Here is a 57671-nt window from a genome sequence, read left to right on the forward strand (position 1 = left end):
GGTTATCTCCCACCGAATTTGTAGGGCGCGACGCCCTCGGCGCGCCGAGAATGCAACTCCATCAAAAGTGGGCGCGCGAAACTTTTTTAGGAGGTTCGCTGGCGCTCACGATGAAATGCGCGGCGGTAGCCGCGACCGGCGGGCCGAGGCGTCCCGCCCTACAACGAAAAGGTTGCTACTGCTGCAAATGGGTTATCTCCCACCGAATTTGTAGGGCGCGACGCCCTCGGCGCGCCGAGAATGCAGCTCCATCAAACGTGGGCGCGCGAAACTTTTTTAGGAGGTTCGCTGGCGCTCACGATTCAAATGCGCGGCGGTAGCCGTGAGCGGCCGCGTGGGGTCACGCGGCCCTACAAGGGCGTAGGGCGGGGTGACCCCACCCCGCCGTCGCGGCTACTGCCGCGTATTTAAATCGCGAGCGTAGCGAGCCATATAAAAGGAGCACCCAGCGGGTGCTCCTTTACACATCTTCATTTTCAAGGCAATATTCGATCATGGATATCACGATATTGTTCCAGCTTGTATTATTGGCAAATGCGATTCGATCGATTTTTTCAACCAGAGATTTTTTGATATATAAAGATTTGTAGGTCGTTTCTTCTTTATTCTGTGCCTGATTATAAGTAAATCTCACCGCTATCACCATATTGATTCTAACAGAAGTCCCCATCATATGGTAAACCAGAAATTTCTGATATAAATTTCTGTGAGATACAAAGAGGCCCGAATGCCGTATAATAAGGCGGGAGGTGATAGCATGATAACCGATGAATGCCTCAACAAATGGTGCGTTTACTATGAGTCTGAAAAATGCAGACTGCCCGGCATCTCCGTTAATGTATTTGGTATGTGTGAGAGCTGCGTCATGCTTGAACCGGATGAGGCCATAGCCGCGCCGCTGCGCCGGGAAACGGTCAGGCACTTCGACGAGATGGACAGCGCGATCGAGGAACGAATAGAAAATGACCGCCCGGTTTAGTAACCGGGCGGTCATTTTTACTGTTTTGGTGTCGAAGCTTGCTTGATTGATAGGGAAATGCGGTGTGTTTTGGGGTCTACGGAGAGAACGGCCACATTGACGATATCGCCTACCGTCAGCACCTCGGAGGGGTGGCGGATGAACTTATTGCAGCACTGCGAGATATGGACCAGTCCGTCCTGATGCACGCCGATGTCGACGAACGCGCCGAAATCGGCTACATTGCGCACCGTGCCGGTCAACTGCATGCCGGGCTTTAGATCGTTCAGATCCAACACGTCCGAACGCAGCAGCGGGGGCGGCAGCTCGTCGCGCGGGTCGCGGCCGGGCTTTTGCAGTTCGGATACGATGTCGTCCAGCGTCGGCACGCCGACGCCGCAGCGCTCCGCCGCGTTTTCGCGGCCCAGCTCGCGCACGCGTGCGGTTAGCTCGCCAAGCTTGCCCGCCGCCGCGTCCTGCACGGTGTAGCCGCACAGCGTGAGCAGCGTTTCGGCCGCCTTGTAGGATTCGGGATGTACCGCCGTCCGGTCGAGCGGGTTGGCGCTTTCAGGCACGCGCAGAAAACCCGCGCACTGCTCGTATGCCTTGGGGCCTAGGCCCTTTACCTTTAATAGCTGTTTGCGGCTCTCAAACCGGCCGTTTTGCTCACGGTAGGCGGCAATATTTTTGGATACCGCGCCCGTGACGCCCGCGACCCGGCTCAGCAGCGCGGGTGAAGCCGTGTTCAGATCCACACCGACCGAGCTGACACAGTCCTCCACCACGCCGTCCAGCGCTTCGCTGAGCCGCGCCTGCGGCATGTCGTGCTGGTATTGGCCTACGCCGATCGCCTTGGGATCGATCTTGACCAGCTCGGCGAGCGGGTCTTGCAGCCGCCGGGCGATCGACACCGCCGAACGAAGCGAAACGTCGAATTCCGGAAATTCCTCCGCGCCCAGTTTGGAAGCGGAATAGACCGAAGCGCCCGCTTCGGATACCACCATATAGGAAAGCGCGCCGCCGTATTCGCGGATGAATTCGGCCACAAAGATCTCGCTTTCCTTGGAAGCCGTGCCGTTGCCGATCGCGATGCAGGAGATATGGTGCAGGTCGCAAAGGCGTTTCAGGGTCTTTTTCGCGTCCTCTATCTTCTTATGCGGCGGCGTGGGGTAGATCACCGCCGTTTCCAGCACCTTCCCGGTCTCATCCACCACGGCCAGCTTGCAGCCGGTGCGGTAGGCCGGGTCAAAGCCGAGCGTCACGCGGTTTTTGATGGGCGGCTGCAACAACAGCGGACGCAGGTTGAGCGCAAAGGTTTGGATCGCCTGCTCGCTTGCCGCGTCGGTCAGCTCGTTTCGCAGCTCCCGCTCAAGCGAGGGGAACAGCAAACGGCTCCAGCTGTCCGCCGTGGTGGCGCGCAGCAGCTCACCGAACGGATTTTTGGGGTGAAGAACGGCGCGGTTCAGGTTTACCAGCGCTTCCGCGTCGTCCACGGTAAGGGTCACCTTCAGCTTGCCTTCCTTTTCGCCGCGGTTGATGGCCAACACACGGTGACTTTGCAATTTGCGCACCGGCTCGGAAAATTCGCGGTACATGGTATAAACCGAATCTTCCTCATCCAGCCCGGCGGTGTGGAGTACGCCGGTGCGGTGGATGAGCCCGCGCAGGCGGCCGCGGAGCGCTGCGTCGTCCGATATGTTTTCCGCTATGATGTCGCACGCGCCCGCGAGCGCCTCTTCGGCGGTCGCGACTTCCTTTTCGGGGCTGATATACGGGGCGGCCAGTTCCTCGGCGGTGGGGATGGGACTGCGCGCGGCAAGCAGCGCTTCGGATAAAGGCTGAAGCCCCTTTTCGCGCGCGATCGACGCGCGCGTGCGGCGCTTGGGGCGGTAGGGGCGGTACAGGTCGTCCAGCGCGGCCAGCGTCTGCGCTTCCATGATCGCGGCCTTCAGTTCGTCCGTCAGCTTGTCCTGCGCTTCGATGGAGGCGAGAATATCGGCGCGCTTTTCCTCTAAGCTGCGCAGATAGGCCAGCCGGTCGGCCAGCGTGCGGATCAGCTGGTCGTCCATCGTGCCGTGCATTTCCTTGCGGTAACGCGCGATAAACGGAACGGTGTTGCCCTCGTCCAGAAGCTGAACGACGTTTTTGACATGCTCTTCCTTTTGGCCCAGCTCACGGGCCAGAATTTGTATCATTGTTTTCATCAAAATTCTCCTTTAATAGCTGTACTTATTTTACCAAAAATAAAAGACATGGTAAACCCATGTCTTTCGGCAATTTCAGATAAAAACAGCCTGCACCAAAAACATATAAAGCGCCGTGCCCACGCCGATGGAAAGCAGGTTGTTGCGCTTCCATGCGTGCAGCAGCGCGACGACGGCAATGCAGAGCAGCTCGGGCGCGCCGTGGGGCGCGGAGACCCAGCTCACATTTTTGACACAGTACACCACCAGCAGCGCGATCACCGCGGGCGGCAGCGCTTCGCCCAAATAGCGGACGATGGGCGGGATGGGCTTTTTCCCGTTGAACAGCAGGAAAGGGGCCACGCGCGTGGCGAAGGTGCACACGGCGGCGACAAGGATCATAGCGAGCGTACGGCCAAAGCTCACTTACGCCACCTCCTTAGACAGCTTGCCGCGCATGGCGACCAGCATCACGCAAATGGCCAGCATGGCGGGCAGGATAAACCGATCCGGCCCAAGCAGCGCGAGCGATACGGCCGCCGCGCCCAGCCCGAGAAAGGCGGGGATATGGCATTTGCTGCTTTTCCATTGCTCGACAAAGATGACGGTGAAAAGCGCGGTCATAGCAAAGTCGATACCGGTCGAATCGAACGGCAAAACGCCGCCGATCACCGCGCCGATGACCGAGCCGATGATCCAGTAGCTTTGATCGAGCAGCGCGATCGCAAACCGCATGGCGCCCGGGTCTACGTCCGCCGGCGTTTTGAGCGAGCAGAGCAGGGAATAGGTCTCGTCGGTCAGCGAAAAGATCATGTACGGTTTTGCCTTGCCCATCTGCTGGAACTGCTCTAAAAAGGATAGGCCGTAAAATATGTGGCGGCAGTTGAGAAGCAGCGTCATCACCGCGACGGTAACGAGAGAAGCGTTGGCGGATAACAGCGAAACGAGCAAATACTGGCCCGAGCCCGCGTAGATCGTCAGGCTGGAAAGGAATGCCCAAGGGGGCGCAAAGCCCGCGTCCCGCAGCATGACGCCGAACGCGAAGCCGATAAACAGATAGCCGCACAGCACCGGAACAGTCACGGCGAAGGCGGGGCGGAATGCCTTTTTCATGGGTTACACTCACCTACGGATTTTGAAAGAATATCAATAGAAAAGCGCTCTGCAAGCAGAGCGCTTAGGATGCTTTTCAACGTTTGCCCTGATAAAATCAGACCGCACGAGTAACCTTGCCGGAGCGGAGGCACCGAGTACATACGTTGACATGGCGGGGAGTACCGTCGATAAGAGCCTTGACACGGCGAACGTTCGGCTTCCACGTCCGATTAGAACGGCGATGAGAGTGAGAAACCTGAATACCGAAGGTAACGCCCTTGCCGCAAATATCGCACTTTGCCATTTTCCTGCACCTCCTTTTTCCACGCATTGAGTAACGCATATTATATTACCACAAACTTCTGCTAAATGCAAGCGCTTTGTGAAAAAAAGATATGCTTTTTCGGTTTTTCTGTGTTTTGCAGGGGAGAGCTGGAAAACCGTTGAAAAGGTGGCGAATCTGGGGTATAATACGGTTATAACAGATAATCCGGGAGCAAATTTTTCACCATGCCGGTAAAGCTGCGGCGTGCAAAGCCGCTCCGCACGCGCGGTGTGTGTCGGAATAGAAGAAGGGAGAAACCACATGCAGTTAAAAGAGTTCGGCGTTAGTCTGGGTGATTTGGTGCAGGAATTCAACTTCGAGGTCGTTCATGGCCCTGAAGGGTTTGAAAAGATAGAGATTACCAAGGACGACGTCAGCCGTCCCGGCTTGCAGCTGGCCGGTTTTTATGATTTCTTCGATCCCAACCGTATCCAGATCATGGGCAAGGTCGAAACCAGCTATATGGAGCAGCTCGATCCAGAGGCGCGCAGCGCCAGCTTTGACCGGCTGTTCGCCACCGGCATTCCCGCGATGATTATTTCCCGCAATATCGACGTTTTTCCCGAGTGCATGGCGGCGGCGGAAAAATATAAGGTGCCGATCCTGCGCACCAACGAATTTACGTCTACCGTGATGAGCGCGATCATCGCCTCTTTAAAGGTAAATTTAGCGCCGCGCATCACGCTGCACGGCGTGCTGATCGAAATTTACGGCGAAGGCGTGCTGCTTTTGGGCGATTCCGGCGTTGGTAAATCCGAGACCGCGATCGAGCTGGTCAAGCGCGGCCACCGCCTGATCGCGGACGACGCGGTCGAGATCAAGCGCGTTTCGGACAAGACCCTTGTCGGCACCGCGCCCGAAGTCATCCGCCACTTTATCGAGCTGCGCGGCATCGGCATCGTCGATGTGCGCCGCATCTTCGGCGTCGGCGCGATCAAAATGACCGAAAAAGTCGAACTCGTCATCAATCTGGAGCCTTGGGAGGACGGCAAGCAGTACGACCGCTTGGGGCTGGACGGACAGACGACCAGCATCCTCGATATCGCCGTACCCAGCCTTACCATTCCGGTCAAGCCCGGGCGCAACCTCGCGGTGATCATCGAGGTCGCAGCCATGAACGACCGCCAGAAGAAGATGGGCTTTAACGCCGCCAAGGAATTGCAGGAGCGCATGCTCCGGCAGTACGGCAACTAAAAAGTACGCAGCGTCGCTGCACGCTGGCGACCGCGGGTCGCCCCTACGGTACGGAGGGTTTGCTTTTCAGCCCCTCGTGTTGCCGCAGGGGCGACCTTTGGCCGCCCGTTTATGGCAACGGGTGCGTTTTGTATGAACAAAGGAGATTATAGTACTATATGAAAATCGTCGCAGACCTGCACACGCACACCAGCGTATCCGATCACGCTTACAGCTCGCTCCGCGAAATGGCGCAAGGCGCGCGAAGGGCCGGACTTGTCGCCATCGGCATCACCAACCACGGCCCCGCCATGGAGGACGGCGCGCACCAGTGGCACTTTGCCAATCTGGACATCATTCCCCGGCAGATGGAGGGCGTAACCGTGATCCGCGGCGTCGAACTGAATATTTGCGCGCCGGACGGCCATGTTGACGAAATGGGCGGCCGGGGCATGCACGCGGTCGAGTTCGCTCTCGCTTCGTTTCATGATGATTGCTACCCGCCCGCTACCCGCGCCAAGCACACGGAAGCGCTCGAAGCCGTGCTGCACAATCCGCAGGTGAACGCGCTTGGCCATCCGGGCAACAACAAATTCCCGTTTGATATGGAATACATTATTTCCCGCTGCAACGAATATGGAAAGATTGTGGAGATCAACAACAATTCGCTGCACATTCGTCCGGGCAGCCGGGAAAACTGCGCCGAGATCGCGCGCCTGTGCAAGAAATACGAGGTGCCGGTCGTGGTCAACAGCGATTCACACATTGAATTTACCGTGGGCCGGGTGGACGGCGCGCTCGCCATGCTGGAGGAGATCGATTTTCCGGAGGAACTGGTGATCAACAGCAGCGTGGAGCGGCTGAACGCTTATTTTACGGGCCGAGGCATCCACCTGTTTTAAAACAGGCCGAAGGAGGAAGAGAGAATGAGAATTGGCATCGATCTGGGCGGCACAAGCGTAAAGGTGGCCCTTTGCGGCGAGGACGGCTCGCTGCTGCGCAAGCAGAACTGCCCGACCCGTACCGGGGACCCGGACGGCCTGCGCGCCGATATGAAGCGGCTGGCGCTCGCCCTGTGCGCCGAGCACGGCATAGGACCCGACCGGGTGACGCAGATCGGTCTGGGCGTGCCGGGTTCGCTGGATAAGGCAAACTGCCGCCTGATCTTCGGCACCAATCTCGGCATGAACGAGGTCGGTTTCGCGCACGCGTTCGAGCCGGAGTTTTCTTGCCCGGTGGGGCTGGATAACGACGCGAACTGTGCGGCGCTTGGCGAAACGATCGCCGGCGCGGCGCAAAACGCGAAGGATGTGGTCATGATTACGCTCGGCACGGGCGTGGGCGGCGGCATCGTGATAGACGGCAAGCTGTATTCCGGCTTCAACGATATCGCGGGCGAAATCGGCCATATGGTGATCCATCAGGGCGGCGAGCCGTGCAACTGCGGCCGTTTGGGGTGCTTGGAGGCATACGCCTCGGCCATGCATTTTGTAAATTTTGCCGAGCGGGCGCTGGAAGCCGGCCGCGAAAGCAGCATGATGCAGTACAAGGGCAAGCTCAACGCCAAAATGATCTGCGACGCGGTGGACGAGGGAGACGAGCTCGCGATCGAGCTATTCGAGGAATACTGCCGCAATTTAGCTTGCGGCCTGTCGAATGTGATTAACATCTTCCAGCCGGAATGCATCGTGATGGGCGGCGGGCTGGCCGGTTACGGCGAAAAGCTGCTCGCGCCGCTGCGCCGCCTGACCGAGCACGACACCTTCCGCTGTGAAGAAAAAAACACCAAGCTCGTGGTCGCGCAGCTCGGCAACGATGCCGGCCTGATCGGCGCGGCCATGCTCTGATATAAGAAATTTAAGTAAAGCAGCTTTCCCGGTAAACGGCTTGCAAGCCGCACCCGGGGAAGCTGCTTTCTTTATGTCCATGGCTTGTGGGCGGATACGGCTTTGGGCGCTGTAATATTACAAATTGGTCGAAGTAACCCGTTTTTTATTGAAAAATATCGAATTAGGTGATATACTTTCCGTACTATCACGGCTTCCTGTGGAAGCTATTCACGCGCAGGACGATGGAGGATCACCATGCATTTCAAACGCTTTGCGGCGCTTTTATGCGCTTTTTTCTTTTTACTGCCCGCTCACTCCTTGGCGGCGAACGCCGCGATAGACCCGGAACTGGGAGCGCCCGTGGTACAGCAAAAAACGCCTGAGAAGACGGCCTCGGTCGCGCCCAAGGTCGTGCCTTCGACGCACAAGGTGAAGGTAAACGGCAAGGCGGTGCAACCGCAGGCATATAATGTGGATGGCTACAACTATTTTAAACTGCGTGATATCGCCTATCTGCTCAGCGGTTCCACCGCCACGTTCGACGTCAAGTGGGATAGCAAGGCGCAGGCGATCAATATGATCAGCAATTCCAAATACACCGCCGTGGGCGGGGAAATGGCGGTATCCGCGTCCGGTAAATTGAGTGTTTCCGCCTCGTCCTCCAAGATATTGCTGGATGGGCAGAAGGTAGCGGTCAGCGGTTACAACATTAATGGCAATAACTACTTTAAAATTGCGGATCTGGCAAGCGAGATCGGTTTTACCGCGTTGTATGAAAGCGCGAGCAAGACCGTGCTGATCCAAACTCCGGAGCCCGAACCCGAGCCCACGCCCGATCCGGAGCCTGATCCCGAACCCACCCCGGAGCCCGAGCCCGAGCCCGAACCCGAGCCCGAGCCGCGTACCTCGCAGCTCGACGGCAAGATCACCGTAATCATCGACGCGGGCCACGGCGGCAGCGACCCCGGCGCGAAAAACGAAGAATTGGGGATGGATGAAAAGCATATCAACCTTTATGTCGCGCAGTACTTACAGGAATACCTCGAAGACGAGGGCGTAACGGTCATTATGGTGCGCGATTCGCTGGAAGAAGGCTCATCGCTGTCGCTGCGCGGCGATTTGATGGAGGAATATGTCGATTCGGTTGATCTTTTCTTCGGGCTGCACCATAACGCGGCCAATACACAGGCGCGCGGCGCGCAGGTGCTCGCGCAGATCGCGGATGAGAACGGCGGGCCGACCAAGCTGCTCGCGGAAGAGCTTGCCTACGAATATGAAAAGCTGGGGCTGACCATTCGCCCGACTTGGTTCCGCGTCGGCTCGAACGGCGATTACTACTACACCAACCGCATCGCGGCAAAACTGCAGATTCCCGCGGTGATCAGTGAGTTCTGCTTCATCGACAACGCGGAGGACGCGAAATTTATCGACAGCGAAGAGGACTGGCAAGCGGAAGCGCGCGCGCAGTGCACGGCGATTATGAGCTATTTCTCGCAGGTTGAGTATTAAGGGGAGGCTTCTTTAAGAAAATGGAAACCAGAATGGAGCGGGCCGAGCGCCTGCATAAGATGGGGTACAACTGTGCGCAGTCCGTTGTTTGCGCCTACTGTGACGCTTTCGATCTGGATGAGGAAACCGCCTTTAAAATGGCGGAGGGCTTTGGCTCCGGCATGGGCCTGTTTGAGGTATGCGGCGCGCTGACCGGCGCATTCATGCTCGCGGGCGTGAAGGGCAGCAAGGGCACCGCGCACCCGGGCGAGACCAAGGGCCGGACCTATCAGGCGACCCGTGCGCTCGGTAAGGCGTTTCAGGAGAAAAACGGCTCCTATCTCTGCCATGAGCTGAAAGGCATGACGGACGGCGTTGTTCGCCGCACCTGCCCCGGCTGTATCGAAGACGCATGCCGTCTGATCGAAGAACAGCTGCTGGAAAATAAGTAAGGAAAGGCCGGTAAAACGCGGATTGCGTTTTACCGGCCTTAGACTATCTAGGAATGCCCTCGCGCCGCAGCGCGCATGAAATAGGCTTTTGCCGCTTGCGGCAAAGGCCATAAAAACTCGCGACATGCGGCTTTGTTTCGATCGACTCTTTCTAAAACTGAAATACAACGCCGCAGACCGCGCCGCAGAGAATGAACAGAATGGGATGCAGGCGGGGAAGTTTACACACGGCCAGCAGCATGAGCGCGAAAAACAAAAGCGAGGGCAGATTGATCACGCTGGGCAGCGAGGACAGTCCCGCAAAACGTTCAATGTGGAACAGCGCGGATAGGAACACGCCCCAGATCGCCCCGAGGATGAGCCCGGCGGACGCGGGCCGCAGGCCGTAGAACACATCCTGCACCAGCGCGCTATCGCGAAAGCGCTGCAGCGCGCGGGATACCAGCATGATGATCACGACCGAGGGCAGCACCAGCGCAAACGTGGCCGTCAGCGCGCCGGGCAGGCCCGCGGCGTGGAAACCCGCGTAGGTGGCGGTGTTGACGCCGATCGGCCCGGGCGTTGATTCCGAAACGGCGATCATATTGAGCAGATCGTCCGGCGTGAACCATGGATAGCGCGCGGCGATCTGCTGCAAAAAGGGCAGCGTTGCCAGACCGCCGCCGACCGCGAATAGGCCGGTCTTGAAAAATTCCCAAAACAGCTGTAAATAGATCATTGGCGCCGCCTCCTGATCAGACCGGCGATCACGCCGATCACCCCGGAAAGCACGATCATCAACACCGGAGACAGCCCCAAAAATGCGACCGCGGCAAAAGTGACCACAAGCAAAATGCCGGTGGTGAGATCGATCACGCCGTTTTTCGCCATCTGGTAGACCGAGCGGAGCACGAGCGCGCATACCGCCAGCCGCACACCCGCAAAGGCATGCTGCACGGCTGCAAGGTGGGAAAATTGCGCGATAAAGGCCGCGATGGCCGTAATGATCACAAGGGATGGAAAAACCATGCCGGCTGTGGCGCAGATCGCGCCCCAAACGCCGCGCTGCTTATAGCCGATAAAGGTAGCGGTATTCACCGCGATCACGCCCGGCGTGCATTGACCGATCGCGTAATAATCCATCAATTCGGTATCGGTCGCCCAAGCGCGCCGCTCAACGACTTCGCGCTGCAGCAGCGGCAGCATGGCGTAGCCGCCGCCAAACGTGCACACGCCGACGCGCGCAAAGGTAAGGAACAGATCGAGATAGGGGTTCAAGAAAAGCTTCGCTCCTTTCGGCGGCTCATTACTTTGTGGGGATGATCTCCAGCCAGTAGCCGTCCGGGTCCGAAATGAAGTAAATGCCCATGGTCGGGTTTTCAAAGCAGATGCAGCCCATCTCGGCATGTTTCTGGTGCGCGGCCTCGTAATCGTCCACGCGGAAAGCAAGGTGGAACTCGTTTTCGCCAAGGTTATAGGGCTCCTTGCGGTCCTTCAGCCAAGTCAGCTCCAACTGATGGGGGGTCAGCCCGCCATCGGACAGAAAGACGATGATAAAGCTGCCGTCCGCCGCCTCTTTACGCCGCGCCTCGGTAAGGCCGAGCGCGTCCTTATAAAAGGCGAGCGATCTGTCCAAGTCCAGTACGTTCAGATTATTGTGGGCAAAACGGAATTGCATGATGGTTTTCCTCCTTATTCATTCGGTTCTCCTGCGGATACTGTATCACGAATTGGGCAAAAAGACAATCCGCGCAGGCGATTTTTGTTTACAATACCCCAAGGCAATGTTATAATTAGCGTGAATATTTGCGTCCGAAAGGAGGACGAAGCGATTGCATAAACGAATTCAACGGTCGCTGCAGCCCGGGCAGACGCTGTTTCTTATCATTTTTCTATTATTTGCGGTGGCCGGTCTGTTATACTCGGTGCCTTACGGCATTGCGGGTATCGTGATCTGCGTGCTGCTGCGTCTGATCTCCATGAAGCAGCGCGCCGAGCAAAAGCGGCGCACACAGGAACTGATGGATAATATCCAGCTGAATACGGATGGCACCATCCACCCGTCCATCATTCGTTCGCCGCTGGCGACGGTCGTCGCGCTGGCGACGACGGGCGAGATCATTTGGTCGAACGACGCGTTTGCCGAGCTTTCCGGACAGCTTGGCGGCGCGGTGCACATGCGCATGAGCGAGCTGGCCCCTACCTTTGAGACCCGCTGGCTGATTGAGGGCAAGAACCAAATGCCCGCCGAGCTGCGCATCGGCAAAAAAAGCTTTGAAGTATACGGCTGTATGGTTTCCGGCGGCGCGGGCCAGTTGATGGTGCTGCACTTTATCGACTGCACCGAGTTCGTGCACCTGCGCGACGAAGCCGAGACCAGCCGCCCCGCGATCGCCGTCATCGCGATCGACAACTACGAAGAACTGATGAAGAACACGACCGATTCTGAAAAATCGGCGATTTTGGCGGGCATCGACAAGCGGCTTTCCAGTTGGACAAAGGACAGCAGCGCGATCCTGCGCAAGTACGATCGGGATAAATATATCTTTATTCTGGAAAACAGCGATCTGGCCAACCTAACGGCCAAAAAGTTCTCTGTTTTGCAGGAGGTGCGCGATATCCAGAACCACGAGGGCGTCGTCGCCACGCTGTCGATCGGTATCGGCAAGGACGGCGAGACTCTGGCGGAAAGCTATCGCTACGCGGGTCTGGCGATCGATATGGCGCTGTCGCGCGGCGGCGATCAGGCGGTCATCAAAAACAGGTATTCCTTTGAGTTTTACGGCGGCCTGAGCGAAGAGATGGAAAAGCGCACCAAGGTCAAAAGCCGTGTGGTCGCGGGCGCGCTGAGCCAGCTCATCCGCGATTCCTCGCAGGTGCTCATCATGGGCCACTGTAATTCGGACATGGACGCCATCGGCGCGGCCTCCGGCATGGTGTGCGCGGCGCGCGAAAAAGGCAAGCCGGTGCATATCGTCGTCGACCGGGAGCATACGGTCGCGTCCGAACTGATCGGCCATCTGGAAAGCCTTCCCGAATATAAGGATGTATTCATCGACGCGGAACGCGCGATGGTGCTTTGCGATTTCAACACGCTTTTGATCGTGGTGGATGTGAACCGCCCCGGCTATGTGGAAAGTCAAGCGCTGTTGCAGTCGATCAACAAGGTCGCGGTGATCGATCACCATCGGCGCGCGGCGGATTATATCGAAAACAGTGTGGTCAATCTGCATGAGCCGTACGCCTCCTCGGCTTCCGAGCTGGTCAGCGAGCTATTGCAGTACTTAGTGCCGACCACCGGCATCCTCGCCGGCGAAGCCGAAGCAATGCTCGCGGGCATTTATCTGGATACCAAGGGCTTTTCCGCGCGCACGGGCGTGCGCACCTTTGAAGCCGCGGCTTATCTGCGCCGCGCCGGGGCGGAGGTGTCCGACGTCAAGCATCTGTTCCAATCCACCTTTGACCAGTATATGGAGCGGCAAAAGCTCATTTCCTCCGCGCAGGACTGCGGGCAGGGCGTTATTCTCGCGGTGAGCGCGGAAGAGATCGACCGCGTCGCGGCCGCGCAGGCGGCGGACGAGCTGCTTTCCATTATCGGCACGCGGGCAAGCGTTGTGGCGTTTCGCAGCGGGCCGGATATGGCGGTTTCCGCCCGTTCGGCGGGGCAGGTCAACGTACAGCTGCTGATGGAGCGGCTCGGCGGCGGCGGCAACCACGCGGCCGCGGGCGCGCAGCTGCGGGGAATGGCCGCGGAGGAAGCAAGCCGCGTGATCACCGAGGCGATCGCCGGCTATCTCAGCGATCAGCAGTCTGAAAAATCAAACGATAACAATTAAGAATAAAAGGAGCAAATACCGATGAAAGTCATTTTAAAAGCGGATGTTAAGGGCAAGGGCAAAGCGGGCGACCTGATCGAGGTCAGCGAGGGCTACGGACGCAACTTCCTGATGCCCCGCGGGCTGGCCGAGCCGGCTACGGCGGATAACCTGAACGTCAAGCGCGCGCAGGACGAAGCGCACGCGCGCCGTGTGGCGCAGGAGCAGCAGGCCGCGCGCGAAGCGGCGGAAAAGCTGAAAATCAGCCCCGTCAAGGTTCCGGCCAAGGGCGGCGCGGGCGGCCGTCTGTTCGGCGCCGTCACAGCCAAGGAGATCGCCGAGGAGCTGAAGAAGCAGTACGGCGTCAATGTGCCCAAGAACAAGATCGTGCTCGAGGAGCCGATCAAGACCTTCGGCGTGCACCGCATCAAGGCAAAGCTCTACGCCGAGATCGCGGGCGAGATCCTCGTGCAGGTTGTTGAGGCGTAATAAATTTGTAATTAGTAATGAGTAATTAGTAATTGCGGGGTGGGCTTCAATGGCACTATTTTGTGAGTTGGCGATAATGGGGTGCGGTTCAATTAATTACTAACTACTAATTCCTAATTACTAACTCAGCATTAAAAAGGGGGGATGCCAACGTGGATGAACTTTTAATGCGGCAGGTGCCGCAGGATCTTTCGGCGGAGCAATCGCTGATCGGTTCGATGCTGGTCGACCCGAGCTGCATCCCTGAGGTGATCGAGCAGGTGCGCGCGGAGGACTTCTACGCGGAGGAAAACCAGCGCATTTTTGAAGTGATCTATTCCATGTTTAACGGCGCGCAGCGGATCGACCCGGTCACGGTGCTGGATATGCTGACGCGCATGGGCTACTATGACGAGGCGGGCGGCAGAGCGTATCTGTTCCAGTTGATGGAGGTCACGCCCAATACGCGCAATGTGGGCGAATACCTGCGCATTGTGCGCGACAAAAGCTTGCTGCGGCAGCTCGCGGACGCGGGCGCCGAGATCCAGCAGAACGCCATGGAGGCGCGGGGAGAAGCCTCTTCAATCGCCGAGCTGGCCGAGCAGCGCATTTACGCGATCCGTCAGGGGCGCGAGATCAAGGGCCTGTCCCGCCTCAGCGAGGTCATTGCCGACCTTTACAACGAGCTGGACGAGCGCGCCAAGTCGGACAGCGATATCCCCGGACTGTCGACCGGCTTCCACGCGCTGGACACCGCGCTGACCGGCCTGAACAAATCCGACCTTATTTTGATCGCGGCGCGTCCCGGCATGGGCAAGACCGCATTTGCGCTGAATATCGCGCTCAACGCGGCCAAGGCGGCGGTCAAGGGCAAGCCGAAGGGCTACAAAAAGGGAACGGGCGTGTGTGTGTTCCAGCTCGAAATGGGCAAGGGGCAGCTCGCCAGCCGTTTTCTCTCCAGCGAAGCGCTGATCGAATCGCAGAAGCTGAAGACCGGCAACCTCACGCCGGATGATTGGGTCAAGATCGCGCGCGCTTCTTCGGTGCTCGCGGGCGTGGACATTTATGTGGATGATAATCCGGCCATCACCGTGCCTGAGATCAAGGCCAAGTGCCGCCGTCTGGGCGACGAACTTGGGCTGATCGTGATCGACTATTTGCAGCTGATGCATTCGGGCGGCCGCCATTCGGATAACCGTGTGCAGGAGGTGGCCGAGATCTCGCGAAGCCTCAAGATCATGGCCAAGGAACTGAACGTGCCGGTCGTCTGTCTGTCGCAGCTCTCGCGTGCGAGCGAGCAGCGCGCGGATAAACGGCCGATGCTATCCGACCTGCGTGAATCCGGCGCAATCGAGCAGGACGCCGATATTGTTATGTTTATTTACCGCGACGATTACTACGACGACGAGAGCGAAATGAAAAACATCGCCGAGATCCTTTTGGCAAAAAACCGGCACGGCGCGACCACCACGATCGAGCTGCAATGGGTGGGCCAGTATACGACCTTCTCCAACCCCGACCGTGTGCACGAGGCGTAGACGATGCTGAAACAAGTAGCGGATACGATCGCGCGGTACGGCATGTTAGAGCCCGGCGGCGAGGTGCTCGTCGCCCTATCCGGCGGAGCGGATTCGGTGGCGCTGCTGCGCGCCTTGCTCGCTCTGGGCTATCGGGCGCGGGCGTTTCACTTGAATCACTGCCTGCGCGGGGACGAAGCCGAGCGGGATGAGGACTTTGTCAGAACCCTGTGCGCTTCCCTCGGCGTGCCGCTTGCGGTCCGCCGCGCGGATATCCGCACAGCCGCCGCGGAGCGGGGCGAAAGCATCGAGACCGCCGCGCGGCACCTGCGCTATCAAATGCTGGCGGAGGACGCGCGGGGCGCGCGTATCGCGACAGCCCACACGGCGGACGATAACGTGGAGACCGTGCTGTTTCATTTAACGCGCGGCACCGGCCCCAAGGGCCTCGGCGGTATTCCGCCCGTGCGCGGCGCGATCGTGCGTCCGCTTCTGGAAACAGGCAGGGCGGAGATCGAAAGCTACCTTGCCTCCCTTGGCCAGCCGTTTGTAACGGACAGCACCAATTTTTCCGTGGATTATACGAGAAACCGTATCCGGCACGAGGTCGTGCCCGTGCTGCGCGATATCAATCCCGCGCTTTGCGCGGCGGTCAGCCGGTTGACCGCGCTCGCGCGGCAGGACGAAATCTATTTGGAAAAGCTCGCGGGAGAAGCGCTGGAAAATGCGCGGCGGCCCGGCGGCTTTTGCGTGAAAACCCTGCTGGAAGCAGACGGCGCGGTGCGTTCGCGCGCGCTGCGCCAGCTGCTTGCGGAAGCGGAGGTGCCTCCGCGGCAGACCGCGCAGCGGCATATCGCGTTACTGGAGGGGCTGCTGCGCGCGGACGATCCATCCGCCGCGCTCGATTTGCCGGGCGGCTATCGGGCGTATCGGATCTATGACACCGTTGCGGTGCAAAAGGCGGAAGAAGCGCCGCGTTTTGACGAAATTCCCCTTTCCGTTCCGTTTCATGGTCCGGTCGGCCCCTCCGGCACGTGGCTCACGCTTGATCGGCAAGAAAAAAATTCGGCTTTTTACAATTCATTCAATACTTTTTGCGTGGATTGTGGTAAAATAAACTTTGAAACCTTGTCCGTTCGCGCGCGTAAAGCGGGCGATCGCTTGCGTCTGACCGACGGAGGCGGCAGCCGGACGCTGAAAAAGCTGATGATCGACCGCCGCATTCCCCGTGAGGAACGCGATCGGCTGGCCGTAGTGGCCGACCGGGACGGCGTCATCGCGGTCGAAGGGCTGGGCATGGACTGTTCCCGCCGCCCATTGGGCGGCGATAGCATAGAAATAAGATTTGAGAGGATCTAACGGCAATGAGGAACGACATCAAAGAGGTGCTGTTCACCGAACAGCAGCTAAAGGACAAAGCGCGGGAGCTCGGCGCACGCATCACGGAGGATTATCGGGATAAAAACCCGCTGATCGTCAGTGTGCTCAAGGGCTCGTACGTGTTCATGGCCGATCTGACGCGGCAGATCGACGTACCCTGCAATGTGGATTTTATGGTGGTATCGAGCTACGGCAAGGGCACCAAGACCACGGGCGAGGTGCAGATCATCAAGGATATCGAACAGCCGATCGACGGGCGCGACCTGCTGATCGTGGAGGATATCCTCGATTCCGGCGTCACGCTGCATTACCTGATGCAGATACTCACGGCGCGCGGCGCAAACTCGATCCGCCTGTGCACGCTTTTAAGCAAACCCTCCCGCCGTAAGGTGGAGGTAAAGGTCGATTACCTCGGCTACGAGATCCCGGATGAATTTGTCGTGGGCTACGGGCTCGACTACGCGGAGAAATACCGCAACCTGCCGTATATCGGCATTCTAAAGCCGGCCGTTTACGGCGCGGAGTAAAATTACCCCAAAGGAAGGTGTGGTACCGAATTGAAAGGCAAAATGAAAGGCTTTGGCCTTTACCTGATCATACTGGTGTTCCTGCTGGCGGGCGTCAGCTATGTGCTCAGCCAGTCGCAGAAGTCTGAGGAGATCCAGTATTCCGACGTTGTCCGCCTGTTTAAAGAGGAGCAAGTCGAAAAGGCCGTTGTAGACGAAAACCAGATCATCACCATGCAGCTCAAGGACGGCTCGATGCGCTCCTTCGACCTTGGCGATTATGTGGGCGTTTTCCACGACGACCTCAAGCCCGAGCTGCTGGAGCAGATGGAAAACGGCACGCTGCAGGACTTCACGTACAAAACGCAAAATATCCCGTGGTGGGCCAGCTTTGTGCCCTACCTGATCCTCATCATCCTGCTCGGCGCGTTCTGGTATTTTATGATGAACAAGCAATCGGGCGGCGGCGGCAATCCGATGCAGTTCGGCAAGGCCCGCGCCAAGCTGGCGCAGGATGATAAGCGCAAGGTCACGTTTGAAGATGTGGCGGGCGCGGACGAAGAGAAGGCCGAGCTGCAGGAGATCGTTGAATTTTTGAAAAATCCGCAAAAGTTTGTGCAGATTGGCGCGCGCATCCCCAAGGGCGTGCTGCTGGTGGGCCCTCCGGGCACCGGTAAAACGCTGATCGCAAGAGCGGTCGCGGGCGAGGCGGGCGTGCCCTTCCTTTCGATCTCGGGTTCGGACTTCGTCGAGCTGTATGTCGGCGTCGGTGCGAGCCGTGTGCGCGACCTGTTTGAGCAGGCCAAGAAAAACGCGCCCTCCATCGTCTTTATCGATGAGATCGACGCGGTCGGCCGTCAGCGCGGCGCAGGCCTCGGCGGCGGACACGATGAACGCGAGCAAACGCTCAACCAGTTGCTCGTCGAGATGGACGGTTTTGGCGCGAACGAAGGCGTCATCGTCATCGCGGCGACGAACCGGAAGGATATTCTGGACGGCGCGCTGCTCCGTCCGGGCCGTTTCGACCGGCAGGTCTACGTCGGCGCGCCTGACGTCAAGGGCCGCGAAGCCATTCTGAAGGTACACGCGCGCAATAAGCAGTTCGATCCGGACGTAAAGTTCGATTCGATCGCCAAGACGACGGCGGGTTTTACCGGCGCCGATCTGGAAAACCTGCTCAACGAGGCGGCGCTGCTTGCCGCGCGGCGCAATAAGAAATTCATTACGCTTGAAGAGATCGAGGAATCGCTCCTCAAGGTCGTTATGGGCGTGGAAAAGAAGACCCATATCATCACCGAGAAGGATAAAAAGCTGACCGCCTACCACGAAGCGGGTCACGCGGTCTGCTTCCACGTGCTGCCCACGCAGGACCCGGTGCACCATGTGACGATTATTCCGCGTTCCTCCGGCGCGGGCGGCTTCACCATGCCGCTGCCCGAGGAGGATCAGGCCTACCGCACCCGCGGCTATATGGAGGAATACATTATCGTATGCCTCGGCGGCCGTGTGGCGGAGCAGCTGGTGATGGATGATATTTCGACCGGTGCGTACGGCGATATCAAGCAGGCCACGCAGATGGCGCGCGCCATGGTCACCAGCTACGGTATGAGCGACCGGATCGGCCCGATCGATTACGCGGCGGACAACGGCGAGATCTTCCTTGGCCGCGACTTTGCGGCGGGCAAGGGCTATTCCGAGGTCAAGGCCGCCGAGATCGATGAGGAGATCCACCGCATCATCGAAGAGGCGCACCGCCGCTGCGAAAAGCTGCTTACCGAGCACCGCGAGGAAATGAAGCGCGTTGCCGAATATCTGATCCGCAATGAAACGATGGATGGCGATGTGTTTAAGAAGGTCTACAACGGAGAGCTCGTACCGGATAAACAGGTCGGCGAAGACCTGCTGGAAGAGCTGAACAATGAAAAGACCGAGACACAGGCAGAGGCTACCGTGATCACGCCCGAAGGCGAGCGGAAATCCAGCCAGCCGTAAAATATAACGTGCGAAACGGGCGCGCGGCAGACCAAAGGGTTTGCCGCGCGCTTTTTCTATTTGGGAAGGGAGAGAAAAGCAGTGCCAAAAGAAGCAACCGGACAGGAGCGTTTTCCATACAGCGCGGAACAGGCACGTGAAAACCTGATACAAAGCATTAGCGTGGCCACGGATCTGCATCTTGACCGCTCGGCGCAGACGGAAAACGGCTATTCTTTAAACGTGCACGCGGATAAAGGGCGGTATTCCAATAAGGGAGAGTCGATCTCCATATGGATCGACCGGCTGGGTGCTGCGGAAACGCTGGTCCGCGTATCCTCGCGGTTGGAAGCCTCGCTGCAGTTAGCTGATTGGGGCAAAAATCAGGCGAATGTGGAGCGGGTGCTCTCCTTTGTCAAAGCGCCCATTTCAGCGGAAATCGAGACCGAGACCCGGAAACACGATAAGCCCCAACGGCCAAAGGAGATTTTACCCTGCCGCTATTGCGGCGGTTATCCTTATCTGCAAAAGTCGTCAAGCGGCATGCTGTTTGTCTATGCGGACCGGATCGAGTACCATGTTGTCAAAAAGCAGTTTGCCATTCCCCTGCAGGATATCATCAGCGCGGAACTGTTCACGACCGAGCAGCTTTCTCAGCGCTTTACCGCCACGCGGCTGTTGGCGCTCGGCTTTCTGGCGTTCGCCGCGCCGAAGAAGGAGCGCAACGAATCGAGCGTTGTCACCGTCACCTATCGACTCGGCGGCATGGAAAACAAGTTGTTTCTCCGCGCGGATGAGAAAAGCCGTACCGGTCCAAGCATTCGTTTGCATGCCGCCATCCTGCGCGCCAAGGTGGAAAGCAATGCGGTGCAGGAATAAAAGCGCATAGTAAAACTCCAATGTAAAAAGTTCTTGACATTTTGCTGAATAGGACATATAATACATATGTCAAAACAATTTAACATTTTGTCAGGAGGATTAGAGAATGAGATATGTGGCTTTTATTGCGATACCCTGCTTATTGCTGGGCTTGTCCTTTGGTTTTGCGTATTGGATCAGGAAGGGAAAGTCCGAACGGGCAAGATCGGTCGCGGAGCGCTTCGGTGTGACCAAAATGGATGAAATGGAACGTGTGATACAGTATAAAGCGGTGGTGATCGCCTATAATGTCATGTTATTTGGTTTGCTTGGCTGTACATTTTACAGTTCCTTTGTCAAACGGGAGGCCTTGCCGCTCTCGAATCTCGTGCTGCTGCTCGGCTTACTGACACAAGGCACCGCGACGCTCGTGCTGCGCTATCGTAATACGAAAGGCGACGAGGAATACCGGCCGTATGCACCTTGGAAAACGCTGCTCTGGATTGTCGGCATTGCCGCGCTGATCGGCATATTGGGTGGCCTGCTGACAATCGCTGGTCTAGCTTTGTAAGCAAAGGGAGGCGGCTGCTTATGCGAAACAATATTAAAGAGCTGCGCAAGGCGAAGGGGCTGCGGCAGGAGGACATGGCAAATCTGCTCGGCGTATCGCGTCAGACCGTTGTGGCCATGGAAAACAACAAATACGATCCCACGCTGGAGCTGGCCATGAAGGTCGCGCGTCTGCTGGAACGGCCGGTGGAAAGCATTTTCTTTTTAGATGCATAACTGCATAACGATGATTGAATAAAAAGCTGGCGACCATTGGTCGCCAGCTTTTTCATGAGTTTTTATCCGATACCGCCGTAAATGAAGCTGCAAATAACCACAGCGGCGGCCAAAAATACATAGACATACTTGGCGAGAAACCCGAAGGAGCGGGAGAGGGGCTTGTCGCGGCCCTGCATCAGCTCTTCCTTTACCTTGGTCACGCCGAGCACCCAGTAGATGATGATCGCGCCGAGCACCGCGCCGATCGGGACGACATAGATCGTGATCGCGTCCATCCACGCGCCCATGTAGGGCTCGTATTCGATGAACAGGCCGACGATAAGGGTGGCCAGCGCCGCGAGCAGTACGGCGGTCTTTCGTTTAAGGCCAAGGCGGGTCTGGGCGGCTTCGGATACCGCTTCCAGCATGTTGGCCAGCGAGGTGATGCCCGCGAACAGCACCGAAATAAAGAAAAGGAAAGCGAATAACCGGCCTGCGGGCATTTGCTGGAATACGCGGGGCAGGGTAATGAACAGCAGCTTGGGACCGGCCTGCGGATCAAGGCCAAAGGCGAAAACCGCCGGAATGACCGCAAAGCCCGCCAGCATGGCGGCGCAGGTATCGAGCACCGCGGTCATGACCGAGGAATGCACGATGTCCTCCTTTTTGGACAGGTACGAACCGTAGATAATCATGCCTGACCCCGTGACCGAAAGTGAGAAGAAGGCCTGTCCCATGGCCATGATCCAGGTTTCCGGGCTCTTCAGATAGCTCCAATCCGGTACGAGCAGGTATTTATAGCCCTCGAACGCGCCGGGCAGAAAAACGACGCGCACCGCGATTACAAGGAACAGAATGAAGAAAGCGGGCATCATCACCTTATTGATCTTCTCAATGCCGCTTGAAATACCAAAAATGAGGATGGCTGCCGTGATGACCACGACGACGATGTGCCATGGCACGCTGGAGAGGTGTGCGCCGCTCATCTGGCCGAAGAAGGTCTCGGGTTCGGTGTTCATCAGCGTGCCGGTCAGCGCGCCCGCCGCCGAGCGGACCACCCAGCCGACGATGATGGCGTAGCCGATCGCGATGCCGAGCGAGCCGAAAAGCGGAATCGCGCCTAGAATAGAGCCGCCCTTTTTGCCGCGCGACTTTACCGCGTAGTCGTACGAGCCGATCGGGCCGGTGCCGGTCAGGCGGCCTAGGGCAAATTCACCCGATAGGCCGACATAGCCGAACAGGGCGACGAATAGAAGATAAGGAATCAGGAAGGCCGCGCCGCCGTATTGTCCGGTGCGGTAAGGAAAAAGCCAAATGTTTCCCATGCCGACCGCCGAGCCGACCGCCGCAAGCACGAAGCCGATCTTGGAGGAAAAAGTGCCGTTACCGTTTTTTTGTTGCATGTTTCTTTACTCTCCGATTTTATTTGTCACAAGCTTTTATATTATACCACAGATATTGTGCAAAAGACCATATACGAATTCCATAGAAATAAAGGTTACGCTTTGGCGGGTGCGTGCGTCCGGCGGACAGGGCGCTTTGTCATATTTGTCAAAAGGAATTGCGGAAAATGAAGAAATTTATCAGATATTCCCTTGCTTTGTGGCACGCGGTATGGTATGCTATTGAAGCGTGAAAAAGACACTTGTCTTTTTAGGGAGGACAACGCATGGTAAAACCGAAGTATTATCTGGTGGAGCGCTCGCTGCTGCCCGAAGTGTTCCAGCGCGTGATCGAAGCGAACGAAGCGTTCGCCTCCGGCAAAGCCGCCACGGCGAGCGAAGCCGCTAAGATCGCGGGTCTGTCGCGCAGCGCGTATTATAAGTATAAGGATGGCGTGCGGCCTTTCTTTGAGGTAACGACCGATCGGATCGTCACCTTTCATTTCATGCTGCACGATCAGCCCGGCGTGCTTTCCAGCATTCTGGGGCTGATGGCGCGTTCCGGCGCCAACCTGCTGACCGTGAACCAGTCCATTCCCATGCGCGGGCAGGCTTCCGTGACGATCGCGGCCCGCACGGGTGAAATGAAATATTCGGTGGAAGAGCTGATGCACCGCGCGGAAGCGCTCGACGGCGTCGGTAAGGTAGAAATCCTGGCCTCTGAGTGAACGATGGGGGAGGCACAACATAGATATTCCGGGAGGAGCATAGAAAGATGATTAAAGCAGCTATTATGGGCCACGGCACGGTCGGCTCGGGCGTATATGAGGTGTTCGAGATGAACGCCGAAAAGATCGCGCGCGTCGTCGGCGAGCCGGTCGAGGTGAAATATGTGCTCGATCTGCGCGATTTTTCCGCGTTGCCCTATGGTCATAAATTCGTGACCGATTTCGCGGTGATCGAAAACGATCCGGAGATCTCGGTCGTGGCCGAGGTCATGGGCGGCGTAGGCGCGGCCTACCAGTTTACCAAGCGCTGCCTCGAAGCGGGCAAAAGCGTGTGCACGTCCAATAAGGAGCTCGTCGCCACACACGGCGAGGAGCTGCTCCGCATTGCGGAGGAGCATGGCGTAAATTACATGTTTGAAGCGTCGGTCGGCGGCGGCATCCCGATCATCCGCCCCATGCTGCAATGTCTGGCCGCGAATGAATTTAACGAGATCTGCGGTATTTTAAACGGTACGACCAACTATATTTTAACGCAGATGATCCACAACGGCGTTCGGTTTGAGGATGCGCTGCGGCAGGCGCAGGAATCCGGCTATGCGGAAAAGGACCCGACCGCCGACATCGAGGGACACGACGCCTGCCGTAAGATCTGCATCCTGTCCGATCTGGCCTTTGGCGATAAGTTTGATCCGGACGCGGTCAGCTGCGAGGGCATCACCAAGATCACGCTCGAGGACGTTGCCAACGCCGACAAGCTCGGCTGCGTTATCAAGCTGCTGGGCCGCGCGGTGCGATGCGAGGACGGCACGGCTTACGCCTACGTCGCGCCGCACCTGATCCATAAGGAAAGCCCGCTGGCCGCTGTGGAGGACGTGTTCAACGCCATCATGGTGGACGGCAACGCTACCGGCGAAGTGATGTTCTACGGCAAGGGCGCGGGCAAGCTCGCGACCGCCTCCGCCGTCGCGGCGGATATGCTGGACTCTATCGAGCACGCGGATCACCGCCGCCGCATCATGTGGGGCGATGGCTCTAAGAATCTGCTCCGCCCGATCGATTCGCTGCAAAGCGCGTGGTATGTCCGCTTCAAGGGCGCTTCCGCCGACGCGGAAGCGGTTTTGCCGGTCGAGAGCGTATCCGAACCGGTGCAGGGCGTGGTCGTCGTGCGCACCCGCAAGCTCTCCACCGCCGATATGGCGAAAAAGGCGAGCGAGCTGGCCCAAAAGGGGCAGGTGCTCGCGGCCATGCGTATGCTGTAACGGGAAAGGGGAAAAGGCATGGTTCGTATCACCGTTCCCGCAACGAGCGCCAATATGGGCTCGGGCTATGATTCCATCGGCATTGCGCTGGAGCTTTACAACATCATCGACATCGAGGAATCCGATCACATCGAGATTTCGGATAAAAACGGCGCGCATGTGCCGAAGGACGCGCGCAACCTGATCTACCAGTGCGCCAAGCGCGTCTATGACGAATGCGGCAAGCCGCTTTCCGGCCTGCGTATTCTGGAGGACTGCGCCATTCCGCAAACACGCGGTCTGGGCTCGTCCTCGGCGTGCACGGTCGCGGGCATCATGGGCGCGAACGCGCTGCTTGGCGATCCGCTCGACCGGCAGGCCGTAATCGATTTGGCCGCGACGATCGAGGGGCACCCGGATAATTCCACCCCCGCCATTTTGGGCGGCTTTTGCGTGGCCCTGCTGGAAAACGGCCATGTGCACCATGTGCGCGTGCCCGTGCACGGCGCGATTGATTTTATCGTATTCATCCCGGATTTTAAGCTTTCCACGGAAAAGGCGCGCGCCGCGCTGCCGAAAACGATCGACCACCGCGACGCGGTGTTTAATTTAGCGCGCGCCGCGCTGCTCGCCGGCTCGCTCACCACCGGCAAACTGGAAAATTTGGACGTCGCCACCGGCGACTGCCTGCACCAGCCCTATCGTTTTCCGCTGATCGAGGGCGGCCTCGATCTCACGCGAGACGCGAAGGAGCTGGGCGCGCTGGGCGCGTACATATCGGGCGCCGGCCCGTCCATCATTGCGATCAACTACAAGGGCGACCGCGATTATATCGCGCGCGCCGAAGCGCTTTGCAAGGAAAAATACCCGCATTGGAAGCCCCAGCTCTTGCGCTGCGACGAAGTCGGCGCGGTCGTGAAGCGGCTTTAAGTGACGGTAACCGTCTCGGGCGGGGCGACCCGCTCACGCGGCCCAAGGCGGCGTGAATAAAAACGCTGGTTTTTATTTGGGATGAGTATAAGGAGGATAAGGTACAAAGTTATGAGTCTGATTGTACAAAAGTTCGGCGGCAGCTCGGTTGCCAACACCGAACGGCTGAAAAACGTCGCGGATATCGTGACCAGCACCGCGCAGGCGGGCAACCAAGTGGTCGTGGTGGTATCCGCGCAGGGCGACACCACGGATGATCTGATCGAGCGCGCGGCCGAGCTGAACGAAAGCCCGTCCAAGCGCGAAATGGACGTTCTGCTCAATACCGGCGAAATGATCTCGATGTCGCTGCTGGCCATGGCGATCCAGAAGCTGGGCCACGCGGTGGTATCGCTGACCGGCTGGCAGATCGGTCTGGAGACCGACAGCAACTATTCCGACGCGCGCATCAAGCGCCTCGCGGGCGACCGGCTCAAGGCCGAGCTGGACAACGGACATATCGTGATCGTCGCGGGCTTCCAAGGCCTGAACAAGATGGGCGATCTGACCACGCTGGGCCGCGGCGGCTCGGATACGACGGCGGTCGCCATCGCGGCAACGCTGGGCGCCGATCTTTGCCAGATTTATACCGATGTGGACGGTGTGTACACCGCCGATCCCCGCGTCGTACCGGGCGCGCGCAAGCTCGACGCGATCACTTATGATGAAATGCTGGAGCTGGCCAGTCTGGGCGCGCAGGTGCTGCATAACCGCAGCGTAGAAATGGCAAAGAAGTATAACGTCGACCTCGAAGTCGTTTCCAGCTTTACCCGTAATCCGGGTACCAAAGTCAAGGAGGGCTCTAACATGGAAAAGTTGAATGTAAGCGGCGTAGCCCGCGATAATAAATGCGCGCGTGTGGCCATTATCAATGTGGACGATACGCCCGGCACCGCGTTTAAGGTGTTTTCTCTCATGGCCAAGCACAAGGTCAACGTCGATATCATTTTGCAGGCGGTGGGCCGCGACAATAAAAAGTCCATCTCCTTCACCATCCCGCAGGACGACGCGGAGCGCGTCGGCAAGATCCTGCGCGATAATGCCGCGATGCTGGGTTATGAGGATGTCTCCATCTCCACGCGCGTGGCCAAGGTGTCCATCGTCGGCGCGGGCATGGCCTCTAATTCCGGCGTTGCCGCCAAGATGTTTGAAGCGCTTGCCATGGCGGGCATCAATATCCGTATGATCTCCACCTCTGAGATCAAGATCTCCGTCCTGATCAATGAAGAGGACAGCGAAAAGGCGGTCAAGGTCATTCATGAGCAGTTCTTTGGTGAATAAAGACATTGATATTTTTATAACGATTTCGTTGACAAGTGCTTTGCGCCACGCTATAATAGAAATGTAACGAAGCGTAAAAAAGGAGGAACCTCATGAAAAAGCTTTGGTGTCTGTTCCGCCGCCGAGGCGCGAATCCGGGAGAAAAAATTTGTGTCGCCCTGCAGGAGACCGAGGGCCGCGTGCGCGCCTGTCCTTACGCCACAGAGGACGAAGCAAAGGCCAAATGTCCCGATTATGCCGAGAATCATCGCCATGAGGGCGAGGACGAAGGGATCGAGTAAGGTTCTACATAGCAGGTGAAAAGTCCCGAAAGAGTGATCTTTCGGGACTTTTTTGTAGGGGGCAACCGCCGGTTGACAAAAAGAAACGGCCGGTTGGTGGCGTTTTGCGCGTATCTAGCGCACACTGAAAGCAGAAAGGCAGGTGAAGGGTGATGACGACAGGAGAGAAGATCGCGGCGCTTCGCCGGGAACAGGGGTTGAGCCAAGAAGCGCTGGCCGACAAGCTGGGGCTTTCCAGACAGGCGGTATCCAAGTGGGAGGCCGATCAGGCCGTGCCGGGCATGGACAATCTGGTCGAGCTGGCAAAGCTGTTTGGCGTGACGGTAGACGCGCTCTTGCGGCCGAACGAGCCATTCCCCGGGAAAGAGCAGCAGGACAGTTCCGAAGAACAGGCGGCTGTCGTTACGCCGGCGGGCTTTTCCGTATCCGATCAGCCTCAGCTGACGAAAAAGACCAAGTGGGTCATTGGGGGCCTCGCGCTGTTGTTTGCCGTGAGCGCGATATGTAGCGTGGTCTCACTGGTCTGGGTCGCGCGGCTGCAAGGGCAGGTGGATAGCCTGCCACTCGGCGGCGGTACGGTCTATGTACCGTCTGAGCCGCAGCCTTCCTTCACAAGCGGGGATATCGCGGGCTTTACGGAGCAGTGCGACTATGACGGCGCCAGCGGCAAGCTGTGCTTTACCTTTCAGATCGTACCGGTGGAGCGCGACGAGGCCGAGACCGCGCAGGTCATGCTCAAGGGCAATGGAACGACCGAGTCGGCCGACGCCGCGTGGGTGGATGGCGCATACAACGCCAGCGTGCGGATCGGTCTGGAAGACAGCTATCAGGCGTTTTTGCTGCTGACTAAGGATGGTAAGACACGTAGCCTGCCGGTCACGGAGTATTTTGACATGCGAAGCCAGTATGCCCTCACCATTGAAGGCATGGAGGCAGAAGGCGGCGATCGGCAGGATGATCGAATCGGGGAGAGCACCTTTATTCTAAAGATAGCCATTCCCGATGGCGGGGGCAACTATCCGGTCAGCGGCACCGCGACCATGACCGCCGGCGAGACCAAGCTCGGTGCAGTGGCGCTGGACAATATGGGCTACCAAAGCGATATGGCTGAGATGACTTCCGCCACGCTGTATTGCCGCGCCACGTTCCCGGCCTACGAGATACCGGCGGGCGCGCGCAGCATACGCTTTGACGTAACCGTAAAGGACGCTTACGGTTTGGATCTGAGCGATAGCTTTGATTGGCAAACGTGGTAATGTACAAATAAAAAACCGCCTATACGGCGGTTTTTTATTTGTGCCGCGCTACCGTGGGGGCGGCGGCGTACACGCGGGCCGCGCCCATGGCGCGCAGCGTATTCGCCGCCGCGGAAAGGGTGGCGCCGGTGGTGATGATATCGTCGATCAAAAGCACATTTTTGCCGGTCAGATCGTGATCCGGCATGGGGAGAAAGGCGTGTTTGATGTTTTGGGTGCGCGCGGCCTTGCCTTGCCGGGCGGATTGCTTGCGCACGAACCGCCGCTTTTTCAGAAGGGGAACGAGCGGCAGGCCAAGCTGCCCGGCAACGTCCGCCGCGATCAGCTCGGACTGGTTGTAGCCGCGCTGATACCAGCGCACCAGACCGATGGGGATAAAGGTGACGAGGTCGGGCTGCCATGCGTCTAAATAGGCGGTGAGCGCAGCCGTGAGCTGTGCGGCAAACCACGGTGCGTAGTGCTGGTAATGGCTGAATTTAAAGCGCTTCATGGCTTCGGCCACGCGGCCGGTGTAGCGCAGGGAGGCTACCGCGCCGTCCGTGTCAGGAATACGCACGCCGCTCGTTTCCCGGTAATCCCGCCGGACGGCGCGGGCGCAGTCCGGGCACAATAAGGCCGCGCCCGTGCCCGCCAGCGGCAGCGCTTCGCCGCATAGAATGCACTTTTTTGGGTAGATCACACCCATATAGCCATATCCTCCCTTCTGTTAGAAAAAATGGGCTGTCCGCGAGGGACAGCCCATTTGATTTATCCGAGCAGTTTCTTTAAACGTGCCGCGGCTTCCAGCGTGCGCTGCTGATCGCCGAAGGCGGTCAGGCGGAAGAAGCCTTCGCCGTTCTTGCCAAAGCCCGCGCCCGGGGTGCCGACAACGTGCGCGTTTTCAAGCAAGTAATCGAAAAACTCCCACGAGCCCATGCCGTTCGGGCACTTGAGCCACAGATATGGGCTGGATTTACCGCCCGTGTACCAGATGCCGAGTTCGTCAAGCGTTTCGGAGAGCACCTTCGCGTTCTGCTTATAGTAGGCAAGCGTTTCGTGGATCTGCTTCTGACCTTCTTCGGTAAAGCAAGCCGCCGCGCCCTTTTGCACGATATAAGGCACACCGTTGAACTTGGTCGTCTGGCGGCGCAGCCACATTTTATTAAGCTGTCCGTCGGCCAGCGCCTTGGGAACGACCGTCCACCCGCAGCGGGTGCCGGTAAAGCCCGCCATCTTGGAGAACGAGCAGAACTCGATCGCGCAGCTTTTCGCACCTTCGATCTCATAGATCGAGCGGGGAAGCGCCTCGTCCTCGATGAAGCACTCATAAGCCGCGTCATACAGAATGACCGCGTTCTGCGCGTTCGCGTAATCGACCCAAGCCTTGAGGCCCTTCCGGTCATAAGCCGCGCCGGTCGGGTTGTTGGGCGAGCACATATAGATGATATCGGCCTTTACCGAAGCGTCCGGCAGCGGCAGAAAGCCGTTTTGCTCGTTTGCATCGGCAAACACGATCTTGCGGCCCGCCATCACGTTGGTGTCGACATAGACCGGGTAAACCGGATCGGGCACCAACACGGTGTTGTCTGTGCCGAAAATATCAAGGATGTTGCCAAGGTCGCTTTTCGCGCCGTCCGAAATGAAAATTTCGTCGGTATCGAGCGAAACGCCGTGCGTCTGATAATAGCCGACCAGCGCGTCGTGCAGGAAGCCGTAGCCCTGCTCGTCTCCATAGCCGTGGAAGGTCTCCTGATGGGCCTGCTCGTCCACCGCCGCGTGCATGGCTTCGATCACGGCGGGCACGAGGGGACGGGTCACATCGCCGATGGAAAGCTTGATGATATCCGCTTCCGGGTGCGCGGCGGCGAATTCGCGCTGCTTGCGGCCCACGGTGGAGAACAGATAGCTCTGTTCCAGATTGTTAAAGTTTTCATTAATCTGCATGTTCGTTGCTCCTTTTTAGAGATGCCGCGACAAACGCCTTGAACAGCGGATGCGCGCGGTTGGGACGGGATTTAAATTCGGGGTGGAACTGCACGCCGATATAGAACGGATGGGACGGGATCTCAACCGTTTCGACCAGTTCGCCCGTGGGCGAGGTGCCGGAAATGATCATGCCGTGGCTTTCGATCTCCTCGCGGAAAACATTGTTGAACTCATAGCGGTGGCGGTGGCGCTCGGAGATCATCTCCTCGCCGTAGGCCGAAGCCATGATCGTGCCCGGGCGCACCTTGCAGGGGTAAGCGCCAAGGCGCATCGTGCCGCCCTTTTTGGAAATGCCCTGCTGGCTTTCCATCAGGTCGATCACCGCGTGGGTGGAATCGGCGTCAAATTCACTGGAATTCGCGTCCGCAAAGCCCAAAACGTTGCGGGCGTAGCTCATCACAGCGATTTGCATGCCAAGGCAGATGCCGAAATAGGGGATGCCCTGCGTGCGGCAATAATTGGCCGCGCAGATCATGCCTTCGATCCCGCGGGGGCCGAAGCCGCCGGGCAGGATAACGCCGTCGATCTCGCCCAGAAGCTTGTCCACGGTCGCGGCCGTCAGTTCCTCGGAATCGACCCATTCGATATCGACGAACACGCCGTTTTCATAGCCGCCGTGCTGAAGCGCCTCGGCAACGGAGAGATAAGCGTCGTGCAGCTTGACATATTTGCCGACCAGCGCGATCTTGACATGCTCCTTGCGGGCCGCGATGCGCTCGAGCATGGCGGTCCATTCCGACATGTCGCCCTTGGGCGCGCCGATGGCGAGTTCGCGGCAGACGATGTCGGAAAGGTGGCTCTCCTCCAGCATCATGGGCGCCTGATACAGCACGGGCAGCGTGCGGTTTTCAATGACGCAGTCCTCCGAAACGGTGCAGAACATGGCGATCTTGCGCTTGATATCATCGTCCATCGGACGGTCGACGCGGGCGACGATGATGTCCGGCGAAATGCCAAGTCCGCGCAGTTCCTTGACCGAGTGCTGGGTGGGCTTGGATTTGGGTTCGTTCGAGCCCGAGATATAGGGCACGAGCGTAACATGGATAAACAGGCAGTTGCGGCGGCCTACCTCGACCGCGACCTGACGAATGGCTTCGAGGAAGGGCTGCGATTCTATATCGCCCGTCGTGCCGCCGATCTCGGTGATGACCACATCGGCCGAAGTCTTTTTACCCACCGAATGGATAAAGGACTTGATCTCGTTGGTGATGTGGGGGATGACCTGCACGGTCTCGCCCAGATATTCGCCGGCGCGCTCCTTGTTCAGCACGTTCCAGTAGACCTTGCCGGTCGTCAGGTTGGAAAACTTGTTCAGATCCTCATCGATAAAGCGCTCGTAGTGGCCAAGGTCCAGATCGGTCTCGGCGCCGTCGTCGGTGACGTAGACCTCGCCGTGCTGGAACGGGCTCATCGTGCCGGGATCGACATTGATGTACGGATCGAGCTTCTGCGCCGCGACCTTAAGGCCGCGGCTTTTCAGCAGCCGCCCTAGGGACGCCGCCGTGATGCCCTTGCCCAGACCGGAAACGACGCCGCCGGTCACGAAGATGTATTTTGTCATAACTCTATTTCCCCCTTAAATACGGTTGTCGCCGCGCCCGTCATGAACACGGTTTCGTCTGTATATCGGATCAAAAGATCGCCGCCGCGCAGGTGCACGGTGATATCGCTGTCCTTTTGCGCATGCCCGCCAAGGCAGGCCGCCACGCCGACCGCGCACGCGCCCGTGCCGCAGGCCCAGGTTTCGCCGCTGCCGCGTTCCCACACGCGCATTTTGAGCGTGCCGTCCTTTAGAACGTTCACGAACTCGGTGTTGACGCGCTCGGGGAACAGCGGATGGTGTTCAAACTTGGGGCCGATGCGGGTCAGATCCAGCGAATCGATGTCCTCCTCGCTGAAGATCACGCAGTGCGGGTTGCCCATGGAAACACAGGTGATATGGTAAACCTTTTCGTCCACGACGAGGGGAGCGTCGATCACGCGGTCGCCGTCGAGCGCGACCGGGATCAGGTCCGGCTGCAGGATCGCGGCGCCCATATCGACTCTTGCCGTTACCGCTTTGCCGTTTTCGGTGGCGAGCCGCAGCGTTTTTACGCCGGAAAGCGTGTCCACCGTAACCGTGGTGCGGCCGTTCACCATGCCGTTATCGTACAGGTACTTGCCGACGCAGCGGATGCCGTTGCCGCACATCTTGCCCTCCGACCCATCGGCGTTGAAGATGCGCATTTGCGCGTCCGCCTTGTCCGATGGGGAAATGAGTATGACGCCGTCGCCGCCAATGCCAAAATGCGGCTCGCTCAGCCGGACGGATAGCGCTTCCGGATCGGGCACCGTCTGGTCAAAGCAGTTGAAATAAATGTAATTGTTGCCGCAGCCGTGCATTTTGGTGAAAGCCAGCTTCACGTGCAATCACTCCTTGAACTAAAAAATGGCGCATGGGCGGGTTCAAACCTGCTCATACACCATTCAGTATATCATAAAATCGTACGAAATTCTCTATCCGGCAGAAAAAAAGACAAAAATTTTTCAGCCGTTCAAGCTTCGCCGTTCAAGATCGCCTCGGCGGCGGCGCGCTTGGTCTGCCGCCGGTCCATGGCGCGGCGTTCGATATAGGCGTGCGCTTCCGGTTCGGTCATGCCGCGGCATTCGATGAGCAGGCACTTGGCGCGGTCCACCAGACGGATATCCTCGATCCGACGCAGCAGCTTGCGGTTTTCGCTTTGCAGGCCGGTCAAGCGGCTGCGCGCGGCGCGCGCCATGCGCAGCGCCTGAAAAAGCATCACGCGGTCGAGCGGCTTGGGCAGCACAAACACGCCGTCCAGTTCCACCTTTTCGCTGACCGCGTCCGATACCTCGGCGGCGGCCAGAAGGAGCACGCCCGCAAGCGTTTCATGCGCCGCGGCCTGCGCCAGTTCGTGGCCGAATTCGTCAGGCAGCGGCGTGTTGACAAAAATAAGGCTGTATTCTGTTTGGGCAAGGCCCCGGCGCGCCTCGACCCCCGAACGGGCAAGGGAAAATTCGGCCCTAACGCCGCCGCCGGTCAATACGGAGCAGAGCGCGCGATAGGCCTTATCGGCTGCGGAAACGATCAGAATGCGTTCCAACGAATGATTTCCCTCCTTCTCCATTGGGTTGGACAAAGGCTTAGTATCGCTCGAAATACAGCTGGCGCTCGGCTGAAAGCCGGTCGTCCGACAAGGCGATGCGGTCGTGCTCGTTTTGTTTGGCGGCGAAAAAGCTTTCCAGCGTGCGCGCGGGCAAAATGCCGCGAATAAAGTCCGATGCCTGTGCCAGCCGCACCGCGTCGCACAGCGAGGCGGGCAGGGCCTGATACCGCGCGACGACCTCGGGCGGGGCGGTAAACAGATCGATATCGCACGCGGGCGCGAGCGGCAGCTTTTCGTCGATACCGTCCAGCCCGGCGTGTATAATCAGCGCAAGCACGATATATGGATTGATGCAGCCGTCCATCGCGCGCATCTTCAGCCGGTTTGGCATGCCGTCCGCCATGAGGGGAATGGTAATGAGCGGCGAACGGTTTTGGTGCGACCAAGTGATGTATTTGGGCGCTTCAAATTCGCCAAGGCGGGAATAGGAGTTGGTGAGCGGGCTGCCGAAAATCGTGATCTCCGCCGCGCGGCGCAGCACGCCGGCGACAAAGCTTTGCCCTTCCTTTGCTTCGGTGAAGCAGGGGTGAAACAGGTTCTTTCCGTTTTTAAAAATGGAAAGGCTCAGGTGCAGGCCGTTGCCCGGGGCGTCGGGCAGGGGCTTGGGCAAAAAGCTGGCGAATAGGCCGCTGCCCATGGCCATGGATTTGACGACTGATTTAAACGTTAAAAAGTTATCGGCGGCCTCCATGACCTCGGCGTAGCGGAAATCGATCTCATGCTGGCCGGGGCCCTGCTCGTGGTGGGAGGATTCCGGCTGGATGCCCATTTCCTCCAGCGTCAGGCAGATCTGGCGGCGCACGTTTTCGCCGCGGTCGAGCGGCGCGATATCGAAGTATTCGCCGTGGTCGTGCGGGGTCAGCGTGGGGTGGCCGTTTTCATCCAGCTCGAACAGGTAGAATTCGCTCGCCGTGCCCATGGTGAGCGAGTAGCCCGCGCGCTGGGCGCGGCGGCAGGCGCTCCGCAGAATTTGGCGGCCGTCGCCCTCAAAGGGCGCGCCGCTGGGATATTTGATATCGCAGTAAAACCGCACCACGCGCCCTTGGCTGGGCCGCCACGGCAGCACGGCGAGCGTGGCCGGGTCGGGGAAGAGCAGCAGGTCGGAATCGGCCACGTTGAGAAAGCCCTTGAGCGCCGCGGCGTTGAAATGGATGCCGCTTTCAAACGCGCGCGGCAGCTCCGCCGGCATGATGGCAATATTTTTCTGGTTGCCGAAGATATCGCAGAAAGCAAGGCGAATGAACTTCACATCGTTTTCCTCAATGAACGAAATCACTTCGCTTTTGGTCTGATCCATGGTTCCGAACCTCCTGTTTTAGCGCTAATTATAGGTGTAAAGCTGGTGGTAGCCCGCGTCCGGGTTGGCCGTCAGCACATAATACGTCTGGGCTTTGAGCGCCGCCGCGTCGCCGCCGAAAAAGCGGCAGTAATCGTCGATATGGGGGGCGATCTCGGCGCGGTCGGCTTCGCTTGCCTCGCGTACGAGCACTTGACGGGGCAAATCCTCTGGCACTTTATCACAGTGTAGCACAATTTTGCCCCCGTGCATACCCGTGCCGCAGAAATTGCTGACAGGATACGCGCCGCCGGCGCCTTGGCCAAGCACTAAGATCAGGCCGCCGGCCAGATACTCGCCAAGGAACGAACCGGCCCGCCCGCCGATGACGACCGCCGGGCACTGCTCCTGATAGGCCTTCATATGGATGCCCGCGCGGTAGCCGCAGTTTCCCTTGATAAAAATGCGCCCGCCGCGCATGCCGTAGCCGCAGGTATCCCCGCAAGAGCCGTGAATGATGATATCGCCCGCGTTCATCGTGTCGCCGACGGCTTCCTGCGCGTTGCCGAACACCTCTATCGTGGAGCCGTTCAGGTACTGGCCAAGTCCGTTACCCGGCGTGCCGCGCACCGTGAGCCTTTTACCGGCGGAGCCGCAGCCGATATAACGCTGGCCCACCACCCGGTCGATCGTCAACTCGCTGTCCGGCTGCGCGCGGATCATTTCACCCAGCTCTTTATAATAGGTAAGGTTTGCAGTGATGGTCACTTTTATCAACACCCTTTCGTTTAATTAGGAGTTAGGAATTAGGAAGTAGGAGTTAGGAGTTAGTAATTAGTAATTAGTAATGATAGCGTCGGCAGGAGGCGTTAGAAAGGTGGAAGTTTGGGAAGCCAACCGCTTCGGTAATTAGGATTATCGGCAAAGCCGATAATCCAACTCCTAACTCCTAACTCCTCATTCCTACCTCACTCCTACCTCCTACCTCATTCTTTCGTTATTCTCCCGCGTGCTTGATGCCGAGGATTTTAAGCTCGCGGTCGGTGAGGCCTAGGCCGCGAAGCATCAGCCGGTTGCCGCGCAGGGCTTCGATCGAATTGATGCCCATGCCGCCCATCATTTCCTTTAGCTCATGATCCCAAGCGGTGACGAGATTCACAAGGCGCTCGCAGCCGATGTCCGGGTTCAAGCGGCGCACCAGCTCGGGCCGCTGCGTGGCGATGCCCCAGTTGCACTTGCCGGTCTGGCACGAACGGCACAGGTGGCAGCCAAGAGCGATCAGCGCGCTGGTCGCGATGTAGCAGGCGTCCGCGCCGAGCGCGATAGCCTTGACCAGATCGGCCGCGTTGCGGATCGAACCGCCCACGACGACGGATACCTGATCGCGGATACCCTCGTCCCGCAGCCGCTGGTCAACCGCCGCGAGCGCCAGCTCGATCGGGATGCCCACGTTGTCGCGGATGCGGGTGGGCGCCGCGCCCGTGCCGCCTCGGTAGCCGTCGATACAGATCACGTCCGCGCCCGAGCGGGCCACGCCCGACGCGATCGCCGCGACATTGTGCACGGCGGCGATCTTGACCAGCACGGGCTTTTTGTATGCGGTCGCTTCTTTCAGCGAAAAGACAAGCTGGCGCAGATCCTCAATGGAATAGATATCGTGGTGCGGGGCGGGCGAGATCGCGTCCGTTCCTTCCGGGATCATGCGGGTTTTGGAGATATCCGGGCCTACCTTCAGGCCGGGCAGGTGGCCGCCGATGCCCGGCTTCGCGCCCTGACCCATCTTGATCTCGATCGCGGCGCCCGCCTCCAGATAATCTTTATGTACGCCGAAGCGGCCGGAGGCGACCTGTACGATGGTATGGGGGCCGTATTCATAGAAATCCTCGTGCAGGCCGCCCTCGCCGGTGTTGTAATAGGTGCCGAGCGCCTTGGCGGCCCGGGCGAGCGAGGCGTGCGCGTTATAGGAGATCGAGCCGTAGCTCATCGCGGAAAACAGGATGGGCATGTTCAGCTTAAGCTGCGGGGAGAGGTTGGGACGGATGCGCCCCTCCTCGTCGCGTTCGATCCGACCCGGCTTTTTGCCGAGAAAGGTTCTGGTCTCCATCGGCTCGCGCAGCGGGTCGATCGAAGGATTGGTGACCTGCGACGCGTTGATCAAGATCTTATCCCAGTAAATGGGGCCCCGCTCCGGGTTGCCCATGGAGGAGAGCAGCACGCCGCCCGTGCCCGCCTGCCGGTATACCTCGGAAATGGCCTTGCCGGTCCAGTTGGCGTTTTCCTTAAAGGTATGGTCGGTCTTGACGATCTTGAGCGCGCGCGTCGGGCACAGCGCGACGCAGCGGTGGCAGCAAACGCACTTGGATTCGTCCGCCGTCATGTAGCCGAAGCTGGGGTCAAAGCGGTGTACCTCGTTCGCGCACTGCCGCTCGCAGACGCGGCACGAGATGCAGCGGTCCTTGTTGCGCACGACCTCGTATTCCGGATATAAAAAATCGATAGCCATTACTGATTCCCTCCAAAGTTCAGGGTGACGATGACCGCCTCGCCGCCGCGCGGCGCACGGATCGAATCGAGTTCGGGCGAGATGCGGCGAATCGCGCACTCCTCGGATGCGATAAACACCGTTTCGTCTTTTTCGCCCACGACCATGCTGCGCAGCTTGAGCCGGTCGTTCAGCGCCATCAAGCCGCCCGTAAAGCCAACCAAAATGGAAAACGGGCCGGTCACCATCAGGGAAGCGAAGGCGTTGCGCAGATAGGTCAGGCGTTCGCGCTCAGCGGGCTCTTGCTTTTCAATGGTGGACCAGAAGGGCGCGGCGAGCACGCGGCTGACCTCTTCCAGCGTCAGCCCAACCCGGCGGCTGAGGTAGTCGACGATATAGGTGATCACCTCGGTGTCGGTCAGCAGGTCGCAGGAGTAGCCGAACATTTCAATAAACCGGCGGTTTGCATCGTAGGAAGAGATTTCGCCGTTGTGCACCACCGCCCAGTCCAGCAGGGCAAAGGGGTGCGCGCCGCCCCACCAGCCGGGGGTGTTGGTCGGGTAGCGGCCGTGGCACGTCCACGAGTAGGCTTCGTAGTTTTCCAGCATGTAATATTCGCCCACATCCTCCGGAAAGCCGGACGCTTTGAACACGCCCATATTTTTGCCGGAGGAAAAGATGTACGCGCCCGCAAGCGTATGGTTGACGCGGATGACGAAGCGGGCGACATACTCGCGCTCGTCGAGCTGGCTGGCGGCCAGCCGGGTGGGCAGTGGGGCGACAAAGTACCGCCAAATCATCGGCTCGTCCTTGATGCGGGGGTGGCGGCGGGTCGGGATCTTGGAAAGGTTGACGATATCGAAATGGCGTTCCAGCTCGCGTTCGCATTCTTCCTTGGCGGCCTGCGTATCATAGAATACATGGAGCGCATAGTAGTCGGCGTATTCGGGGTAGATGCCGTAGCCGGCAAAGCCGCCGCCCAGTCCGTTGGAGCGGTCGTGCATCATGCGGATGGATTCTATGATACGCGCGCCGTTTTCGCGCGCGCCGTCCTTATGGAAAATGCCGGAGATCGCGCAGCCGGCCGGAATGCGTACCTGACCTTCTTTTTGCAGCATGGGTGGTTCCTCCTTATCAAAACAAAAAAGCGCCCGCCGCCCGAAAAGAACCAAACGTGCAGTTTGGCCCCTTCCGGGCAGCGGACGCCTTTGTCCGTGTTTTTAATCATAATGCATGGAAAGGGCGTTCGTCAAGCGGAAAAAGGGCCCTTTTCGCAAAGTTTTCACAAATTGCATAAAAACCGGGCGCTTCACCATGCCGGATTTACTCTCTTATCATAAAAAACGCCCGAAAACGAAAAAAATACGGGTTTTCCCTTGACAAAGGCGGCAGGCGAATCTATAATTTAGCGTGTAAACAGCAAAGGCGCTGTGGGAACACGACCCGCAGCGCATTTTTTTATTTTCCCGCATTCTTTTGGGGATCCGGGTAAATCATGACAGGTAAAGTTACTACAGTAAGGAGCGAACCATTCATGAGCACAGCAAGCAATGTACCGGAGCTGTTCGGCAGCATGGTCTTTAACGAGACCGTGATGAAGGAGCGCCTGCCCAAGGACACCTTCAAGAAGCTCAAGCAGACCATTCGGGAAGGCAAGGCGCTTGACCCCGCCGTTGCCGCGGTCGTCGCCACGGCGATGAAGGACTGGGCGATCAGCAAGGGCGCGACCCACTACACCCACTGGTTCCAGCCGATGACCGGCATCACCGCCGAGAAGCACGATTCCTTCATCTCCCCGACGGACGACGGCGGCGTGATGATGGAGTTTTCCGGCAAGGAGCTTGTGCGCGGCGAACCGGACGCATCGTCTTTCCCCTCCGGCGGCCTGCGCGCCACGTTCGAGGCGCGCGGCTACACCGCGTGGGACCCGACGAGCTACGCCTTTGTCAAGGACGGCTCACTATACATCCCGACCGCGTTCTGCTCGTACACCGGCGAAATTCTGGATAAGAAAACGCCGCTCCTACGCTCGATGGACGCGATCAGCCTGCAAGCCAGCCGCGTGCTGAAGCTGTTCGGCAAGGACGTCAAGCGCGTGACCACCACGGTCGGCCCCGAGCAGGAGTACTTCCTGATTGAAAAGAAGGATTACGCAAAGCGCAAGGATCTGATTTTTACCGGCCGCACGCTGTTCGGCGCCAAGCCGCCCAAGGGGCAGGAGATGGAGGACCATTATTTCGGTTCCATCCGTCCCCGCGTGGCCGCGTTCATGCAGGAGCTGGACGAGGAGCTTTGGAAGCTCGGCATCTTCGCCAAGACCAAGCACAACGAGGTGGCGCCGTCCCAGCACGAAATGGCCCCGGTGTTCACCACCACCAATATTGCGACCGACCATAACCAGCTGACGATGGAGGTCATGAAGCGCGTCGCGCAGAAGCACGGCTTCATCTGCCTGATGCACGAAAAGCCGTTTGACGGCGTCAACGGTTCGGGCAAGCACAACAACTGGTCGCTTTCGACGGACGAGGGCGAAAATCTGCTCGAGCCCGGCAAGACCCCGCACGAAAACGCGCAGTTCCTGCTGTTCCTAACCGCCGTGATCAAGGCTGTGGATGAGTTTCAGGATCTGCTGCGTATCTCGGTGGCGAACGCGGGCAACGATCACCGTCTGGGCGCGGATGAAGCGCCTCCGGCCATCGTTTCCATGTTCATCGGCGACGAATTGCAGGGTATTCTGGACGCGATCGTCTCCGGCGCCGATTACACCGATGTGGAAAAGACCAAGATGGACCTCGGCGTCGCCGTGCTGCCCGATATCCCGAAGGACACGACCGACCGCAACCGTACCTCGCCCTTTGCCTTTACCGGCAACAAATTCGAGTTCCGCATGCTGGGTTCGTCCTTTAATATCGCGTGCGCCAATATCATGATCAACACCGCCGTGGCGGAGGAGCTGCGCGTATTCTGCGACGAGCTGGAAAAGGCCGAGGACTTCGACAGCGCGCTGTCCGCGCTGATCCGCCGCGAAATCAAAAAGCACGAACGCATCATCTTCAACGGCAACGGCTATGACGAAGCTTGGGTGGTCGAAGCGGAAAAGCGCGGCCTGTCCAATTTCCGTTCGACGGACGAAGCGCTGCCGCACTACACGGATGAGAAAAACCTGAAGCTGTTCGCGCAGCACAACGTTTATACCCGCGCGGAGATGGAAAGCCGCGAGGAGACCCTGCTTGAGGAGTACGCCAAGACGCTGCACATCGAAGCGCTCACCATGATCGAAATGATCCGGCAGGAGATCGTGCCCGCGTGCCTTGCATACGAGCAGAGCGTGGCCAAGACCGCGCGCCTCAAGCAGGATATCGGCGTAACGGGCGGTATGGAAGCCAAATTGGTTGCCGAGCTTTCGTCCCTGATCGAAACGCTTTCCAGCCATTGCGACGCGCTGGACGAGGCGGTGGCCTCGGCGCCCAAGGGCTCGGCGGAGCAGAGCGCCCATTACTACCACGACGCCGTCATTCCCGCGATGGAAGCCGCGCGTAAACCGGCGGACGCGCTGGAATGTCTGGTCGCTAAGAAGGGCTGGCCGTTCCCGACCTATTCCGACATTCTCTTCTACGTTTGATCGCACAGCGGAAAAACTGAATGACCCGTACACAAAGGCGTGTATTTTCCCCGTAAAAGGCGGGGAGAATACACGCCTTTTTAAATTTTAAGGGGGTACATGACAAAATGGACATCACTATGTTGGCAGGCGCGCTTGACACCGGTTGGATTCTGCTCGGCGCGGCGCTCGTTTTCTTTATGCAGGCGGGCTTTGCAATGGTAGAAACGGGCTTTACCCGCGCCAAGAACGCGGGCAATATCATCATGAAGAACCTGATGGATTTTTCCCTCGGCACGCCGATCTTTTGGCTGCTTGGCTTTGGCATTATGTTCGGTTCGGCAAGCGGCGTTTTCGGCGGCTTTGATTTTCTGGCCGACGGCGTTGTGGGCGAGGGACACAGCTGGTCCACGCTGATCTTTCAGACCGTGTTCTGCGCGACCGCCGCGACCATCGTGTCGGGCGCGATGGCGGAACGCACCAAGTTTTCCGCTTACTGCATTTACTCCATGGTCATTTCGGCTCTGATCTATCCGATCTCGGGCCACTGGATCTGGGGCGGCGGCTGGCTGGCCGAACTGGGCTTCCATGATTTCGCGGGTTCCGCCGCGGTGCATATGGTGGGCGGCGTCGCGGCGTTTGTCGGCGCGCTGATTCTCGGCCCCCGTATCGGCAAGTACGCGAAGAGCGGCAAGGCGCGCGCGATTCCCGGCCACTCGCTCACACTGGGCGCGCTCGGCGTATTTATCCTATGGTTCTGCTGGTTCGGGTTTAACGGCTGTTCCACGGTGGCCCTTTCGGGCGGCGCGGCCGAGACCGCGGCCCGTGTGTTCGTCACCACCAACCTTGCCGCCGCGGTTTCTACGGTAACGGTAATGTGCATCACGTGGCTGCGCTATAAGAAGCCCGATGTCTCCATGACGCTGAACGGCTCGCTGGCTGGCTTGGTCGCGATCACCGCGGGCTGCGACGCCGTAACGCCGGTGGGCGCGGCGGTCATCGGCATCGTGGCAGGTTTTGTCGTGGTGTTCGGCATTGAATTGATCGACCAGAAGGTCAAGGTAGACGACCCGGTCGGCGCGGTCGGCGTGCACGGCCTATGCGGCGCGACCGGCACGCTGCTGACCGGCCTGCTGGCCTACTACCTGACGGACGACGCGGGCGCGCCGCTCGGCCTATTCTACGGCGGCGGCTTCCGCTTCTTCGGCGTTCAGGTGCTCGGCGTCGTCGCGGTCATCGCGTGGGTTGCCGTCACGATGACCATCGTGTTCCAGCTCATCAAGCACACCATCGGTCTGCGCGTTTCCACGGCGGAGGAGGTCATGGGTCTTGACCAGCCCGAGCACGGCCTCGTTTCCGCCTACGCGGATTTTATGCCGGTCGTTCCGCAGGTGCTGGGCACCAAGGCGGGCGAAATGCAGGCCGTGCAGGCCGCGGGCGCGCCGGTGGCGGTCGAGCACGCGGTGCCCGTTACCAGAGTGACGGACGAAGCGGGCGCGCACAAGCTGTCCAAGGTCGTCATCGTTACCAAGCAGTCCAAGTTTGAAGCGCTCAGGGACGCGCTGAGCCAGATCGGCGTATCCGGCATGACCGTGGCGAACGTCATCGGCTGCGGCGTGCAGAAGGGCGCGACCGAGTATTACCGCGGCGCCGAGGTGGATGTGAACCTGCTGCCCAAGATCAAGATGGAGGTCGTCGTGTCCGCCGTGCCGGTCGAGACCGTTGTGGAAACGGCCAAGGCGGTCCTGTATACCGGACACATCGGCGACGGTAAGATCTTTGTTTACAACGTGGAAAACGTCATCAAGGTGCGCACCGGCGCGGAGGGCTTCGACGCGCTGCAGGACGATGAATAATATCGCCGCCTCCTAACCACCTTCTTATCCTTATCTTTATTATCCCTCGCAAAAAGCGCCTTCCGGATATTTGATCCGGAGGGCGCTTTTGTGCATTGGGGATTGCGCATCGACCGGCGGTGCATTATAATAAGTGAGGAAAACCATCAGACCGGGAGATACTATATGAAACGACTTGCAGCGGCCGTTTTGCCGCTTTTACTGCTTTGTGGGTGCGCGCCCAAGGAATATTCGACGGACTTTTTCGCGATGGATACCTTCATGTCGGTCACCGTGCTGGGGGAGACGGGGCAAGACGCCGCCCGGCAGTGCGAACGGCGGGTAAACGAGCTGGAAGGCCTGCTGTCCCGCACACGCAGCGGGGAAAACAACGCAAAGGCGAGCGCGGTCTATTTGATCAACCACGCCCCGTCAGGCACCGGCATGGTTGATGAGGGCGGCTATATTCAAACGGCCAAGGCGCTTTCGGAACAAACAAACGGTCTGTTCGATCCCACGACCGCCCGGTTGACCGATCTATGGGGCATCGGCACGGACGAACCCCGCGTGCCCGCGCAAAGCGAGATAGACGAGGCGCTTTTGACCGTTGGCGCGGCCAACATTGTAGTCGATCAAAACAGCGGCTTTGTTTCGCTGGCGGGCGGCGCGCAGCTCGACCTTGGCGGTATCGCCAAGGGCATCGCGGCGGATGAATGCGCCGCCATTTTGCGGGAAGCGGATGCGTCCGGTCTGCTGATGCTGGGCGGCAATATCTACGCGGTCGGATCGAATAACGGCAAGCCGTGGCGGATCGGCATAGCCGACCCGGATAACAACGTGGAATATATCGCGACCGTGGCGGTGGAGGACCGATCAGTCGTTACCTCGGGCGATTATGAACGTTATTTCGAGCAGGACGGCAAGCGGTATCACCACATCTTCGACCCGCGCACCGGATACCCGGCGGAAAGCGGACTGCGCGGCGTGACCGTGATCGATGAAAATTCGACCCGGGCGGATGCGTTCACGACCGCCCTGTTCGTGATGGGGCTGGAGGACGGCATGGCTTTTTGTGAGGCGAACGGCGTCGCGGCGGTGTTCATCACATCGGACAAGCGGGTCTACACCACGCCCGCGGTGGCAAAGGCGTGCACCTTTACCTTTGACGGAGAAGACAAGGGCTATACCTATGCGCAGTAAAATGAGGTGGGGCGACTTTGTCATCATCGCCGCCGTGCTGCTTGCTGCGGCGGCGCTCGCGGTTTTTCTGGCCATGCAGGCGGCGGGCGACCGGCTCTACGCCGAAATTTGGAAAGACGGCGAACTGACGCAGCGCGTCGCGCTCACGCCGGATACCCGAGAGACCATCGATCTGGACGGGCACAATACCATTGTACTCGACGGACTGACCGCGCGCATGGCCGGGGCGGACTGCCGCGATCAGGTGTGCGTGCGCACCGGCACGCTTTCCCGCGCGGGGCAGGCCGCGGTGTGCCTGCCCAACCGCGTTGTCCTAAAGCTGGTGGGCGAAAAAAACGAAGTGGACGCGATCGTATCATAAGGGGGCGCGCATGAAGATAAAAAAACTGACGCTGTGCGGCCTGCTCACCGCGCTCGCGATCGTGCTTTCCCTTGCGGAACGCCTGTTCCCGCTGGATGCGGTCATTCCGGTGCCCGGGGTCAAGCTGGGTCTTGCCAATGTGGTCACGCTTTTCGCGCTGACACGGCTGCGTCCGCGCGAAGCGTTCGCCATTTTGGTTTGCCGGGTTGGGTTATCCTCGCTGCTCATGGGCAGCGTGACCGGCTTTTTGTTTTCCCTGTCTGGCGGTCTGCTGTCTCTCCTTGTCATGTGGGCGCTGCTTCAAGCGGAGGGGCGGTTCTGCTCGCTGCTCGGGGTCAGCGTGGCGGGCGCGGCGGCGCACAACGTGGGCCAAATGATCGCGGCGGTATTCTGGATGGGCACAAACGCCGTGATCGCCTACCTGCCGTTCCTGCTCGTGATGGCGGTGCCGCTCGGACTGGTCACCGGGCTTACCTGCGCGGCGGCGCTGACGCATTTAAAAAAAATCAAATTTTTCGTATAATGTTTCGCTTCCCTCGCCATACTATCGGCAAACACGCAAGGAGGGAACTGCAATGAAAACGCTGATTGCTATGCTCGCGGTGTTTACCCTGCTGCTGACCGGCTGCGGAAACACGGCGAACGATCAGAAAAACGAAGCCAACGATGCAAACAATAACGGAACAACCAACGGTACGACTGAGGGGAACACGGACAACAACCCTGTGGACGAAGGCATGAACGACGCGGGCAACGCGGCTGAAAATGCCGGCAACGACATTAAGGATGGTCTGGACGAGGCCGGCGACGCGCTGACCGGAACCAACGATCCGAACAACGACACGAACAGTGTGAACAACGCGACGGACGACAACGCCGCCGATAAGACCGTACCGGTAGAATAAAACGCAAAAAAACTGCTGCAAAGTTTGCAGCAGTTTTTTGTGTTTATACCTGTGTGGTAAAGATCTGATAGCCCTCGCGGGTGAGATTGTCGATCAGGCGCTTGCCGTGCTCCACGCCGCCGACCTCGCACACGACCTGAATGATGGCCTCGCCGATGTCCAGATCGGCCTGCACGCGGTCATGCTGGAACAGGATGATGTTGGCGTTTTGGTCGGCCACCAGATGGGCAAAGCGCTCCAAAGCGCCGGGCGCGTCCGGCATGATGGTGGAGAACTTGAGATGGCGGCAACGGGTAACAAGGCCCTTTTCCACGATCTTGTGGATAAAGGACACATCGATATTGCCGCCCGAAAGCACGCATACGACCTTTTTGCCCTTGATATCGACCTTGCCGTTCAGCACGGCGGCGAGCGACGCTGCGCCAGAGGTTTCCACCACCTGCTTGGTGCGCTCAAGCAGCAGCAGCACGGTGGAGGATATCTCCGCGTCCGACACGGTGACGATGCGGTCCACATATTTTTTTACATATTCAAAGGTGGTCTCGCCCGGCGTTTTGACCGCGATGCCGTCCGCGATGGTGCGCACGGAATCCGACGGGGTCAGATCGCCCGTGCGGAAGGAATTTGCCATGGCGGGCGCGCCCTCGGCCTGCACGCCGATGATTTGGATGCGGGGGTTGATCTGCTTGGCGCAGGTGGCGATGCCGGAAATCAGGCCGCCGCCGCCGACCGGTACGAAAATCATATCGACAAACGGCAGATCACGCAGAATTTCAAGCGCAATGGTGCCCTGACCAGCCATCACGTCCTCGTCGTCAAAGGGATGGATGAACTCCGCGCCGGTCTCTTCGCAGATTTCGCAGGCGCGCGCATAAGCTTCGTCGTAAATATTGCCCGCCAGAACGACTTCAGCGCCGTAGCCTTCGGTTGCCGAGACCTTGGCGATCGGCGTGGAGCGGGGCATGACGATGGTCGACTTGACGCCGACGGACGAGGCCGCGAAAGCCACCCCCTGCGCATGGTTGCCCGCCGAGGAGGCGACGACCGCGTTCAGCCCGCCCTCGCGGTAGCGCTTCATGATTTTATTGTACGCGCCGCGCACCTTGAAGGAACCGGTCTTCTGCTGGTTTTCGTATTTCAGGTACACCTCGGCCCCGGTCATACCGGAAAAAGTGGAGGAGGTGGACAGGGGAACGTCGTGGATCACATTTTTCAGACGGTCCGCGGCGGCTTCAAAATCCTTGAGTTCAAGCATGATATTCTTTCTCCATTTAGCAAGATAAACATTATTTTAGCACAGTTTACCGTCAAATGCAAGGGCGTGACCGTGATCGCGGCGCGAAAAACGCGTTTTATTTTAATAGGAAGAAAGGACGCATTTTGGGGGGCTGCGAAAACGCGCGATAAAGTTTGCCAACTCTCTCTTTGGTATTGCTATTCGGGAAGGACTTTGTTATACTATTAACATAGACAGAAGCGCGCCCGCGTGGCGATGGAGGATATACGGAATGGACGAACAGGCAAAGGGCTTTCGCAGCGCTGCGTTCGGCGGTTTTCGCCGCGAGGATGTGCTGCACTACATAGAAGAGATGGACCGGCAATACCACGAGCAGACGGACAGCTTGCAGCGCGCGCTGACCGAATCGCAAACAGCGCTTGCCGAACTGCGCGAGCAGAACGATCAGCTGATCGCGAAAAACGCGGAGCTGTTGGAGCGCCTTGGCGAAATGACGCTCGACACCGACAAGATTCGCCTGAAGCTCGACGAGATCGAAAGCGGTTTCACCCTGCAAACGGCGGAAATCGAAGCGCAGAGCGCCCGCGCCGCCTCCCTTGCGGAGGATAACGACCGCCTGACCGAGGAAAACGCCCGGCTTTCGGAAAAGTGCGGGGAATACGCGGCCTCCAAGGACAAAATCGCCGAAATGGAGCTGTCCGCTTACCGGCGCGCCAAGCAGATTGAAGAGGACGCAAAAAACGAGCTGGCCAAGCTGCGCCGCCAATCGATGGAAATGATCGAAACGGTCAAGCGCCAGCTCGACACGGCGAAGGAAAACTATAAGGTTGTGCTTTCGCGCAGTCAGGCGGAATCCGCCGAGATGGTGCGCAAGGCGGGCGAGGTGCTCGGCGAGATCGACCGCATCAGCGGTACGCTGAGCAAATCCGTTCTGCCGGCGGAGCCGAAAAACCGTATTGTTCGCGATATGCTCAGCGGCATCAAGCCCAAAACGGAGGGATAACCATGGCGCATTACGATTTACATACCGACCAGCTAAAAGATATGGCTCCCCGTCTGCGGGCGGGCGACACGGTCAGCCTGACGGGCATCGTGTACACCGCGCGCGACGCCGCGCATAAAAAGATCGTCGCCGCGATGGACGCGGGCGAAAAGCTGCCCTTTGATCTAAACGGCGCGGCCATATACTACGCCGGTCCCACACCGGCAAAACCCGGTCAGGTGATCGGCTCGATCGGGCCGACGACCTCGGGCCGCATGGACCCGTTCGCGCCGCGCCTTCTGGACGCGGGGCTTGCCTGCATGATCGGCAAGGGCGTGAGAAGCAAGGCCGTGGAAGAAGCCATGGCGCGATGCGGCGCGGTGTATATGGTCGCGATCGGCGGCGCGGGCGCCGCTAAGGCGGCCAGCATCAAAAACGTGGAAGTGATCGCCTATGACGAGCTGGGCTGCGAGTCGGTCAAACGGCTCACGGTGGAAAATTTCAGCGCCATCGTTTCGCAGGACTGCATGGGCGGCAACCTATACCGCGAAGGCATGGAGAAATACAAAAGATAAGGCCCAAGGATATAAGGATATAAGGATATCGGGACTGGAGGAACACTACTGTGCGTAATTTTGAAACCGATGTACAATTTTTGAAATACCGCGTGCTCAAAGAGGTCGCCGGCCGTGCGTACGACGGCAACCTGATGGAGAGCTACTACGAGATTCCCAAGATCATTTCGCCCGGCCCCAAGGCGACCATGCGCTGCTGTATCTACAAGGAGCGCGCGATCGCGCAGGAGCGCGTGCGTTTGGCGATGGGCGGCGACCGCCGCAACCCGAACGTGGTCGAGGTCATCCCGATCGCGTGCGACGAATGCCCGGTCGAGCGCTATCAGGTCAGCGAATCGTGCCGCGGCTGTATTTCGCAGCGCTGCATTAAAAACTGTCCCAAGCATGCCATTACCAAATCCAAAAGCGGCAAGGCCATTATCGATCCTGATATGTGCATTGAATGCGGCAGATGCGCCAAGGTCTGTCCCTATGGCGCGATCACCGAGCATGTGCGCCCGTGCGAACGCTCGTGCAAGGTCGGCGCGATCCGCATGAACGAGGAGAAAAAAGCCGAGATTAATATCGATAAGTGTATCGCGTGCGGCGCGTGCGTCTATCAGTGCCCGTTTGGCGCGATTATGGATAAATCCTTTATGGTCGATGCGATCAACATCATCCGCAACGCGCGCGACGGTGAAAACTATCGCACGGTCGCGATCGTCGCGCCCGCGCTGGCCGCGCAGTTTGAGGATTGCAGTCTCGGTCAGGTGGTAACCGGGATTCAGGCGCTTGGCATCGACTATGTCGTGGAAGCCGCCATGGGTGCCGACATGGTTGCCGATAAGGAGACCGACGAGCTGGCTGAAAAGGGCTTTTTAACTTCGAGCTGCTGCCCTGCGTTTGTTTCTTACATACAAAAGCAGGTGCCCGAGATGAGCGACAAGATCTCGCATAACCTATCGCCCATGGCCGAGATCGGCCGCTATGTGAAGATCAACGGCGAAATGCCGGTCAAGACCATCTTTATCGGCCCGTGCACGGCCAAAAAGGCCGAACGCCAGAAGCCGACGGTCGACCTGTGGATCGACTGCGTGCTCACCTTTGAGGAACTGCAAGCCATGCTGGACGCGCGCGAGATCGAACTGAACCAGCTCGATGAAACCCCGCTGGCGGACGCTTCCCCTTGGGGCCGCATCTTTGGCCGCTCGGGCGGCCTGACCGAGGCCGTGCTGCAAGCGGTCAAGGAAAAGAAGCTGGATTTCGATGTTAAGGCCGAGGTGTGCAACGGTATCGAGGAATGCAAGCTGGCGCTATTAAAGGCCAAGGCCGGCAAGCTGGATAAGAACTTTATCGAGGGCATGGCCTGCGTCGGCGGCTGCGTCGGCGGCGCGTGCAGCCTAAACCACGAACCGAAAAGCCGCGTGAAGGTGGACCAGTACGGCAAAAAAGCCGAAAAACAGGAAATTAAAACCGCGATCGAAGAATACAAGGTACAAGTTTAAAAAGCAGATCAAAATGCCCCTTTCGGATTTTCCGAAAGGGGCATTTTGCATGCGGAAAACGGACCGGTTACAGATTGCGTACGATGTTGCATAGGCAAGCCGCCAAAACGAGCAGTTGTACGGCGTTGAACGCACGCTCCACAGTCTTTTCGGAAAGCTGTTTATTCAGCCGCGCGCCCAGCCATCCGCCCGCGACCGCGCCCGCAACCATAACGGGCAGCATGCTCAGATCGAAGGGAGCAAAGCCAGTTGTCAACAAAACGGTGGCGAGCTTGGAAATTTGCGCAAACAGGATCGTGATGATCGAGCATACGGTAGCCGTTTTGGTGCTGAGGGAAAAAAGAAAAATGAGCAGCGCCACGTTGATCGGTCCGCCGCCTATGCCGAGAAAAGAGGAGAAAAAACCAAGCAGCACCCCGACGAGCGAGGAGGGCAGAAGTCCGCTTACCTGTAAGGTGGGCAGATTGTTTTTGTGCAGCATATAGAGAAAAACCACGCCGATCAAAATACTCAGGCAAATGTTTTGCGTGACCACGACCGCGTGGTTGTCCCCCAGCAGGGTGATCAGCGCTTTGAGGATGCGCTCGCCCACCGTGCCGCCGATCACCGAACCGATTGCTAGCGGCAACGCGATAGCGCCCGGCACCGGCGTTTTCTGGCGTAGCTGCTTGGCGATGGATACGATCGACATCGCAAACACGGTGATGGAGGATAACACACCGATCGTCGCCGCGTTATAGCCGCCAAGCAGATCGAGCGCGGGCTTGATGATCACGCCGCCACCCATGCCGGTCAGCGCGCCGACCGTGGTCGCGCAAATCGCGATGAGAAAATACACCGTCACTATATCCGTCCTCTTTCCCAGAACCCGCCGAACAGGCAAGGATTTTTACTCATTATATCGGGAATAAACGACGGAGAATGTTGTTGATTTGTGATTTATTATCAATATTTTGTTTTTTTAACGCAGTTATTTATTCAAGTTGCATTCGTGATGATAGGATGGTAGAATGAAAAAAATGAAGCGCGAGAATTGACGAATTATGGGAGCGTAGCAGATATGGGATTGGCGGCCGAGCGTGACAACAGAAAACCGCCCAAAATGAAGATACTGATATTTCGACGTGTCTTTGTGTACAATATTCTGATTTTGCTGGGCGCGTTGTGTCTGGTGCTGGTCTTGACCTTCCGCTTCGTGTTGGAGGAACGCGGCAACGCGCGGGTCGATCTGTTGCAGCAGATCAGCGAGATCAATATCAGTAACCGCCGCACCATGATCCGTGTCATGAGCCATATCTATGAGGAAATCGAGCCTTATTTTGTATTCCGGTCAGCACCGGCGGATCTGCCCGAGAACGAGGTGAACGATCTGCTTGGCGAAATACAGAAGCAGGCCGCCACCTTTGGCTGCGATTACACGATCGACGTGGTGCTCAACGATAAACGGGTGTACTCCTCGTACGCGCATTCCGACGCATGGCTGAAAAGCATGATGCAATCCTACTGGTATATCAAGCATTTCAGCGGAGAAAGCGTGACCTCTTGGAACCTGCGCGTGCAGGATGCGAAGAATCTGGACAGCTACAGCCTGTGCTACGCGCACACGCTGTATGATGGGCAGGGCGCGCCGATCGGCGTAATCCTGCTGGGCTCGTCGCCGTCGTCGCTGTTCCGCACCTATCAAAAGCTGCTGGATGGCGGCAGCACGATTTACATACTGGATGAAAACGGGATCGTCATCAGCCATTCCAACTCAAGTATGATCGGCGTGTGGCTGTACACGGTGGAAGCGTTCACAAGGCAATATAAGCTTGGCTCGTATACGCTGACCAAAAAAGCCGGGCGGGCGCTGATGGTGTCGAGCTACCGCGACCCGGACAGCGGTTGGATCTTTGTGGAAGAACAGCCGGTCGGCGAGTTTTTTCTTTCATACAGCCGGATCATTCTGATCACGCTGCTTGTCGTTATGGCGGCCTTTCTACTTTCCATTCTGCAAAGCTATTGGTCAATCCGGCGGATTTCGCGCCCGCTGATCGAATGCGCAAGGCATATGGCGCTGATCCGAGGCGACCAGTTCGCCTTGATGCCGGTGCAGCGCCAATACCGCGAGGTCGAGGTGCTGAGCACGGGCTATAACGCGATGCTGACACGCATCCGCAACCTAATCGGCAGCATCAAGGCGGAGGAGGATGAAAAGCGCCGCATTGAATTTGCCTTTTTGCAGGCGCAGATCAACCCGCATTTTTTGCGCAATACGCTGATGAACGTGAAGGGATTGATCGTTACGGGGCAAAGAGCGCGGGCGCTGGAAATGCTCTCCGCGTTTATGGATATGCTGAATATTCCCATCAAGGCCGATCTGCATGGACACAGCCTGCATGATGAGATCGAATATGTGCGCCGCTATCTCACGCTGATGGAATGCCGCTATGGGCGGGAATTCCACTGTTCGGCCTATATTGAAGAAGGTCTGGAACAGTTCATGATTCCGCCGCTGATCCTGCAGCCGCTGATCGAGAACGCCATCTTTCACGGGCTGGCCGTGCTGGATGAGACGGAGGGGGCGATCGTGCTTACCGCCTGCCGCTCTGGGGGCAACATCGTGCTTTCCGTGGAGGATAACGGCGGCGGCATGCCGCCCGGCCAGCTCCGGCATATTTGGGAACCGGAGGAAGGCCGCCGGCGGTCGATCAACAGCATCGGCCTGAAAAACGTGCTCAGCCGGGTCAAATATGTGTTTGGCGAACGTTCGCATATCGATATCGAAAGCGAGGAGGGTAAAGGCACGACCGTTCGCATCGTGATCGTGCGGGAGGAGGATAAACCGTGAAAATTCTGATCGTCGACGATGAATTGCCGATCAAAGACTATATTGCGTACTGCATCCGCGAATCAGGCGCGGCGTGCGAAGCGGTGGTCAGCGCGTCGTCCGGGGCAGCCGCGCTGCGGCTGCTGGAGCAGCAGGCGGCCGATCTGGTGCTCACCGATATCACCATGCCGCGCATGGACGGGCTGGAGCTTTTGGCACAGATCCGCGCGCGTTGGCCACAGACCGATGTGGTCATGCTGACCTGCCACGATGATTTTGCGTTTGCCCGCAGCGCCATGCAGCAGGGCGCCGCCGATTATATTTTAAAAAGCGAGATAGAACCCGATACCATGCGCGCCCTGCTGGAACGGGTCGCGGAAAAGCGGCTGCGCGAACATCCGGAACAGATCGTGACGCGGCGGCTGTCGTTCGGGCGGTATCTGGATCAGGCGCTGAGCGATCCGGCCGTCGATCTGCTGGATCGTGAAACCGTGCGCGCCTATCTGCTCAGCTATAAACTGGGCGATTATTTTGTTTGCCTGTTCCGTTACAATAAATCCATGCTGGACGGTCTGGCCAAAATGCGTTTTCCGTGGATTCGCTGGCAATGGACGCTGCCGCTCGAGGACGGCGATATCTTTGTGCTGGCCGATCTGGCGCGGGGCATGAGCGGCAGCGAACAACAGCGGCGGCTCGCTGAATTTTGCGCGGCGCTGCGCGCCTGCGCAGAGGAGCCGGTGGGGGCCAGCGGCATCTATCATGACGAGACCGGACTCAAACGCGCCTTGCTCGATGCAAGGCGCAACCTATCGCGTGATTTTTACCGAGGGACCGTGGAACCGCCCCAAAATCCCATTGATAATGAAACGGCGCTCAAGCAAATGTTCGTATTCCGCAACAATGCGATCAACGCGTTGGCCGGGCGGGATTGGACAAGCTTTCGCGAACAGACGGAAGGTTTATTCGCTTTTGCGTGCGAGCGGCAGGTGCCCGCCGAACGGCTGAAACGGGTGCTGTGCTTTATCGCGGAAATGGCGGCGGAGAGCGCGCAGGCGACGACCGTGCTGCTGGCTAAAATCGTCGGCGCGGCGCATCTGGAGGAATTACAGCAGATGTTCGGCGAGTTCGCGGAAAAGCTGGAGCAAAACGACAGGCGGTATTCGGAAAACATCGAATCGGCCCTAAGCTATATCCGGCAGCACTTTCGATACAATATCACGCTGCAAGACGCGGCCAAGGCGGCTTTTCTCAATACGGAGTATTTCAGCCGCCGTTTTAAAAAAGAGGTGGGCGTAAACTTTTCCGAATACCTGCTCACGCTGCGCATGCAAGAGGCGCAGCGGCTTTTGCGGACGACAAAGCTGCGCGTCAGCGAAATCGCCGAACAGGTCGGCATTCCCAACGTCAGCTATTTTACATCGGTATATAAAAAGCAGTTTGGCGGCACACCGGCGGAAAGTCGCAAGCACTGAGCAAAAGCATGGCCGTATTGTGTGCAATATGACCATGCTTTTGCTTTCTTTATTGGAGAAGTTGACGGAGAGGCATGATCGGAAGTCAACAGGTTGAAAAAACAGGTCAAGATTTTCTGGGGCGGACCGTTCAGAAATCCGGCATAATGACAGCATCGGGAACCCCCTTGCGGCGAACGGACCCGCCGGGGACTAAGAAGAAGTATCAAGAGAAAGAAAGGCAGTGACACGATGAAAAAGAATATGGGAAAGCGGCTGCTCAGCGTCATGATGGCTTCCGCGATGATGATGGGCGTTTTATCCGGCTGTGGGGACAGCGCTGATGCGCCTTCCGGGGATACCGCGGGCGCGGGCGGCGCCAGCAGTAAGCCGCTGGTGGTGGGCGTTCAGTCCTCCATCATTTCGTTGCCTACCGTTTACGCCAAAGAAAAAGGATATTTTGACGATTTGGGGCTCGATGTGGAGCTGGTGATCTTCCCGAACGGCTCTCCGGAAAATGAAGGGCTCGCGGCGGAGCAGCTCGATATCGCGTCCAACGGGCTGGCTTCGGTGTTCTCCATGGCCTCCGGTCTGTGCGCATGGGTCGGTGAGACCGATACGATCGGCGACAGCACGTGGCTGTTCGCGCGGCCGGACAACGCGGTGTTTGCGCATCAGGGCGAAATCGCCGAGCACCCCGATATGTACGGCAGCGCCGATACCTTGAAGGGCCAGCAGATCTTAGGGCCGACCAGCACCATCCAGCAGCACATGGCGGCGGCTTACATGAATCAGTTCGGCCTGACCGCGGGCAAGGATTATGAATTCCTGAACATGGACAACTCGGCCGCCGCGCAGGCTTTTCTTGCGGGCGAGGGCGATATGATCGGCGTTTCAGATTTTTCCTTTGTCGAGCAGATGGAAAAGGCGGGCATGAAAAAGGTAGCCAGCTATCAGGATGCGACCGGCGGCGAATTCCTCAACGGTATTCTGGCGCGGTACGACGTGCTGGAGGAGCGCCGCGCGGATGTCGTGCTGTTCCTAAAGGGCATGTACAAGGCGGCGGAAGAGCTGCAGAGCAATCCGGATGTGCGCAAGGAATTTGCTTACAATTTCTATAACGACAACGGCAAGACAACCTCGGAAGAGGCGCTGGATCAGGAGATCGCTTCCCGCACCTATGTTACGCCCAGCTACATGCAGGCGGATGATTACGTGCTGGGATACGGCATGGTAGGCACCGGCGAGTTCTTTGCTTCCATCGGTACGATCGAGGAATCGCAGGTGGACAATGTCAAAAACGCGATCGACGGCAGCCTGATCAAGGACGCGTTGGATATCGAGGTAAAAACCGCAGGTTAAATAGAATCCATTTGCCCCGGGCTTACGGCAAAAAAGGGGGCCCATGAAAATGGGCCCCTTTTATCATTCTGTCATACCGGCAGGCAAAGCTTGAAACGGAGGAAAAGTATGAAAACCGGAAAGTGGAAAAACAATCGGTATCTGCTGCTCAGCATTCTTTCCATTGCGGCGGGTATCTTTGCGTGGTGGCTGGTCACGGCCGGATTGGGACTGGTCAGATCGAACATCCTGCCTTCGCCGGACACCATCGTCCGCACCTTTATCAAAAAACTGTACGATCCCAACCCGGAGGGCGGCACCCTGTTCGTGCACCTGCTGTCCAGCCTGAAGGTAGCGCTGTCGGGCTATGGGCTGGGCGTGATCCTCGGCATTCCGCTGGGCATTATCATGGCGTGGTATCCCCGCATTGAAATGACGGTGCGGCCGGTGTTCGATCTGGTCCGGACGGTGCCGGGCGTCGCTTGGATCCCTGTCATGGTATCGCTCGCCGGCATCGGCCTGCTGAGCAAGGCGCTGGTTATTTTTATCTCCGCCATGGTCGCCACGGTCATCAACAGCTATTCCGGCATCAAGCAGACCAAGGAGGTGCACCTGTGGGTCGGCCAGACCTTCGGCGCGTCCAACTGGGAGCTGCTGACACAGATCGCCATCCCCTCGGCGCTGCCCATGATCATGACCGGCTGCAAGATCGCCCTTGGCTCGGCTTGGACGACGCTGGTCGCGGCGGAGCTGCTCGCTTCGACCAAGGGCATCGGTTATATGATTCAGCAGGCGCGCGGCATTTACCGGCTGGATATCGTGATCGTCGGCATGATTGTGATCGGCCTGACCGGCGCGGCGCTGACCGGCGTGATCACGTTGATCGAAAAGCGCGTGCTGAAGGGAGGAAAATACTGATATGACGGCATTCTGGAATAAAAACGGCCGCAAGGTAGCCTATGGCGCGGGCGGCCTGCTGCTGTTCGGCCTGATTTGGTTCTTGGCGACGAACGGCACCGAGCTGGGCAAGATCCTGCCCGACCCGGTGACGGTGCTGCAAAAGTTTTTCGCCTCCTTTGTCGAGCCGATCGGTACCAAGACCATGGTCTTTCATATTCTGACCAGCCTTCGCCGCATGCTGCTGCCGTATCTGGTGGCCTGCGCGGCGGGGATACTGCTGGGCGTTATTATGGGCTGGTACAAGCCGCTCGAAGCGATCGTAAAGCCCTATATCGAGCTGATACGGCCCATCCCGCCGATCGCGTGGATCCCGCTGTCGATCGCGTGGTTCGGCTTTGCGGAGATGAGCAAGTATTTTCTGATCTTTCTGGCCTGCTTTCCGACCATTACCATTAATACTTATTCGGGCGTGCGCTCGGTCGATGAAACCATCGTGCGCGCGGCCAAGATGCTGGGCGCAAAGGACCGGCAGCTGTTCACTACGATCGTCATGCCCTCCACCGTGCCGTATATTTTCGCCGGTCTTCAGGTGGCCATCGGCAGCAGCTGGGCCACCATCGTCGCGGCTGAAATGATCCGCTCCTCGGAAGGCGTGGGCTGGCTCATCATCAGCGGACAGGAGACCAGCAACATGCCGCAGGTGCTGGTCGGCATCGTGGCCATCGCGCTGACCGGTCTGGTGCTGGTATCGATCATGCGGCAGCTGGAAGCCCGGCTTTGCGCCTGGAATGAGAGGGGACAGTAAATGGAACAGAACATTTTGATCCACTGCGACCATGTGAGCAAGCAGTTTGACACGCCGGAAGGCGTATTCAAGGTCATCGAAGATCTGGATATTCAGGTGCGTGAAAACGAATTTCTCGTGCTGTTCGGACCCGGACAGTGCGGCAAGTCGACCATTCTGAACACCATCGCCGGTTTTGAACAGGTGACGGAGGGGCAGATTACGGTAAACGGCGAAAAGGTGACAAAGCCCGGCCCGGAACGCGGCATGGTATTTCAAACAACGGCGCTGTTTCCATGGCTCAAGGTCATGGGCAATGTGGAATACGGCCCGCGTATGCGCGGCGTGCGCAAGGAGGAGCGCCGCCGCCGCGCGCAGCACTATATCGATCTGGTCGGCTTGCAGGGCTTTGAAAACGCTTATCCGATCAAGCTGTCCGGCGGCATGAAGCAGCGCGTCGGCATCGCGCGCGCTTATTGCAACGAGCCGCTTGTGATGCTGATGGACGAGCCCTTCGGCCATCTGGACGCGCAGACGCGCTACCTGATGCAAGAGGAGCTGACCCGCATTTGGCAGCAGGAAAAGCGCACGGTCATCTTTGTGACGAACAATATTGAAGAGGCAGTTTATCTGGCCGACCGTATTCTGGTGCTGCGCAACTGCCCGACCGGCGTGAAGGCGGCGTATGAGATCGACCTGCCGCGTCCGCGCAGCTATACCGACCCGGCGTTTTTGCGCCTGCGGCGTGAGATTAACGACGTGGTCGACCATACGCTGTAAGAAGGAGGGGACGAAATGCAAGAGAAAAAAGAAGCAAAGGTCAAGGTGATCGGCCTGACCAAGAAATTCGGCGACCTCCTTGTGCTGGACAACCTGAATTTTGAGGTGCGGGAGGGCGAGTTTCTGTGTATCGTCGGCCCGACGGGCTGCGGCAAGACCACCTTTTTGAACACCCTGACCAAGCTGTATGTGCCGACCGCCGGTGAGATTCTGGTGAACGGCATTCCGGTCGATCCCAAAACGCAGAATATTTCGTACATATTCCAAGAGTATTCGGCCTATCCTTGGCTGACGGTCAAGGAGAACGTCATGTGGGGGCTGAAAATCAAGAAGGTGCCCGCAAAGGAAGCCGAGGAGAGCGCGATGGAGATGCTCGACATCGTCGGCCTGACCAAATTTCAGGACTACTATCCGGGTCAAATCTCGGTCTCCATGCTGCAACGCGTGGTGATCGCGCGCGCCTTTGCCACGCGCCCTGAGCTGCTCCTGATGGACGAGCCGTACGGCCAGCTGGATATCGACCTGCGGTTCCGTTTGGAGGACGAGCTTTTAAAACTGTGGGAGCGCACGGGGACGACGGTTTTGTTTATCACGCATAATATTGAGGAAGCCGTTTACCTTGGCCAGAATATCATG

Annotated in this window: 56 protein-coding genes (1 of these 56 running past the window's edge); 37 read left to right on the forward strand and 19 right to left on the reverse strand. The window is 58.4% G+C overall.

What is annotated here, in order from left to right:
* The first annotated feature begins 757 nt into the window (after positions 1–757).
* Positions 758–979 (forward strand): hypothetical protein, encoded by a 222-nt coding sequence (locus NE562_RS04965; protein ID WP_280961297.1) that lies wholly within the window; start codon positions 758–760, stop codon positions 977–979.
* Between the two features lie 17 nt (positions 980–996).
* Here the strand turns inward: NE562_RS04965 and NE562_RS04970 are convergent, their stop codons facing one another.
* The 4 genes from NE562_RS04970 to rpmB form a co-directional block, all read right to left on the reverse strand.
* Entirely contained in the window at positions 997–3162 is a 2166-nt protein-coding gene (locus NE562_RS04970; protein WP_280961298.1) for a Tex family protein, read from the reverse strand.
* 75 nt (positions 3163–3237) lie between these two features.
* Positions 3238–3567, reverse strand: a complete 330-nt coding sequence (locus NE562_RS04975; protein ID WP_419195990.1) for a branched-chain amino acid transporter permease — start codon at positions 3565–3567, stop codon at positions 3238–3240.
* Positions 3568–4254, reverse strand: a complete 687-nt coding sequence (locus tag NE562_RS04980) for an AzlC family ABC transporter permease (RefSeq protein ID WP_280961299.1) — start codon at positions 4252–4254, stop codon at positions 3568–3570.
* Positions 4255–4351: 97 nt separating this feature from the next.
* Complete coding sequence (gene rpmB / locus NE562_RS04985; protein WP_280961300.1) at positions 4352–4540, reverse strand: 50S ribosomal protein L28; 189 nt, start codon at positions 4538–4540, stop codon at positions 4352–4354.
* Positions 4541–4822: 282 nt separating this feature from the next.
* On the opposite strand from rpmB, the gene hprK reads away from it, so the two are divergent.
* The 5 genes from hprK to NE562_RS05010 all read left to right on the forward strand — a co-directional run bounded on the left by hprK (position 4823) and on the right by NE562_RS05010 (position 9503).
* A complete protein-coding gene (gene hprK, locus NE562_RS04990) occupies positions 4823–5755 on the forward strand; it encodes an HPr(Ser) kinase/phosphatase (protein ID WP_280961301.1) in 933 nt (310 codons plus the stop codon).
* A gap of 158 nt (positions 5756–5913) precedes the next feature.
* Positions 5914–6636, forward strand: a complete 723-nt coding sequence (locus NE562_RS04995) for a phosphatase (protein WP_280961302.1) — start codon at positions 5914–5916, stop codon at positions 6634–6636.
* Positions 6637–6660: 24 nt separating this feature from the next.
* Positions 6661–7581, forward strand: a complete 921-nt coding sequence (locus NE562_RS05000; protein WP_280961303.1) for an ROK family protein — start codon at positions 6661–6663, stop codon at positions 7579–7581.
* 237 nt (positions 7582–7818) lie between these two features.
* A complete protein-coding gene (locus NE562_RS05005) occupies positions 7819–9072 on the forward strand; it encodes an N-acetylmuramoyl-L-alanine amidase (protein ID WP_280961304.1) in 1254 nt (417 codons plus the stop codon).
* 20 nt (positions 9073–9092) lie between these two features.
* Positions 9093–9503 (forward strand): C-GCAxxG-C-C family protein, encoded by a 411-nt coding sequence (locus NE562_RS05010; protein ID WP_280961305.1) that lies wholly within the window; start codon positions 9093–9095, stop codon positions 9501–9503.
* A 151-nt stretch (positions 9504–9654) separates the two neighbouring features.
* On the opposite strand, the gene NE562_RS05015 is transcribed toward NE562_RS05010, so the two are convergent.
* The 3 genes from NE562_RS05015 to NE562_RS05025 are packed head-to-tail and all read right to left on the reverse strand — an operon-like array spanning position 9655 to position 11160.
* Entirely contained in the window at positions 9655–10221 is a 567-nt protein-coding gene (locus NE562_RS05015; RefSeq protein ID WP_280961306.1) for a chromate transporter, read from the reverse strand.
* Positions 10218–10760, reverse strand: coding sequence for a chromate transporter (locus NE562_RS05020; RefSeq protein ID WP_280961307.1), 543 nt, complete (start codon positions 10758–10760; stop codon positions 10218–10220). The genes NE562_RS05015 and NE562_RS05020 overlap by 4 nt, the downstream gene beginning before the upstream one ends.
* 28 nt (positions 10761–10788) lie before the next feature.
* Positions 10789–11160: a VOC family protein gene (locus NE562_RS05025; protein ID WP_280961308.1), complete on the reverse strand. Its 372-nt coding sequence runs from the start codon at positions 11158–11160 to the stop codon at positions 10789–10791.
* Between the two features lie 154 nt (positions 11161–11314).
* Here NE562_RS05025 and NE562_RS05030 point away from each other — a divergent pair, with 154 nt between their 5' ends.
* The 9 genes from NE562_RS05030 to NE562_RS05070 all read left to right on the forward strand — a co-directional run bounded on the left by NE562_RS05030 (position 11315) and on the right by NE562_RS05070 (position 20783).
* Positions 11315–13318, forward strand: coding sequence for a DHH family phosphoesterase (locus NE562_RS05030; RefSeq protein WP_280961309.1), 2004 nt, complete (start codon positions 11315–11317; stop codon positions 13316–13318).
* Positions 13319–13339: 21 nt separating this feature from the next.
* Positions 13340–13786 (forward strand): 50S ribosomal protein L9, encoded by a 447-nt coding sequence (gene rplI, locus NE562_RS05035; RefSeq protein ID WP_280961310.1) that lies wholly within the window; start codon positions 13340–13342, stop codon positions 13784–13786.
* 167 nt (positions 13787–13953) lie between these two features.
* A complete protein-coding gene (gene dnaB / locus NE562_RS05040) occupies positions 13954–15303 on the forward strand; it encodes a replicative DNA helicase (RefSeq protein ID WP_280961416.1) in 1350 nt (449 codons plus the stop codon).
* A gap of 3 nt (positions 15304–15306) precedes the next feature.
* On the forward strand, positions 15307–16641 hold the full coding sequence (gene tilS, locus NE562_RS05045; RefSeq protein ID WP_280961311.1) for a tRNA lysidine(34) synthetase TilS: 1335 nt from the start codon (positions 15307–15309) through the stop codon (positions 16639–16641).
* A 5-nt stretch (positions 16642–16646) separates the two neighbouring features.
* The gene (gene hpt / locus NE562_RS05050; protein ID WP_280961312.1) at positions 16647–17189 is read left to right on the forward strand and encodes a hypoxanthine phosphoribosyltransferase; all 543 of its coding nucleotides are present in this window, start codon (positions 16647–16649) and stop codon (positions 17187–17189) included.
* Between the two features lie 42 nt (positions 17190–17231).
* Entirely contained in the window at positions 17232–19160 is a 1929-nt protein-coding gene (ftsH, locus tag NE562_RS05055) for an ATP-dependent zinc metalloprotease FtsH (RefSeq protein ID WP_280961313.1), read from the forward strand.
* Positions 19161–19241: 81 nt separating this feature from the next.
* On the forward strand, positions 19242–20018 hold the full coding sequence (locus tag NE562_RS05060) for a hypothetical protein (RefSeq protein ID WP_280961314.1): 777 nt from the start codon (positions 19242–19244) through the stop codon (positions 20016–20018).
* Between the two features lie 106 nt (positions 20019–20124).
* Positions 20125–20568 carry a hypothetical protein gene (locus NE562_RS05065; RefSeq protein WP_280961315.1) on the forward strand — a complete coding sequence of 148 codons (444 nt, stop codon included), beginning with the start codon at positions 20125–20127 and terminating at the stop codon, positions 20566–20568.
* A gap of 20 nt (positions 20569–20588) precedes the next feature.
* Positions 20589–20783 carry a helix-turn-helix transcriptional regulator gene (locus NE562_RS05070; RefSeq protein WP_280961316.1) on the forward strand — a complete coding sequence of 65 codons (195 nt, stop codon included), beginning with the start codon at positions 20589–20591 and terminating at the stop codon, positions 20781–20783.
* Positions 20784–20845: 62 nt separating this feature from the next.
* Here the strand turns inward: NE562_RS05070 and NE562_RS05075 are convergent, their stop codons facing one another.
* Complete coding sequence (locus NE562_RS05075) at positions 20846–22168, reverse strand: sodium-dependent transporter (protein ID WP_280961317.1); 1323 nt, start codon at positions 22166–22168, stop codon at positions 20846–20848.
* 266 nt (positions 22169–22434) lie between these two features.
* Between NE562_RS05075 and NE562_RS05080 the strand changes: the two genes are divergently transcribed.
* The 6 genes from NE562_RS05080 to NE562_RS05105 all read left to right on the forward strand — a co-directional run bounded on the left by NE562_RS05080 (position 22435) and on the right by NE562_RS05105 (position 27900).
* Complete coding sequence (locus tag NE562_RS05080) at positions 22435–22875, forward strand: ACT domain-containing protein (protein WP_280961318.1); 441 nt, start codon at positions 22435–22437, stop codon at positions 22873–22875.
* A gap of 47 nt (positions 22876–22922) precedes the next feature.
* Positions 22923–24134: a homoserine dehydrogenase gene (locus tag NE562_RS05085; RefSeq protein WP_280961319.1), complete on the forward strand. Its 1212-nt coding sequence runs from the start codon at positions 22923–22925 to the stop codon at positions 24132–24134.
* 18 nt (positions 24135–24152) lie between these two features.
* A complete protein-coding gene (thrB, locus tag NE562_RS05090; RefSeq protein ID WP_280961320.1) occupies positions 24153–25043 on the forward strand; it encodes a homoserine kinase in 891 nt (296 codons plus the stop codon).
* 111 nt (positions 25044–25154) lie between these two features.
* On the forward strand, positions 25155–26363 hold the full coding sequence (locus NE562_RS05095) for an aspartate kinase (RefSeq protein ID WP_280961321.1): 1209 nt from the start codon (positions 25155–25157) through the stop codon (positions 26361–26363).
* Between the two features lie 92 nt (positions 26364–26455).
* A complete protein-coding gene (locus tag NE562_RS05100; protein ID WP_280961322.1) occupies positions 26456–26644 on the forward strand; it encodes a hypothetical protein in 189 nt (62 codons plus the stop codon).
* A 152-nt stretch (positions 26645–26796) separates the two neighbouring features.
* Positions 26797–27900, forward strand: coding sequence for a helix-turn-helix domain-containing protein (locus tag NE562_RS05105; RefSeq protein ID WP_280961323.1), 1104 nt, complete (start codon positions 26797–26799; stop codon positions 27898–27900).
* Positions 27901–27934: 34 nt separating this feature from the next.
* Here the strand turns inward: NE562_RS05105 and NE562_RS05110 are convergent, their stop codons facing one another.
* The 9 genes from NE562_RS05110 to NE562_RS05150 all read right to left on the reverse strand — a co-directional run bounded on the left by NE562_RS05110 (position 27935) and on the right by NE562_RS05150 (position 37908).
* A complete protein-coding gene (locus NE562_RS05110) occupies positions 27935–28585 on the reverse strand; it encodes a ComF family protein (protein ID WP_280961324.1) in 651 nt (216 codons plus the stop codon).
* Positions 28586–28647: 62 nt separating this feature from the next.
* A complete protein-coding gene (locus NE562_RS05115) occupies positions 28648–29823 on the reverse strand; it encodes an LL-diaminopimelate aminotransferase (RefSeq protein ID WP_280961325.1) in 1176 nt (391 codons plus the stop codon).
* Complete coding sequence (locus NE562_RS05120; RefSeq protein WP_280961326.1) at positions 29813–31426, reverse strand: CTP synthase; 1614 nt, start codon at positions 31424–31426, stop codon at positions 29813–29815. Before NE562_RS05120 ends, NE562_RS05115 begins: the two co-directional genes overlap by 11 nt.
* Positions 31423–32268, reverse strand: a complete 846-nt coding sequence (gene dapF / locus NE562_RS05125; protein ID WP_280961327.1) for a diaminopimelate epimerase — start codon at positions 32266–32268, stop codon at positions 31423–31425. Before dapF ends, NE562_RS05120 begins: the two co-directional genes overlap by 4 nt.
* A 131-nt stretch (positions 32269–32399) precedes the next feature.
* Entirely contained in the window at positions 32400–32969 is a 570-nt protein-coding gene (locus NE562_RS05130; RefSeq protein ID WP_280961328.1) for an ANTAR domain-containing response regulator, read from the reverse strand.
* 40 nt (positions 32970–33009) lie between these two features.
* Complete coding sequence (locus tag NE562_RS05135; protein ID WP_280961329.1) at positions 33010–34329, reverse strand: glutamine synthetase family protein; 1320 nt, start codon at positions 34327–34329, stop codon at positions 33010–33012.
* A 24-nt stretch (positions 34330–34353) separates the two neighbouring features.
* A complete protein-coding gene (locus tag NE562_RS05140) occupies positions 34354–35076 on the reverse strand; it encodes a glutamate synthase (protein ID WP_419195991.1) in 723 nt (240 codons plus the stop codon).
* A 229-nt stretch (positions 35077–35305) separates the two neighbouring features.
* A complete protein-coding gene (locus tag NE562_RS05145) occupies positions 35306–36811 on the reverse strand; it encodes a glutamate synthase-related protein (protein ID WP_280961330.1) in 1506 nt (501 codons plus the stop codon).
* Complete coding sequence (locus NE562_RS05150; RefSeq protein WP_280961331.1) at positions 36811–37908, reverse strand: class II glutamine amidotransferase; 1098 nt, start codon at positions 37906–37908, stop codon at positions 36811–36813. Before NE562_RS05150 ends, NE562_RS05145 begins: the two co-directional genes overlap by 1 nt.
* Before the next feature lie 416 nt (positions 37909–38324).
* Between NE562_RS05150 and NE562_RS05155 the strand changes: the two genes are divergently transcribed.
* From NE562_RS05155 to NE562_RS05180, 6 genes are all read left to right on the forward strand, one after another.
* Positions 38325–40412 carry a glutamine synthetase III gene (locus tag NE562_RS05155; protein ID WP_280961332.1) on the forward strand — a complete coding sequence of 696 codons (2088 nt, stop codon included), beginning with the start codon at positions 38325–38327 and terminating at the stop codon, positions 40410–40412.
* Positions 40413–40519: 107 nt separating this feature from the next.
* Positions 40520–42247, forward strand: a complete 1728-nt coding sequence (locus NE562_RS05160) for an ammonium transporter (RefSeq protein WP_419195992.1) — start codon at positions 40520–40522, stop codon at positions 42245–42247.
* A gap of 165 nt (positions 42248–42412) precedes the next feature.
* Positions 42413–43426, forward strand: a complete 1014-nt coding sequence (locus tag NE562_RS05165) for an FAD:protein FMN transferase (protein ID WP_280961333.1) — start codon at positions 42413–42415, stop codon at positions 43424–43426.
* Between the two features lies 1 nt (position 43427).
* Positions 43428–43787, forward strand: a complete 360-nt coding sequence (locus tag NE562_RS05170) for a NusG domain II-containing protein (RefSeq protein WP_280961334.1) — start codon at positions 43428–43430, stop codon at positions 43785–43787.
* 10 nt (positions 43788–43797) lie between these two features.
* Entirely contained in the window at positions 43798–44310 is a 513-nt protein-coding gene (locus NE562_RS05175; protein WP_280961335.1) for a Gx transporter family protein, read from the forward strand.
* 52 nt (positions 44311–44362) lie between these two features.
* Positions 44363–44692 (forward strand): hypothetical protein, encoded by a 330-nt coding sequence (locus tag NE562_RS05180; protein ID WP_280961336.1) that lies wholly within the window; start codon positions 44363–44365, stop codon positions 44690–44692.
* A gap of 43 nt (positions 44693–44735) precedes the next feature.
* Here NE562_RS05180 and ilvA read toward each other — a convergent pair whose 3' ends face one another.
* On the reverse strand, positions 44736–45947 hold the full coding sequence (gene ilvA, locus NE562_RS05185; RefSeq protein ID WP_280961337.1) for a threonine ammonia-lyase: 1212 nt from the start codon (positions 45945–45947) through the stop codon (positions 44736–44738).
* Positions 45948–46200: 253 nt separating this feature from the next.
* On the opposite strand from ilvA, the gene NE562_RS05190 reads away from it, so the two are divergent.
* From NE562_RS05190 to NE562_RS05200, 3 genes are read left to right on the forward strand one after another with little or no spacing between them, the layout of a single operon-like run.
* Positions 46201–46932, forward strand: a complete 732-nt coding sequence (locus NE562_RS05190) for a hypothetical protein (protein WP_280961338.1) — start codon at positions 46201–46203, stop codon at positions 46930–46932.
* A 2-nt stretch (positions 46933–46934) separates the two neighbouring features.
* On the forward strand, positions 46935–47486 hold the full coding sequence (locus tag NE562_RS05195) for a FumA C-terminus/TtdB family hydratase beta subunit (RefSeq protein WP_280961339.1): 552 nt from the start codon (positions 46935–46937) through the stop codon (positions 47484–47486).
* A gap of 50 nt (positions 47487–47536) precedes the next feature.
* Positions 47537–48970: a 4Fe-4S dicluster domain-containing protein gene (locus NE562_RS05200; protein WP_280961340.1), complete on the forward strand. Its 1434-nt coding sequence runs from the start codon at positions 47537–47539 to the stop codon at positions 48968–48970.
* A 67-nt stretch (positions 48971–49037) separates the two neighbouring features.
* On the opposite strand, the gene NE562_RS05205 is transcribed toward NE562_RS05200, so the two are convergent.
* A complete protein-coding gene (locus NE562_RS05205; protein WP_280961341.1) occupies positions 49038–49814 on the reverse strand; it encodes a sulfite exporter TauE/SafE family protein in 777 nt (258 codons plus the stop codon).
* Between the two features lie 258 nt (positions 49815–50072).
* Between NE562_RS05205 and NE562_RS05210 the strand changes: the two genes are divergently transcribed.
* The 7 genes from NE562_RS05210 to NE562_RS05240 form a co-directional block, all read left to right on the forward strand.
* Positions 50073–51800: a sensor histidine kinase gene (locus NE562_RS05210; RefSeq protein ID WP_280961342.1), complete on the forward strand. Its 1728-nt coding sequence runs from the start codon at positions 50073–50075 to the stop codon at positions 51798–51800.
* Positions 51797–53251, forward strand: a complete 1455-nt coding sequence (locus tag NE562_RS05215) for a response regulator transcription factor (protein WP_280961343.1) — start codon at positions 51797–51799, stop codon at positions 53249–53251. Before NE562_RS05210 ends, NE562_RS05215 begins: the two co-directional genes overlap by 4 nt.
* 231 nt (positions 53252–53482) lie before the next feature.
* Positions 53483–54592 carry an ABC transporter substrate-binding protein gene (locus tag NE562_RS05220; RefSeq protein WP_280961344.1) on the forward strand — a complete coding sequence of 370 codons (1110 nt, stop codon included), beginning with the start codon at positions 53483–53485 and terminating at the stop codon, positions 54590–54592.
* Positions 54593–54700: 108 nt separating this feature from the next.
* Positions 54701–55489 (forward strand): ABC transporter permease, encoded by a 789-nt coding sequence (locus tag NE562_RS05225; protein ID WP_280961345.1) that lies wholly within the window; start codon positions 54701–54703, stop codon positions 55487–55489.
* A 1-nt stretch (position 55490) separates the two neighbouring features.
* On the forward strand, positions 55491–56276 hold the full coding sequence (locus NE562_RS05230) for an ABC transporter permease (protein ID WP_280961346.1): 786 nt from the start codon (positions 55491–55493) through the stop codon (positions 56274–56276).
* Entirely contained in the window at positions 56277–57035 is a 759-nt protein-coding gene (locus NE562_RS05235) for an ABC transporter ATP-binding protein (RefSeq protein WP_280961347.1), read from the forward strand. It abuts the gene before it with no gap.
* Positions 57036–57050: 15 nt separating this feature from the next.
* Positions 57051–57671: the 5' portion of an ABC transporter ATP-binding protein gene (locus NE562_RS05240; RefSeq protein WP_280961348.1), read on the forward strand. 129 nt of this gene lie beyond the right edge of the window; only the first 621 of its 750 coding nucleotides appear in the window; the start codon lies at positions 57051–57053; its stop codon lies off the right edge, out of view.

The organism is Butyricicoccus faecihominis (assembly GCF_024462775.1).
Lineage (GTDB): Bacteria > Bacillota > Clostridia > Oscillospirales > Butyricicoccaceae > Agathobaculum > Agathobaculum faecihominis_A.

Excerpts from the sequence above, each read along its gene's own strand:
- NE562_RS05065 (WP_280961315.1), top strand. The coding sequence starts at position 20,125 with ATGAGATATGTGGCTTTTATTGCGATACCCTGCTTATTGCTGGGCTTG.
- NE562_RS05010 (WP_280961305.1), top strand. The coding sequence starts at position 9,093 with ATGGAAACCAGAATGGAGCGGGCCGAGCGCCTGCATAAGATGGGGTAC.
- NE562_RS05165 (WP_280961333.1), top strand. The coding sequence starts at position 42,413 with ATGAAACGACTTGCAGCGGCCGTTTTGCCGCTTTTACTGCTTTGTGGG.
- NE562_RS05100 (WP_280961322.1), top strand. The coding sequence starts at position 26,456 with ATGAAAAAGCTTTGGTGTCTGTTCCGCCGCCGAGGCGCGAATCCGGGA.
- NE562_RS05190 (WP_280961338.1), top strand. The coding sequence starts at position 46,201 with ATGGACGAACAGGCAAAGGGCTTTCGCAGCGCTGCGTTCGGCGGTTTT.
- NE562_RS05085 (WP_280961319.1), top strand. The coding sequence starts at position 22,923 with ATGATTAAAGCAGCTATTATGGGCCACGGCACGGTCGGCTCGGGCGTA.
- NE562_RS05150 (WP_280961331.1), bottom strand. The coding sequence starts at position 37,908 with ATGCTGCAAAAAGAAGGTCAGGTACGCATTCCGGCCGGCTGCGCGATC.
- NE562_RS05230 (WP_280961346.1), top strand. The coding sequence starts at position 55,491 with ATGACGGCATTCTGGAATAAAAACGGCCGCAAGGTAGCCTATGGCGCG.
- NE562_RS04970 (WP_280961298.1), bottom strand. The coding sequence starts at position 3,162 with ATGAAAACAATGATACAAATTCTGGCCCGTGAGCTGGGCCAAAAGGAA.
- NE562_RS05015 (WP_280961306.1), bottom strand. The coding sequence starts at position 10,221 with ATGATCTATTTACAGCTGTTTTGGGAATTTTTCAAGACCGGCCTATTC.
- NE562_RS05115 (WP_280961325.1), bottom strand. The coding sequence starts at position 29,823 with ATGCAGATTAATGAAAACTTTAACAATCTGGAACAGAGCTATCTGTTC.
- NE562_RS05235 (WP_280961347.1), top strand. The coding sequence starts at position 56,277 with ATGGAACAGAACATTTTGATCCACTGCGACCATGTGAGCAAGCAGTTT.
- NE562_RS04995 (WP_280961302.1), top strand. The coding sequence starts at position 5,914 with ATGAAAATCGTCGCAGACCTGCACACGCACACCAGCGTATCCGATCAC.
- hprK (WP_280961301.1), top strand. The coding sequence starts at position 4,823 with ATGCAGTTAAAAGAGTTCGGCGTTAGTCTGGGTGATTTGGTGCAGGAA.
- NE562_RS05005 (WP_280961304.1), top strand. The coding sequence starts at position 7,819 with ATGCATTTCAAACGCTTTGCGGCGCTTTTATGCGCTTTTTTCTTTTTA.
- NE562_RS05080 (WP_280961318.1), top strand. The coding sequence starts at position 22,435 with ATGGTAAAACCGAAGTATTATCTGGTGGAGCGCTCGCTGCTGCCCGAA.
- ilvA (WP_280961337.1), bottom strand. The coding sequence starts at position 45,947 with ATGCTTGAACTCAAGGATTTTGAAGCCGCCGCGGACCGTCTGAAAAAT.
- NE562_RS05225 (WP_280961345.1), top strand. The coding sequence starts at position 54,701 with ATGAAAACCGGAAAGTGGAAAAACAATCGGTATCTGCTGCTCAGCATT.
- ftsH (WP_280961313.1), top strand. The coding sequence starts at position 17,232 with ATGAAAGGCTTTGGCCTTTACCTGATCATACTGGTGTTCCTGCTGGCG.
- NE562_RS05105 (WP_280961323.1), top strand. The coding sequence starts at position 26,797 with ATGACGACAGGAGAGAAGATCGCGGCGCTTCGCCGGGAACAGGGGTTG.
- NE562_RS05120 (WP_280961326.1), bottom strand. The coding sequence starts at position 31,426 with ATGACAAAATACATCTTCGTGACCGGCGGCGTCGTTTCCGGTCTGGGC.
- NE562_RS05145 (WP_280961330.1), bottom strand. The coding sequence starts at position 36,811 with ATGGCTATCGATTTTTTATATCCGGAATACGAGGTCGTGCGCAACAAG.
- NE562_RS05070 (WP_280961316.1), top strand. The coding sequence starts at position 20,589 with ATGCGAAACAATATTAAAGAGCTGCGCAAGGCGAAGGGGCTGCGGCAG.
- thrB (WP_280961320.1), top strand. The coding sequence starts at position 24,153 with ATGGTTCGTATCACCGTTCCCGCAACGAGCGCCAATATGGGCTCGGGC.
- NE562_RS05180 (WP_280961336.1), top strand. The coding sequence starts at position 44,363 with ATGAAAACGCTGATTGCTATGCTCGCGGTGTTTACCCTGCTGCTGACC.
- dnaB (WP_280961416.1), top strand. The coding sequence starts at position 13,954 with ATGCGGCAGGTGCCGCAGGATCTTTCGGCGGAGCAATCGCTGATCGGT.
- NE562_RS05210 (WP_280961342.1), top strand. The coding sequence starts at position 50,073 with ATGAAGATACTGATATTTCGACGTGTCTTTGTGTACAATATTCTGATT.
- rplI (WP_280961310.1), top strand. The coding sequence starts at position 13,340 with ATGAAAGTCATTTTAAAAGCGGATGTTAAGGGCAAGGGCAAAGCGGGC.
- NE562_RS05175 (WP_280961335.1), top strand. The coding sequence starts at position 43,798 with ATGAAGATAAAAAAACTGACGCTGTGCGGCCTGCTCACCGCGCTCGCG.
- NE562_RS05075 (WP_280961317.1), bottom strand. The coding sequence starts at position 22,168 with ATGCAACAAAAAAACGGTAACGGCACTTTTTCCTCCAAGATCGGCTTC.
- NE562_RS05135 (WP_280961329.1), bottom strand. The coding sequence starts at position 34,329 with ATGGATCAGACCAAAAGCGAAGTGATTTCGTTCATTGAGGAAAACGAT.
- NE562_RS05155 (WP_280961332.1), top strand. The coding sequence starts at position 38,325 with ATGAGCACAGCAAGCAATGTACCGGAGCTGTTCGGCAGCATGGTCTTT.
- NE562_RS05025 (WP_280961308.1), bottom strand. The coding sequence starts at position 11,160 with ATGCAATTCCGTTTTGCCCACAATAATCTGAACGTACTGGACTTGGAC.
- tilS (WP_280961311.1), top strand. The coding sequence starts at position 15,307 with ATGCTGAAACAAGTAGCGGATACGATCGCGCGGTACGGCATGTTAGAG.
- NE562_RS04980 (WP_280961299.1), bottom strand. The coding sequence starts at position 4,254 with ATGAAAAAGGCATTCCGCCCCGCCTTCGCCGTGACTGTTCCGGTGCTG.
- NE562_RS05000 (WP_280961303.1), top strand. The coding sequence starts at position 6,661 with ATGAGAATTGGCATCGATCTGGGCGGCACAAGCGTAAAGGTGGCCCTT.
- NE562_RS05195 (WP_280961339.1), top strand. The coding sequence starts at position 46,935 with ATGGCGCATTACGATTTACATACCGACCAGCTAAAAGATATGGCTCCC.
- NE562_RS04965 (WP_280961297.1), top strand. The coding sequence starts at position 758 with ATGATAACCGATGAATGCCTCAACAAATGGTGCGTTTACTATGAGTCT.
- hpt (WP_280961312.1), top strand. The coding sequence starts at position 16,647 with ATGAGGAACGACATCAAAGAGGTGCTGTTCACCGAACAGCAGCTAAAG.
- NE562_RS05170 (WP_280961334.1), top strand. The coding sequence starts at position 43,428 with ATGAGGTGGGGCGACTTTGTCATCATCGCCGCCGTGCTGCTTGCTGCG.
- NE562_RS05160 (WP_419195992.1), top strand. The coding sequence starts at position 40,520 with ATGGACATCACTATGTTGGCAGGCGCGCTTGACACCGGTTGGATTCTG.
- rpmB (WP_280961300.1), bottom strand. The coding sequence starts at position 4,540 with ATGGCAAAGTGCGATATTTGCGGCAAGGGCGTTACCTTCGGTATTCAG.
- NE562_RS05110 (WP_280961324.1), bottom strand. The coding sequence starts at position 28,585 with ATGGGTGTGATCTACCCAAAAAAGTGCATTCTATGCGGCGAAGCGCTG.
- NE562_RS05220 (WP_280961344.1), top strand. The coding sequence starts at position 53,483 with ATGAAAAAGAATATGGGAAAGCGGCTGCTCAGCGTCATGATGGCTTCC.
- NE562_RS05095 (WP_280961321.1), top strand. The coding sequence starts at position 25,155 with ATGAGTCTGATTGTACAAAAGTTCGGCGGCAGCTCGGTTGCCAACACC.